Consider the following 55,775-nt stretch of genomic DNA (forward strand, 5'->3'; position numbering starts at 1 on the left):
TCGTTGCAGCTCTGAAGAGACGTTTGCCGCTGTATCGGAGACGATCACCCGACTACGAAGATCCTGGACCACACAACAAGGCGCTCCAGCCGACGCAGACAGGCTGCGCGGCTGAGCTTAACCGTTAGAGGGAAGCGATGGATAGCGCAATCCTTAAGATACAACGGGCAGAGAAGCATTACGCTGAGTTATCAGCGCTTCTTCGCAAAAATAGACCTTTTAGATATTTCGTGGAAACCAATTTCAAGACGGGCGAGAAAGCAACGTTTGCTAAAAGGGATGAAGAGGTTGCTAATCATGCCGCGATCATAATTGGTGATCTAATACACAACCTTCGCTCATCTCTGGACCACACCTACTGGGACTGTACAGAACAATTCGCCAAATCAGACGGCGAAAAGAGAAGTATTCAGTTCCCCATTACTTCAACTGAAAAAGCACTCAAAGAATCTGTGATACCAGGGCTGCCTTCGAGGGTTTCAGAGTCATTTGCATCAGCACTGGAAGAGCTTCAGCCATACCGAGACGGTGGTAATCGGAATCTTTGTTTGATCCACGACTTAGACGTAATGGATAAGCACAAGCTGCTGATACCTACCGGCAACTTCACCAAGATAACGAGCGCTATGCTTCAGAAGCAGGTGCCAGATTTTCCTTCGGGCATCGTCGATTGTGGTTTTGGCAATAACTACCGAGATGTAGGCTGGAGGGTGCAGCCCATGACTTGGACGCAGCGGAGGAAAGCAAAGATTCCAGCATCTAACGTGCGTGAAAAAGAACTAGACGTTCCTGTTGAGACGGTGCTTGCAGATGTTGACTCTCTCCGGCCTGCCCTCGAAGTTCTCCAAGAAATGGTGGAAGCTACCAAGAAAGCGCATTACGTTTTGCGGGATGGGGCTAAGCCAGGTGCGTAGTCTACCCTCTAACAATGCAATTAAATTCGTTCCGGCCTACGGCCTCCACCGGACGCCCTTGTCAGGGCGCCGTTTATTGCTGGCGTTAAATCAGTAGTGTTACCGAGGCTGGGCGATAAGCAGAGCGTCATCCGTGTCCTTATAAACCATTCGGTGTTCTTCGTTGATTCGCCGAGACCAGTAACCGGCGAGGCTGTGTTTGAGGGGGTCGGGTTTACCGACACCTTTAAATGGTCCTCGCTTGGTCTCCTTGATCAGCTTGTTGATTCGGTTAAGGATTTTTTTGTCGGTTTTCTGCCAGTACAGATAGTCTGCCCAGGCGTTCCCAGAGCAGACGAGTTTCATTCAAGAAGTTCCTTTTCTTGACTACCGCCCTGCTCCAGCTCGGCAACGGATTCCAGCAAACGACGGGCGTTCTTTGGTGCGCGCAGGGCCTACCCGATGTCACTCCATTGAATAATAAGTAAGCGCCAACGAATCGACGCCTATTCGCTGGCGCTTATAGAGCAAGCGCGTCAATCGGGATCAGGACATCAGGCCTCGCCGACAATACGTTCGGCTCCGCCATTGCCGTACATTTAAGCCGTGTCGATCAGCGTCAGGCTGGATTCAATGCCGGCGCGCATGGCCGTGACCTCACGGTCGTGGTCACTGGCGCGCTCCCCCATACGCCAGGTGCCCTGGCCCAGTGCGGGAACGCGTTCGCTGGCCGGTAGATCAATGGCCCTCATGGCGTTACTTTACCTCTCAGCGCTTTGGTTTTTCCTCTGCGTGTTTTGTTGTCAACGCGGCGTCGCTTGGCGGATTTTTTCGGCCTTGTAGGCCGGCGGGCTTTCTCTTGTTTTACTGCCCCCTGGATCAGCGTTTTGAGGCGGTGCAGTGCGTCTTCCTTATTCTGTTCAAGGGTACGGTAAGACTGCGCCTTGATGACGATTACCGCCTCGTTACTGATGCGCTGGTCAGATAATGCCATCAATCGCTCTTTGTAGAAGACCGGTAGGCTGGAATTCAGGATGTCGAACCGAAGGTGTACCGCTGAGGCGACTTTGTTGACGTTCTGGCCACCGGCACCCTGTGCGCGGATCTGGGCGATGTCGATCTCCCAGTCAGCAAGTTCCACACCATTGGCTATTGTCAGCATGATTATTCACTTCAGTCCGCGGAGATACCCACATCCATGGCGAGGCGCTCACCCTCGACTGACTCGATCGCCTGTGGCTCCAGAAGATCTACTCGGTCGGCAGCGATGGTGTTCTCTGCGCTGGTATTGACCAGGACCCTGCGCACGGCTGATGCGCGGGCATTGGCGAGTGCTCTGAGGTCTGCGTCTGTAATGGATTGCGCAGCGATCACTCGTTCCGCCAAATGGTTACGATAGGCCAGAGCGTCAAAACGGGTGTTATCGGATGAGTCACTGCGCTGCTCGGTGAAGCGCGCCTGGATGGCTTGCAGGTCGGCATCCGGGTAATGGGTGCTGAACATCGCCTCTACAATGCCTTGGTTGGCCTCGGCCGTGAGGCTGGGATCTCCGCCTTCTCGACCCGCTTCAGCCAGTTTCTGCCGCAGGGTTTTAACCGCTTTTTGGCGTTGCAGGACGGGGCCATCGAAAACCCGGCTGTAGGGCCCGGCGAGTTCCAGTGCCAGTGCTGGGCGCCGGTGGAGCGCTTCACGCAGCTTGGCGACACGCTCGCGCTGGGGCGGAAGAAGCTCGGATCGCCCTTGCGGGAACTCAACCTGACCAAGCGCCTCTGAATCAGCGCCTACGAGATTGGCCAGAAAACGGAATGGCGACTGGACGACAGACGTAATGGCTCGGCCCAGTGCCTGGCGCATGACCTGGGTGATGTCGAATTGCGGGCTGCCTACATCCCCGGTTACCGGGAGGTCGAGATCGATGACGCCGTCGCTGTCCTTGAGCAGGGCGATGGCGAGATCCAGCGGCAGGTCCATTGCGTCGCTGGAGGCCATTTTCTTGCCCAGTTTCAGATCATGGAGCACCAGGTTGTTGCGTCCGTCGAGTTGCTTGTCTGTGACGGTATAGTCCAGATCCACATCCATGGTCCCCCCCGCAATCCTGTGGCCGGCGAAGCGCACCGTATAGGGGGAGTATTCAGGAATCTGCAGGTTGCTGAATCCCAGCTTCAGGCTGGTTTCGCGCATGGGATGCCAAGCGTGAACCGTGGCGTCCACGCGCGCCAGGCCGTACTCGCCGACCTCGCCCTCCAGCGCGACTTCAGCCGGCTGCGCCGACGTACTGCTCAGGGTTGACACCTCACCTGCCAGGTTGTGAATACTGGTTGAAAAGGGCAATGGCAGAGAGCGGTCCGCGAACCGCAGGGCGCCGTTGGTTAGTTCAACGCTTTCGACAGTGATACCGAAAGGGGCTGCTTCCTGCTGCTGACGTGCGTTGCTCTTCCCATCCCCTTTATTGGCGGGAGTCGTCACCATGAGTTGGCTGACGTTGGTGGTTTTATCCTCGTTGATGACGATTCGGCCGGAAAGGCCGTCGATGATGATGGGAGCGGTCTCGAGCTTCCTCTCTGCGAGGCGCAGCTCGAGTTGTTGCGTCTGAAGGCTCTGCCAGCCGATGAGTGGTGTGTCTTTGGCAACGTTCCGAATGCTCAGAGCGTTAATGCCGGCAGAGCCCTTGAAGGTAAAGGGCTGCTGAGTATTGGCTTTGATCTGGCCGTTCAGGTTGAGCCTCCCGCTATCGAGCTGGACCTGCGCGACCTGTCGCAGGTAAGGGGCGACCTGCTTCAGTGCCAGTTCATCGATACGGGTGTTGCCTTCGAGCGTGGGCGTTGGTAGAAGCTGCAGCATCCCCTCGAAGTCGAGCACGCCGCCACCCGCGAGCCGTCCGTCCAGGCGCACCGGAAAGCGCGTGCCTTCCTCCAGCGACAGGTCTTTTGCGAAGAAGCCAGCGTCTTCCAGTGCGAGTGACACCTGGTTGGATTGATCAGCGGTTGCCGCCGGGGCCTGAAGGTTGTCGGTGAAGCGTAGAACAGCGCCCTCCACGCGCAGATCATCAACCTTCAAAGCCGGTAGGGGCGACGATTCGTCTTCGGCCGGGGCCTGGTCCGAGGGCTCAGGGGCGAGTCGGGAGAAGCGCGTCCTGCCCGAGGCGAAGCGTTCTTCCTGAATGACTGGGTTGTCGAGACTCAGTGTCTGGAGAGTCCAGGCTCGGTTGATCACACTCGCCCAGGCCAGATCGATGAACAATCGGTCCCAGCCAAGCAGCTGCCGGTTGTCGGTGTCGTTCAGCGCGAGCCCGTCGATCTGGAGCGTGAGGGTGTAGGGGTTGGCGTGTACCGACTCAATTCGGAGATCGCGCTCAAAGTCTTCCTCGATTGTGCTTATTGCCACGTACTGGATGATCCAGGGCAAGCCCAGAAAACCCAGGAGGGTGTACGCCAGCAGAAGCACCAGCAGCCAGCATCGGACCCGGCGTGGAGAGGCCCAGTGTGTGCGCAGGTAGCCGCCGAACTGACGAATTGAGCTGCTTTGCATAAGATCACGCTTACTGGCAGGAAGTCTACCGGACAGGTTAAACCTGCCTGTATCTGACGTCACGCCTGCCTTGGTCTGTGGTGTGGGATCCGGGCAACCTTCCTGCTTCTGCCGGGTGCTGATAAGCTGCCAGATAATGATGCTGAATGCCTTTCATATGGACATTGACTATTGCTGACCGCTCTCCGTGATCTGTGGCACAAACACCGTTTCCTGTGTATCGCATTCATTGCCGCGCTTGTTGTGACGGCGTTTTTTGCGTTGCGTTTGGTGGTTTTCAGCCTGTACTGGGCCGACCCGGCCCATCAGGATCAGCCGCTGGAGGAGTGGATGACGCCGCGTTATGTTGCGCTTTCCTACGATCTGCCGGTCGGGGTGGTCCGGGAGGTGCTTGAGATAGAGGCAGTTGACGCTGAGCCCCGCACGCTGGAGGACATTGTGGCGACCTCTGAGCTGACTGTTGCGGAAATCCAGCAGCGTATCAATGAGGCGGTTCGTTCCCATGAGGGCCGCGGCCAATGACGGAGACTGTTTTTACCCTGGTTGCTCAATACGGCAGCGGGGCTCTGTTTATCGTCACTTTTCTGAGTTGTCTGGCGATGCCGGTGCCGGCGTCTCTGATGATGCTAACCGGGGGCGCATTTGCCGCATCCGGGGATATGTCGCTGGTTACGGCCAGCCTCTCGGCCTATGGTGGCGCCCTGGCGGGCGATCAGGCTGGGTATCTCGTCGGCCAGTCCTGCGCCGGTTGGCTGGAGCGCTGGGCGCACGCACGTCGCAGTCGCGCCATGCTGCTGGCCAGGGCACGAGCTTCTGTTGACCGGTGGGGTGGGGTGGGCGTTTTTCTCAGTCGATGGCTGGTGAGCCCGCTCGGGCCCTATGTCAATTTCGCGGGCGGCGCGGGGCGCATGCCCTGGGCACGCTTCAGTATCTGGAGCGCGGCCGGGGAGATGGTATGGGTGGCGCTCTATGTGGGTCTGGGGTATTTATTCGCCGGCAGCCTCACCGCCGTCGCGGAGTTCGCCGCTGATCTGAGTGGGCTCGTTGCTGGTGCTGTTGTTGCTGTAGGACTTGGGTTCTGGCTGCGGATGATGCAGAAGCGCCATCGTCGCAGCCACCTCGAGAGCTAATGCCGATCACGGTTACAGCACCAGTGTGGAGGCGAGAAACAGCATCAGCCCCATGCCGATGATGTCGGTGAAGGTGGTCAGGAAGATGCTGCTGGCGGTGGCGGGGTCGGCCCCAAAGCGCTTGAGCAGCAATGGCACCGCGACGCCGAAGATGCCGCTGCCCATACAGGCGCCGATCATGGCGATGAAAATAACCAGACCGAGCATGGCCGGGTTGGCGGACCCGGTGGATACGGCATAGGCAAACATAGCGACACCCGCAATAACCCCCACAGCAGCGCCATTGAGTGCGCCCAGAAGGATTTCCTTGCGCAGTAACCGGCTGACTGGGTAATCCTGAATCTGCCCCAGCGTGATCCCACGCAGGGTGATCGCCAATGCCTGACAACCGGTGTTGCCGCTCTGCCCTGCCAACACCGGCAGGAAGGCCGCCAGGGCGACGATCTGAGTGATGGTGCTCTCAAACATGCCCACCACAAAGGCGGCGGCAAAGGCGGTGATCAGGTTCACCTGAAGCCATGGGTGGCGCATGCGGAAGGCAGCGAACACCGGTGTGTTGATCTGTTCTTCCTTGGCAACACCGTACTGTGAGCCAGCCTGGGCGCTCAGTTGCGAGGCGATGCGCTCGTACAGCTTCCAGCCACGCACCTCACCCACGACGCGCATCTGATCATCTACCACCGGGTACATGGGATAATGGCGGGCCAGGACATCGTCGACCGCCTCTTCGATCGGAGTGTCCTGGCGAAAGGCGAAGGGCTCCTGCGCCATGATGCTGGCAAGGGGCTCGGAGGGCCTGGCGAGTATCAGGTCGCGCATGCCTACGATCCCGACCAGGCGATGATTTTCGGTGACGAAGATATAACTGATCTCGGAAACGTCGGCGCTCTTCACCATAAAGGTCAGCGCCTCGGCAACGGTGTGGCTGGCCGGCAGAATTGCGGTGGGGGGTGTCATCAGCTCACCGACACTCTCCTCCATGCCGGACAGCACTGCTCGGGTCGCCGCTTCATCAGGCGCGGCTGCTTCGCCCAGATGGGAGGCCATGGTCAGGGCCTGGTCCGTGGGCAACTGCGAGAGGATGAGCTGAATATCGTCCGTTGGCAGCCGCACAAGCTCTTCCGCGGCGTCCATGGCGGGCATGTCGCGGATATGCTCCACGCGCTCGTTCAGTTGCGTACTCTGCGACATGTCTGGCTCCAGCACCACTGAGTTAGTGCCAGACTATAGCAGGGGGCATGCTGGAGCGACACGCCTGCGATTATTGCGCTGACTGAGCGCCATCATCTTCCGCCATGAGTTCTCTGGCCACATCATGGATCTGTTCACGCAGCCACTGGTGCGCTGGGTCCTGGCGGTAGCGTACATGCCAACCCAGGTGCACGGGGAAAGTCCCAAGGTCGGCGGGAGGGGCTACAACACGCAAACGCGGATCGCGGACAAAACGCCGGCAGATCAGCGCAGGCAGCGTGGTGCAGTAGTCGGTGGTGGCAATCAGTTCAGGGATGGAAAGGAAGTGGGTTACCGAGACGGCAACATCCCGTTCCAGGCCGTGGCGGCTGAACGCATCGAACAACCCTTTTTTCAGGCGGCCAGGGGGCAGCATATTCACGTGCTTGAGATTCTCGAACGCCGCGCGCGTGAGTTGATCCCCCTGGAAGGGGTGGCCCGCCCGCAGGACGCAGGTCAGGCCATCCTCCATTAAGGGCTGAACCACCAGGTTGTCTGGCGGGTCCACGATCCGCCCCAGCACCAGGGCCGTATCGCCAGCGGCCACACCGGTTTCGGTGAGGTCCGCGCCATAGGGAATGATGCGGATCTGTATACCAGGCGCCCTGTGTTGCAGGCGTTCAACGAGTCTCGGCACGAATACGTATTCCACGTAGTCATTGGCGGCGATGACAAACCGCATGGTTGTGGTTGCGGGGTCGAACGTCTGTTGCTCCAGCACTAGGTGGTCGATTTCACCCAGCGCATCGCGGATGGCAGGGCCAATGGCCTGGGCTTTTTCGGTGGGCCGCATGCCGTAGCGTTCCCTGATGAACAGCGGGTCCTGAAACAGTTCCCGGCAGCGCGCCAGTGTGTTGCTGAGTGCTGGCTGGGTGATCCCGAGGCGTTTGGCGGCGCGGGTAACACTGCGCTCCTCCAGCAGCGCGATGAAGGTTCTGAGCAGGTTCAGGTCGTAGCGCATGGATATACCAAATCAAAATATCTCGAATAATAGAGATAAATTAGCTGAATTTTAGTTGATTCGCCATGATGGTCACCAACTCAAGCAAACCGGCAAAACCAATCACGAGGAGGTAGCACCATGTCCGATATCAAGGGCAAAACCGTTATTATCACGGGGGCAAGCAGTGGCCTGGGCGAAGCAACCGCGCGCATGCTGGCGGACAAAGGGGCCAAGCTGATGCTGGCGGCCCGGCGTGAGGACCGGCTCAAAACCCTGACTGACTCCATTAACGCGGCGGGTGGCGAAGCGAGCTACCAGGTTGCGGATGTGACCGACCGCAACGCCATGCAGGCGCTTGCGGACCAGACCCGGGAAACCTATGGCCGTATCGATGTGCTGGTGGCCAATGCAGGGCTGATGCAGCTCGCGCCGCTGGACAAGCTCAAGGTTGATGAGTGGGACGCCATGATCGACATCAACATCAAGGGCGTTCTCTACGGCCTGGCAGCCGTCCTGCCGACCATGCGTGAGCAGCAGTCCGGCCATATCATCAATCTGTCCTCGGTGGCGGGCCACAAGGTCTATCCGGGGTCCGTGGTCTATTGCGCCACCAAGTACGCGGTTAAGGCCCTTTCAGAAGGGATCCGTCAGGAGTCGAACGGTGAGCTTCGCGCGACCAATATCTCACCCGGCGCCGTTGAAACCGAGCTGACCGACCACATTACGGATCCGGATGCCCAGCAAGCAGCCAGCGAGGTCTACGCTGTCGCGATCAGTTCCGACGCCATTGCCCGCGCCGTTACCTATGCCGTTGAGCAGCCTGGTGATGTGGATGTGAATGAACTCATCATCCGGCCGACACAGCAGGAGCTGTAACAGGTCAGGCTTGCGTGAGCGCCGTCGGCCCGCTCGCCAGGGCTTTCTTCCGGCCAGGCGTTCACCTATCTCTGTGAGTGCGTGCTAAAGGCGGACGGCGTAGTATCAAGTGCTATGCTAGGGGCGATCTCACCCGCGAGGAGTTTGAGCAGATGAAACAGGACCTTGAGCGTTGATGGCGGAGAAAGGTTACGCCAGTATTCTGTGCCTGACACAGAGATGTTCATTGTTCAGTGAGGTACCATGAATTCCGTCATCGATCTTCTGAAATCCCACCGCTCCATTCGCAAGTTCACAAACGACAAGATGCCCCATGAGCGGTTGCTCGAGCTGGTGCAAGCCGGCCAGAGTGCTGCCACCTCCAGTCACATCCAGGCTTACAGCGTCATTCATGTGACCAATACGGCCAACCGCGAGACCATGGCTGAACTGGCCGGCGGTCAGGACTACATCGCGAGCTGTTCGGACTTTCTGGTGTTCTGTGCCGATATGAAACGACCCACGGACGCGGCGGAGCGCACCGGCGCCAATGTGGTGCGCGGCATGACCGAGCAGCTTCTTGTGGCAAGCGTGGACACCGCTCTGGTGGCCCAGAACGTAGCGGTTGCGGCTGAATCTGAAGGGCTGGGCATCTGTTACATCGGTGGCATCCGCAATAATCCCGAGGCCGTTAGCGACCTTCTCCGGTTGCCGGAGCACGTGTATCCCGTCTTCGGGATGTGTCTTGGCTATCCCGCGCAGGACCCGGAGGTGAAGCCACGTCTGCCGGTGGAGACGATCCTCAAGGAGGATTACTACAGCGATGACGCGGAGCAGGTCGATGCCTTTGATGAGACCATGCGGGATTACTACCGCGCCCGTACCGGTGGCAACAAGGACAGCAACTGGTCCCAGAACCTGACGCCTCTGTTTGATACCAAGCTCCGCCCCCACATGCGGGACTTCCTGGTGAAGCGAGGTTTTGAGATGAAGTGATCGGCCCTCAAAGCGGCTGGGAAAGGGCCTCCCTGTAGACAACGCTCTGATTCCGGCCGCTTCTCTTGCCGTGATAAAGCGCCTCATCGGCGCGGTCCACGCACATTTCAAACGACTCTCCGTGCTGCCAGAGCGCGATACCGGTCGTGATCGTCACCTGCAACGTCCGGTCCTGCACCTCAAAGGATTGTTGGCTGATCGCATCGCGGATGCGCTCGGCAACATTGAACGCCAGCATCAGGTCGGCGTTGTAAAGCAGTAACAGGAATTCCTCGCCGCCCCATCGGGCCAGGATATCCTGTTCACGGGTCTGCATCTGCATGGTACTGGCGATGGTTCTCAGGACGGTATCGCCGAAGCCGTGGCCGTGTTGGTCGTTGATGGCCTTGAAGTGATCCACGTCGATAATAACGGCGGCCGCCTCGGAGTGTTGCTCTGTAGGGAGGGCTTCAAACTGTTCGGCGAATCGGAGCAGGCCGTGCCTGTTGGGAAGGCCGGTGAGGTTGTCGGTTTCTGCAAGGCTCTGCAGCCGGCGTTCAGCACGCTGGATGCTGTGTGAATGGGCGTCCAGAATCATCGCCATCAGAACCAGCGACAGAATCATGTTGACGTAGTGCAGCGCCAGAACCACGGGGGCGTCCAGTGGACGTAGCGGGTCGATTTCATGAGTCCAGACGCTGATGCCGAGATAGAGCACGATGAGTACGCCCATGATCGTGATCTTGGCCCTGACCTGAGTGCGGGCATCAAGAAAGATCAAGGGGGCTAAAGCGAGCACGTAATAGTGAAAACCGCTCTCCCAGCCCAGGACCGGAGAGGCGATGCCGGCATGGAGGATGATTTCCACGCCGGCCAGGCTCATAACGGTCTGAAGCCGATCCCAATGGGTGATCAAGCGGGCACAGAATGCGTAAAGGCCGACGCTGGCAACGTTAACCAGCGCCAGGATCCAGACCCCAAGGCCAACGAACAGCAGGAGAAACGTGAGGTGTATAAAAAACGCTGCGATGACCAGAGTTCTGGCAACACTGCGCATCCGGACTTGCCTGCCCGGTTCGCCCCCATTAAGGGCTTCCGCGTTAGCTCCGGCGTTCGCCCTGGGGGGTGAGTTTGTGGCATCTCTGACCATCGGGCGCCGCTCCGTTGCTGCTGCAGGGTGAGCTTCGCGGTGCTTGCTAATGGTTATTATAGTGAATAGGTCGTTATATGTCGCAAAGACATCTAAGGGGGGAAGGTTTAATGGCTGGCGGGCACCGCCACCGCGCGACATGAGGCGCGATTGCCGTGGGTTTCAAGAGTATCGAACGTTACCAGTTCCAGCCCTGCCGCCTGGATCTGCGCTCTGAAGTCCTCAGCGTAGGTAACCTGGCCGAAATCAATGCTGGTAAGCCGCCGAAGCAAGGGCTTGAATGCTTCCATAAGCTGGGAACGGCGATGCTGGATGGTCTGGGTGAAAACGATACGGCCGCCCGGATTCAGGAGCGTGCAGCAGTGACGCAGGGCCTGCTCGGGGTCTGGCAGGAGCATGAAGCTGGCGGAGAAATAGATAACGTCATAGGGGCCGCCCCGGTGATCGTAAACCGACTCCTGATACACCATCACGCACTCTTTCAGGCTGGACTGGCTCAGCCGCGGCCGGGCACGCGCGACGTAACCGCCATCGATGTCGATGCCGGTTATTTGGAGCTGTTTGGAGGTGACGTGTTCAGCATTGGCCAGCAGGGCTCCCGCCGTACCGATGCCGACATCAAGAACAGTGGCGCGTGCGGGGATCAGGCTCAGCACCTCGGCGTACCAGCGTGACGTCAGCTTTAGAATCAGCGTGTCGTAGATCAGGCTTCGAATCATGAATGCTAAATCTACCACAGCAATAGAGCGGGCACACATCGGATGCTGGATGCAACCGACGAGGATTCATTTTGAGTGATCCCAAGTGTATTCTGTTCTCAGCACTCTGGATCGTCCTGAATCCAGTCAACAATATGCTCTTCGTAGTCGTCTGGATCCACAATAGGTTCGGGAAGGACACGGCCCTGAACTGAGATCCCGGCGTAGTGAACAGTGGCGCGGGAGCCGGAAAGCAGGTGATGCCACCAGGCCAGCCCCCGGCCTTCCGCGATCCGCCGGTAGGCGCAGCTTTTGGGGAGCCAGTCACTGTTGCGGGCAATTTCGGGGGTTACCTGGAGGCAGTCCGGCACCTGCTGCAGCCGGCCAGGGTAATCCGAGCACAGGCAGCTGCTGCAATCGAGCAGGCGGCAGGCGATCTGGGTGGCGTAGACATCACCGGTATCCGCATCCTCCAGCTTGTGGGTACAGCAGCGGCCACAGCCATCACAGAGCGACTCCCATTCGGTTTCGCTCATGGCTTCCAGTGATTTGCGTTCCCAGAACGGTGCTGTCTCATCAGTTTCTGTCATTACGGGCCTCCCGGTGTTTCCCGCGAGCGTAAGGCGCCATGAGCCCGCCTTCAAATGCTTGTTCGCCTATAGTTGCTGGCCTATCCTTCATAATCCTGAGCTGCGGACAACCCAAACAAGGAGCCCCCATGCTGGAATCTGTCCTGCAACGCATCGACAATGGCCTTGAGGCCTCTATTGAGCGCTGGTCTGAATTGCTACGCATTCCCAGCGTCAGTACGGACCCCGCCTATGAGGTCTCCATGCGTGAGGCGGCCCAGTGGCTGCGAGACGAGCTGGCGCCGCTGGGATTCCGCATTGATATCCGTGAGACCGAGGGGTATCCGGTGGTGATCGGACATCACGATGGGCCCGGTGGTGACGCCACCCACGTTCTCTACTATGGCCATTACGACGTTCAGCCTCCGGAGCCGCTGGCGGAGTGGCGCAATGAGCCCTTCGAGCCGACCCTGGAGGCCAGCCCCTATGGACGCCGGATGGTGGCCCGTGGCGCGGTGGATGACAAAGGCCAGCTGATGATGTGGGTCGAGGCCCTCAAGGCATGGCATGCGGCGCATGGTGGCCTTCCCATCAAGGTAACGGTGTTGCTTGAAGGCGAAGAGGAGGTCGGCAGCAAAAACCTGCGGCCGGTGCTGGAGCGCTACCAGCAGGAACTGAAGGCGGATGTGTGCGTGGTGAGTGACACGGGCATGTGGGACGTGGATACACCGGCCGTCACCTACACGCTCCGGGGCCTTCTGTATACGGAGCTGACCTGCCGTGGCCCAGGACATGATCTGCACTCCGGCTTCTACGGTGGTGCCATCGAAAACCCCATCAATGGTCTGACCCAAGTGCTGGGTGCGCTTCAGGACTCTGGGGGGCGGGTTCAGGTGCCAGGGTTCTACAACGATGTGGTGGAACCTTCCGAGCAAGAGCTGGCGGACTGGAGTGCCCTGAACATGGACGATACCGATTTTCTCGCCTCCGCCGGCGTGACCACCGCGGGTGGCGGCGAGGCGGACCGCAGCCTTCTGGAACGCGTCTGGTCGCGACCAAGCTGTGACATCAACGGCATCATCGGTGGCTTTACTGGTACCGGCGCCAAGACGGTCATCCCCCGGGAGGCCAGCGCCAAGGTCAGCTTCCGTCTGGTTCCGGATCAGGATCCTGAGCGTATCCTTGAGGGCCTGCGCCGTTTCATTGAGGCGCATACGCCTGCGGGTTGTTCAATGGAGCTGACGGTACACTCCGGCGCGCCAGCCATTCGCATTCCTACTGAATCACGGTATCTGAAAGCAGCCCTGAGTGCGCTGGATGAGGTCTATGAACGCGAGCCCGCGCTTCTGGGCAGCGGCGGCTCCATCCCTATCGCGGCCTGGGCGCGCGATATTCTGGGCATCGACACACTGCTCATGGGGTTCAGCCTGGAGGATGACGGCATGCACAGCCCTAATGAGAAATTCGAGGTGACTTGCTTCCATCGCGGCATGCGGGCCCATGCGGCACTACTGGAGCAGCTGCGCTGAGCCTTTTTCGTATACGGGCAGCATGGGTGTGGCTCACTGTCTATACTTCAGCTTGTAGGACACAGGCTCAGGAGTGGTGATGGGCACAAATGCGCTGAACAGCTGGATGATATGCCGTCGAGCTTTTGTTGAGACCACTCTGGTGCTTGTGCTCGTTTTGGCGACTGTGTCTTTCTCAGCCGCAGGTACCATCACCGTGCTGCCCGGAAACGGTAGCCAGAACCCGACGAAGGCCGTCCAGCACTGGTCGGAGCGCTCTGAAGGCGACGTCGACATGCCCGCCATCCTTGATGGAGGCGTCACCCCGGACTGGTCGCCGGTGGCAGGGCGTATGGTTAACTTCGGTTACACTGACGGTACGCATTGGTACCGCATGCGCGTGGAGAACCCGCTCAGCAGTCCGGTTGAGCGGTTTCTGGAAGTGGGCTATCCCCTCCTGGATCACATTGAGTTCTATCAGGTCCGGGAGGGAGAAATCGTTGAGAGCCACCTGACTGGCGACAACTACCCTTTCAAATCCCGGCCCATGGCTCACAGGAGTTTTGTGTTGCCGGTGGATCTGGAGCCGGACTCGGTAAGCCATATCTATCTTCGGGTCATGACCTCAGGGTCCCATCAGATTCCGCTGACACTTTGGCAACCGGAGAGGTTCTACGAGGCGAATGAAAAGGATATGGTCGGCCGCAGCATGTTCTATGGCATGCTTCTGATCATTGTGGTTTTCAACATCTTCCTGTATGCGGTCCTGAGGGAGCGCAGCTACCTCTACTATGTGTTCACCAACACCACCCTATTGGTTCTTATGGCCAGCCTGCATGGTGTTGCCTTCCAGTTTCTCTATCCTGATTACCCGGAGCTCAATGAGCGGGTAATACTGGTGGCCTCCGCCGTGATTGCGCTCTTCTTCAGTCTGTTCGGGCGTACCTTTCTCAACATTACCCGTCAGATGCGCTTTCGGCGTTGGGTGTTTCATGCTCTAACAGCTGTAACGGCCCTGAACACTGTGGCGGCTTTTTTCATCAGCTATGAGCTGTCCACGCGTTTTTCTGTTGTGCTGGCTGGCGTGGTAAGCGCTGTCATGCTTGTGATCGGCCTGGTGATGATGATCCAGGGGCACAGGGCAGCGCGTTACTTCATGAGCGCCTGGGTCATGCTTCTGGTGGGAGCCATGGCGTGGGTACTGCTGGTGGCCGGCATGGCGCCAGCGAATTTCGTGACCCGATACGGCGTGGAGCTGGGCGTGATTGCCCAGGCCCTGGTTCTGACGTTTGCGCTGGGGCAGCGCTTCAGTCAGGAGCAGCGGGCACGCCTCACAGCCATGGAAGAGCGTGAATCCATGGAGCAGAGCCTTTTGGAGCAGGCTCGCCATCATGGGCTGACCGGGATGCCCGGGCGTAACCTGCTGGAAGCCGTATTGGCCGAGTGCATTGAGCGGGTTGATGCGCGTTGTGACTGTGATCTGGCCCTGGTACTGATTCATTTCCGAGGCTTTGATGACATCAACAAAACCCTGGGACATGAGAATGCCGACGAGCTTCTCCATAAGCTTGCCTGGCGGATGAACAGCGTCGTACTTGATCTCCCTGACTCGGTCATTATGGAACAGACGCGTAGCGGTCCCTGTACCGTGGCTCATGTGGAAGGCATCACGTTTGCCTGTGCCTTCCATCCCCGGGAGAGGGATGCCATGCCCGGGCAGATGGAGACCCTCATGGAAGCACTGCGCCAGCCAGTTGAGTTCCGGGGGCTGAGTCTAGATATGCGGATGGTTGGTGGCTGCTCCTTTTACCCGGATGACAGTACCGATATAGTCACCCTGCTGCGCCACGCCTTCATTGCTTTTGACCAAGCGGAAAGCGGGGTCAGCCATGTGGCAACCTACACTGAATCCATGAATCCCTACAGTGAACGCCGCCTGACACTGATGACGGAGTTGCGGCGGGCGATCAGCGAGGATGATCTGACGCTTTATTTTCAGCCCCAGGTGCGGCTGAGTTCCGGTGAGGTCTGTGGCTTTGAAGTGCTGCTGCGCTGGAATCATCCGGATTATGGTTTCATTCCGCCGGACGAGTTCATTCCCATGGCGGAGCAGACCGGTCTGATCCGCCCGCTGACCCACTGGGTACTGGATCGGGCGCTGCTGTTTGGTGCCAGTATGGGTGCAGCTGGTTACCCCGTGCGCATGGCGGTAAATATCTCGGCGCTGAACCTGGAGGAACCGGCGTTTGCGGATCAGGTTCTCGAGCTGCTGGGCAAACACGGCGTGCCGGCTGGACGCCTCATTCTGGAGGTGACTGAAACCGCGACCATGATCAACCCCGTGACTGCATTGAAGGCGCTGCGTGGCCTCTACGATGCCGGGACGCGCCTGGCCATCGACGATTTTGGCACCGGTTACTCGTCGCTGTCCTATATCCGTAAGCTGCCTGTACATGAAATCAAAATTGACCGCTCCTTTGTGCGGGAGATGGATGCCAATCGGGAAGATGCGACCATCGTGCGCACCACCATCAACATGTGTCATGATCTGGGTTTTGAGGTGGTGGCCGAAGGCGTTGAGAGCGATGGTACTTCCCAGCTCCTGAGAAATATGCACTGTGACATTATGCAGGGCTATCACCTCAGCAGGCCCATGCCGGAAGAGCAGGTGCCCGGATGGATCGAGACGTGGTACCGACCCAGTGGCTCGGAGGGATGAAGTAGTATGTCGTTGACTGAAACAGTGCCTGTTGCCTGCCCGTGCTGTGGCGAGGTTTTCGACGTTCTGGTCGACTGTTCGCTGGGTGACCAGACCTATGTGGAAGATTGCTTCGTCTGCTGCCAGCCGCTGGTAATGACTGTGTCGGTGGATCCTGAAAGCGGCCAGCCCACAGTGGATGCCACGCCCGAAAACGCCTGAACTGAGGAGAGTCCATGCTCGCACCCGCCACCGCCTTCTATGCCGTTGTCTTTGTGGTCCTGAAGCTGATCCTCGTATCGCGGGTCGTGGCGTTGCGTCAGAAGCTGGGTGTGGGCGTCGGCGATGGCGGGCATCAGGAGCTGAATGTGGCCTCGCGCATCCATGGCAACTACATTGAAGCTATGCCGCTGATGCTGGTGTTGATGTTCATAGCGGAGATGAACGGGGTGGCCTATACCGCGCTGCATGCCGTGGGTGGTCTGTTCCTGGTGAGCCGGATCGGCCACGCTTGGGGTATGCATGAAGCCCAGGGGCGCTGGCACACGGCCCGCGTGGCGGGCGTTGTGGGCACCTGGCTGGCACTTGTTGGCGTCTGTGGTCTGCTGGTTTACAACGCAATGACGATCCGTTACTGATTTGACCCCGCGTAACCGATCTCGGGTTACACCTACAGTTCTCTGTCCATTTCGAGTACAATTCGGCACCGATCCGGGCGAATTCCATACCTGCTTTCTGGTATGAATAGCCCGTCGAATAACCCTACCTAGGGAGGATGCCATGTCGCCTGTCGATAGTTTCAAGACTGCCCAGACCCTCGAGTCTGGCGGTAAACAGTACCGGTACTACAGCCTGCCGGAAGCCGAAAAGCACCTCGGTGATCTACAGCAGCTGCCGGTCTCTCTCAAGGTTCTTCTCGAGAACATGCTGCGTCACGAGGATAACCAGACCGTGACCAAGGATGATGTCGAAGCCATTGTCGGCTGGCTGAAGAACCGTTCTTCCAGCCGCGAGATCCAGTACCGCCCGGCGCGTGTGCTGATGCAGGACTTCACCGGCGTGCCCGGCGTTGTGGACCTTGCCGCCATGCGTGACGCGGTCAAGAAGGCCGGAGACAACCCCGAGAAGATCAACCCGCTGTCGCCGGTGGACCTGGTCATCGACCACTCCGTCATGGTCGACCAGTACGCCACCTCCGACGCGTTCAAGGCCAATGTCGATATCGAGATGACGCGTAACCGCGAGCGCTACGAGTTCCTGCGCTGGGGCCAGGAAGCGTTCGATAACTTCCGGGTGGTACCGCCGGGTACTGGCATCTGTCACCAGGTCAATCTTGAGTACCTGGGCAAGGTTGCATGGACCAAGGAGCAGGACGGCGAAACCCAGGTGTACCCGGATACCCTGGTGGGCACCGACTCCCACACCACCATGATCAATGCTCTGGGCATCCTGGGCTGGGGTGTCGGCGGCATCGAGGCGGAAGCCGTGATGCTGGGCCAGCCCATCTCCATGCTGATCCCGGAAGTGGTGGGCTTCCGTCTCACGGGCGCCATGATGGAAGGTGTTACGGCCACGGACCTGGTGCTGACCGTTACGCAGATGCTGCGTGAAAAGGGCGTGGTGGGCAAGTTCGTCGAATTCTACGGCCCTGGCCTGGACAACCTGCCGCTGGCCGACCGTGCGACCATTTCCAACATGGCGCCGGAATACGGTGCGACCTGTGGCTTCTTCCCAGTCGACAACGAGACCCTGAATTACCTCAAGCTTTCCGGCCGCAGCGACGAACAGATCAAGCTGGTCGAGGACTACAGCAAGGCTCAGGGCATGTGGCGCGATTCCAGCAAGCCCGAGCCCAAGTTCTCCGACTCGCTCGAGCTCGACCTGGGTGATGTGAAAGCCTCCCTGGCCGGTCCCAAGCGGCCCCAGGACCGGGTCGACATGCCGGCCATGAAGAGCACCTTCGAGAAGCTGCTGGATGATGCCGGCGTCCAGCACAAGGACAAGCGCGTTCCGGTCAAGGGCCAGGACTACGACCTCGGCCACGGCGACGTGGTGATCGCCGCGATCACCTCCTGCACCAACACCTCCAACCCGAGCGTGCTGATGGCGGCTGGTCTGGTGGCCAAGAAGGCGCGCGAGAAGGGCCTGGATCGCAAGCCCTGGGTTAAATCCTCGCTGGCACCCGGCTCCAAGGTTGTCACTGACTATCTGGATACCGCTGGCCTCAGCCAAGAGCTGGACGCGCTGGGCTTCAACCTCGTGGGCTACGGGTGCACCACCTGCATTGGCAACTCGGGCCCACTGCCGGACGAAATCGGGGACGCCATCAACGAAGGTGCCCTGCAGGTTTCTTCTGTGCTGTCGGGTAACCGGAACTTCGAGGGCAGGGTTCACCCGGATGTGAAAGCCAACTGGCTGGCGTCACCGCCGCTGGTTGTGGCGTATGCCCTGGCCGGTACCACCCGCGTGGATCTGGTGGATGAGCCGTTGGGCAACGACCAGAGTGGCAAACCGGTCTATCTCAAGGATATCTGGCCCTCCAATGCCGAGATCGCCCAGGAAGTGTCCAAGGTGGACAACGAGATGTTCCGCAAGGAATATGCCGACGTCTTCAAGGGCGACGAAGTCTGGCAGGGCATTCCGTTCAGCAAGGACACGACGTACCAGTGGGATGATGAGTCCACTTATGTGAAGAACCCGCCCTTCTTCGAAGGCATCGAGAAGCCGCTGCAGCCGCCGAAGGACATCGAGGGTGCGAGCATCCTGGCGCTGTTCGGTGACTCCATCACCACGGACCACATCAGTCCGGCCGGCTCCATCAAGCCGGATTCCCCGGCAGGCAAGTACCTGCAGGAAAAAGGCGTGCATCCCAAGAACTTCAACAGCTACGGCTCGCGCCGTGGTAACCATGAAGTGATGATGCGCGGCACCTTCGCCAACGTCCGGATCAAAAACGAGATGCTGGACGGCGTCGAGGGCGGCTTCACCAAGTTTGTACCCACCGGCGAGCAGATGGCCATTTACGACGCGGCCATGGAGTACCAGAAGCAGGGTACGCCGCTGGTCGTGATCGCTGGCAAGGAATACGGTACTGGTTCCTCCCGTGACTGGGCGGCCAAGGGTACCCGCCTGCTGGGTGTCGAGGCTGTTGTTGCCGAGAGCTACGAGCGCATCCACCGTTCCAACCTGGTTGGCATGGGTGTCCTGCCGCTGCAGTTCAAGGAAGGCGAGAATCGTGAGACGCTGGGCCTGACCGGTGACGAGAAGATCAGCATCAAGGGTCTGGATGAGAATCTGGAGCCGCGCCAGGTGCTGAAGCTCGTAGCCGAGCGCCCGGATGGTAGCAGCACTGAAACAGAGGTGGTCTGCCGTGTGGATACCGCCAATGAGATGAACTACTACCTTAATGGCGGCATCCTGCACTACGTGCTGCGCAACATGATCGCCAAGTGATTGATGGCGGTTGATGGGTTAGCCTCTTCGGTGGGCTGACTCGCGGAAACGGGTGGCTTTCGGGCCACCCGTTTTTGTTTGTCTCCAGACTGATAATCTTCTTTCAACGCCTCTATAACGCCACAAGGAAATAGACCGATGTCCTTGGAAACCGATGGTATCCCCGAAAACGACGACGAACTTCGCGCCAAACTCCACCAGGAAACCGCCCAGATCGGGTGGGTGGAACTGCAGCGGTTCTACGCTCGCGGCAATGTCGTGCGCGTGGCGCCGGGGCAGGATCTGATCGAGGTTGGGGTTTCACTGGTGCGGGATGACAAGACCCGGTTCCAGCAGTGGATCCAGGACGGGTCCGTGGGTGAGGTTAAGCCTGATGAGGCTCAGGGTTGGCATGATTCGGATGCGACGGTCTGGGCCCTGGTTGTCGCCCCCTGGGTTCTCGTTCAGCCGGGCTGACTGAAAAACACCGCCTCACTGTTCCGGTAAGCCTGCGCCAGGAAGGCTTCCACTTCCAGCCCCTTGTGCTGGGCAATGAACTCCCCCACGAACGGCAGATAGTAGGGCATGTTCTCCTTGCCCCGGTACGGCACCGGCGCCAGGAAGGGGGAATCCGTTTCCAGCAGGATCCGTTCCGCCGGCGTCATATCAATGATTTCACGCACGTTCTCCGCCTTATTGAAGGTGCAGATGCCGTTGAAACCAATGTACCAGCCCTGTTCCAGCGCGTAGCGAGCCAGCTCCGGCCCCGAGCTGAAGCTGTGCACCACGCCGCGTTGTTTCAGCGATCCCTCGAACTCCTTAAGGATCTCGATGGTGTCCTCGTCCGCCTCGCGGGTGTGAATCACCACCGGCTTGTCCAGCTCCGAGGCCATCTGCAGCTGCTTGCGGAAGACCGACTTCTGGGTTTCGCGGTCGCTGAAATCGTAGTGGTAGTCCAATCCGATTTCGCCAATGGCTAGCAGCCGTTTAGGGCTCGCCGCCATGGCGTCGCGGATAAAGGGATCAAGCCCGTCGTGCCAGTTGTCTGCCTCGTGCGGGTGAATGCCCTGGGTGCCGTAGACGCGTGGATGGGCGCCAGCTAGGTGCTGTACTGTTTCCAGGTTGCCTGGTGAGACAGTAATCGTGATCAGGCGTTCGATGTTGACCTGTTCAGCTGCCATGACCACGTCCTCCACCGGTTCACCCTGGAGGTAATCCAGGTGGCAGTGGGTCTCGATGATCGGATGTTCAAAGACCGGGACGGGACGGCGTTTGTGTTTGCTCATGGGCGCGCAACTCCACCACGGGTGCCTGTTACAATGGGCCCATATGATAGCGGAACCGGCGAGGTCCTGACATGGGGCATCTGCTCCTCAATCTGCGTAATGTGCCCGAGGACGAATACATCGAAGTCAAAGCGCTTCTCGATGAGCACGCCATACCGTATTACGAGACGGAGCCCAGCCGCTGGATGGTTTCATTCGGTGGCATCTGGCTTGCGGACGTATCACGGATTGAGGAGGCGGAGCAGCTGCTTGCCGACTACCAGGCCGAGCGCGCCGAGAAGGCCCGAGTGGCCCAAGATGAGGCGCTTGCGCGCGGGCAGATCGAGACGCCCGGTCAGCGATACCGCCATAACCCCCTGGCCTTCATCGGTGCGTTGATCGGGATTGGCGCGATCCTCTACCTGGCTCTGGCGCCCTTTTTGACGCTTTAGTCGCAGGCGCCAGCTTATCCGAAAGTATAAGGGCATCCGTGCTGGTTATATATTAACTTTCCCTGTGATCATTTAATAATGAGACAGGTACAGGGTGGCTGGCATGGGGACGCTTCAGAAACAGGTAGTACTGCGGTTCGGCATCGGTATTGGCGCGAGTGTGCTGGTGGCTTTCGCATGTGGCTTGCTGCCCGTGCCCGAGCTGTTCCGTTTCCTTCTGGCGGGGGTGCTCGGCGCGCTAGCCGCAACTCTTCCACTGATGGCCCTGCTGCAGCGTTTGCAGGGGGAGGTGAACGCGGATGCCCAGGTGGAGCATCCTCTGTTGCAGGCTGTCATGCCCTCCATTTTCCGCAAGGCACGGACTGGCGAGGCACTGGAGCGAACTCTGGTGGAGGGGGCTGACGCTAACGCGGTTTCGGCCGCCCAGGTCTCTCATGCCGCGGACCGCCTGCGCAGTCGCCTCGACCGTCAGGTGGAGAATACGGACCATATTACGGACTACAGTGGTCGGATCATGGAAACCATCCGCCAGTCTGCAGAACAGGCCTCGGAGGCCGCGGCTGCGGCAAGTCAGGCTAGTGAGGTCAGTTATCAGGGGCAGGCAGCCCTCAGGGAAGCGATCGAGCAGGTCCGGCGGGTACACGAACAATCCGCGGAAACGGTGTCGCTAATCCAGGCCCTGAACGACAAGTCTGAAACAATCCAGAGCGTGACCTCCGTGATCGAGGGGATTGCCGAGCAGACCAATCTGCTCGCACTCAACGCGGCTATTGAGGCCGCCCGCGCTGGTGAACAGGGCCGTGGCTTCGCGGTGGTGGCGGATGAGGTGCGTCAGCTGGCCGGCCGCACTTCTGAGGCGACCCAGGAGGCCTCCAGTACTCTGGAAGCCATCCAGCAGGACACCGGCCATATCGTTACCCGGGTTAAAGAGCTGGCGAGCAGTGTTGAGAACGGCCTTGCTTCGGTGGAGGCCGTTGGCGGCCAGCTGGATGAACTCAACGCGGGATCAAGGAAGGTGGAGGAGCAGGTGCGGGGGATTGCCGAAGGCGATCAGCATAACGAGCAGAGCCTGGGGCAGATGTTCGGCTCCATTGAGAGGCTGCGGGATGAGATGCGCGACAGCGATGAGGCCGTGGCCGGGTTGGCGCAACAGGCCACAACTCTGATGGAGCTGGCTGAGCAGACCAACGCTGAGTTCGCGCTTTACAGCACCGAAAGCTACCATCGCCGTTTCTATGAGGCTGCCAAAGATGGCACCGCAGCTATCGGGCGCTGCTTTGAAGAGGCGCTGGCGCGTGGTGAGATCACTCAGGGGGGGCTGTTCAGTGGGGAGCGTACTCCCATCCCGGGGACCGAGCCGCAGAAGTACCACAGTCCGTTCGACACCTTTACCGACAGGCATCTGCCTGATATCCAAGAGCCTGTGGTGGCATCAATCGAGCCCATCGTCTTTGCCATTACGGCCGCGCCCGATGGTTATGTGCCGACTCACAATAACGTCTTTGCCTATGAGCCAACGGGTGATCCCGATGTGGATCTGGTGAAGAGTCGCAGTAAACGTCTTTTCAATGACCGCACTGGCGCCCGGTGTGGGAGCCATACCCGCGATATGCTTTTGCAGACTTATCGGCGGGATACAGGAGAGGTCATGCACGATCTCTCCGTGCCTGTCTACGTGAACGGAGCGCACTGGGGTGGTTTCCGGCTGGGTTATCAGCCCAATGAAAACTGATCTCTGAGTGGCTCAGAGCCAGCGCGATACTCGCTCGCGGTACTGCTGATGATCTGAGCCGTGGACTGTTTCCAGACTTGATTCCTGAGCAGGGCCTGGCGCCTGAGAACCACAATACCCGCCACCAGGCAGATCAGGAGGAAGTAAATGCCGACAAAACATCGTGTGAACGGTTCAACGTTCATGGCGCTTGTGTCTCCTGTCCGAGATACCTTTTGATGCTAGTCCGAAAAACACCTCGATGGTCAGGCAAAGGTTTATAATGGTCTCCAATCCCACCTGTTGCCCGCTAAGGATAACCGTGGCAGCTTCTAGCCCTGCATGCATCCCGGGGAGGTTTCTTGATGCTCTGTTTTGCCTACGGTTCGAACATGTCCATCCGTCGCCTCCAGGCACGGGTTCCGGAATCGCGCTTGCTCACCGTCGGTTGGCTGCAGAGCCACCGTCTGCTGTTCCATAAGCGTAGCCGCGAGGATCACTCGGCTAAGTGTGATGCCTTTCATACGGGTGATCCGAATGATTGGGTGCTGGGCGTGGTCTACGACATCCCGGGGCGGGAGAAACCGGTTCTGGATCGCATCGAGGGACTGGGTAATGGCTACGACGAAGCCCTGATACGGCTGCAGGCAACCAATGGGGAGCCGTTGGAGGCGCGCATGTATGCTGCCACAGATGTGGCGAGCGGGCTGGTGCCTTTCAGCTGGTACCGGGCCCATGTGCTTATTGGTGCCCGTGAGAATGCTTTCCCGGATGACTATGTGGAGCGCATCCTGCAGACCCCGGTTCAGTCTGATCCAGACTCGGCGCGCCACCATCACGAATTGGCCATCTATCCGCAGCACGTTCTCTGCCATGGGGCGGAGATCTAGGCCAGCTGTCTCTTCCCCGCACTGACTCAGGGGCGTTGGGCTAACAACTGTACCTGGGCCTGGGTCACACTGCGCAAGATTTAGCCGCCTCAGTGTCTCGTTGGTGATTTAAGTCAATTTGTGTCTTTGCTGGTTTGGTTAGTCTTTCTGTAGATCGTAAAGTTTTGTCAACAAGGAGGGGCAATGCCAGATTCAGAGACGACACGCGTAGCACTGGTTACGGGCGGGTACGGTGGACTCGGCACCGCTATCTGCAAGTCGTTCGCGCGCGATGGTTATCAGGTGGTGTCGACCTACCGGTCACCAGAGCGCAAAGAGCATGCCCTGGAGTGGCAACGAACCATGGCGTCGGATGGACTCTCCATTGAGTTGGTCTGTATGGATGTTTCTGACCCCGAAAGCTGCCAGCAAGGAGCCAAAGAGCTGCTTGAGCGTTACGGGCGTCTGGATGTGCTGGTTAACAACGCCGGCATCACTCGCGACTCGGTCATGAAGAAAATGACCGTGAAGCAGTGGCACGACGTTATCCACACCAACCTGGACGGTGTTTTCAACGTTACGCATCCGTTTCTCAACCAGATGCTTGAGCAGGGGTTCGGACGGATTGTGAATATATCCTCGGTCAACGGGCAGAAAGGTCAGTTTGGGCAGGTTAATTATTCCGCCGCCAAGGCCGGGATCCATGGTTTTACCAAGGCTCTGGCTCAGGAAGTTGCCCGCAAGGGCGTCACCGTGAACACGGTTTCACCCGGCTATGCAGCAACGGATATGGTCATGTCGGTGCCTGAAGAAGCGCGGGAAAAGATTCTGAGCCAGGTCCCGATCGGGCGGTTGGCGCAGCCTGAGGAAGTTGCTCGGGTCGTCCGTTTCCTGGCGGACGATGAATCGGCTTTCATAACGGGAGCGGACTATTCGGTCAATGGCGGTATGCACATGCACTGAACCCTTACGTCAGTGGTGTAAGGATGTGAATCAAAAGGAGCGTAATGATGTTTGATAACCTCAAGAAAACAGCTGAACCTCTTACCCAGTTCAATAAGCTGACAATGAGCACGGTAGCGAAGGTGGGCGAGATGCAGATGGAAGCCCTCCGGGATTTCATGAGCATGGCCGGCCAACAGACGAAGGCTGCGACCCAGATCCGTGACTATGAGGACTTCCAGAAGTACCTCAGCGACCAGGCTGAGATGTTCAACAACATTGTTGAAAAGGCGAGTGAGAATATGAATGAACTCTCGCGTCTGGCGGATGAATTCCGGGAAGAAGCAACCGAGGTGTTCCAGGAGGGACAGGAAGAAGACGAAAGTCAGGGGCAGAAGGCATCTCAGGCGAGCAACGCCAGCACTTCCAAGTCGTCGTCCACGGGCGCGAAGAGCCAGGCAGGAAAGGCGAAAGCGTCTGAACAATCGAGCCAGTAACAGGAGTGCCATGAGCAGTGCGGTGCGGGAGGCGTCTTTCCGGCGCCGCACTCCCGAGGGTTGCCCATGATTGAAGTTTTCAAACGCGTTAAGAGCGAGTTTAGCGAGCACGTGCCAGCGCTCGGTAAACTGCTGATGGACACCACCAGCCGGTACCTGGATCCCCGGAACCTGCCCAGCACCGATACCTCGTTCCTGTTGGATGTCAGCTCCACCATGATGGATACCTTCCGCGAGGCGGCTGTCAATCCATCCAAGGCCTTTACAGACAACGTGGCATTGGCCCAGGGGTATGTGAAACTGTCACAGAATGTCGCGGCACGGCTGTTTGGCCGCCATCCTGAGCCGGTGATCAAACCGGACAAAAGCGACCACCGCTTCGACGATCAGGCGTGGGAGCGCAATCCGCTCTATTACGCCGTCCGCCAGACCTATCTGCTCAACGCCCATTATCTCCAGCAAATGGTGGATGATCTGGAAGGACTGAGCGAGCATAATCACCGCCAGCTCAGTTTTCTGACCCGACAGTTCATCAATGCCATGGCGCCGACGAACTTCTTCCTGACCAACCCGGAGGCTGTGCGACGTTGCCGTGAGACCTGGGGGTTGAGTCTGGTTCGGGGGCTGGAAAATTTCCTGGAGGACATGCGCCGCTCCCGGCAGATGCTCAACGTCTCCATGACGGATACCGGTGCGTTCCGGGTGGGCGAGAATGTAGCGGTTACCCCCGGCAAGGTGGTGTACCAGAATGATCTGTTCCAGCTGATCCAGTACCAGCCAACCACCGAGACAGTCCACCAGCGCCCTCTGCTGGTGGTGCCGCCGTTCATCAACAAGTATTACATCATGGACCTTACCGAGGAGGATTCCATGATGCGCTGGCTTGTTGCCCAGGGGCATACCGTGTTCATGATGTCCTGGGTTAATCCGGATGCCTCCTATGCGGGCACGACTTTCAGCGACTACGTGACCCAGGGGGTGCTGGAAGCGATGGATGCCGTGGAGGCCGCGACCGGTGAGCGTGAAATGAACGCGATCGGCTACTGCGTGGGAGGTACACTTCTGGCGACCACGTTGGCTCACCTCAAGAAGAAGGGCGAAGACGAGCGCATCCGCTCCGCTACCTTTCTGGCGACGCTTTTGGACTTCAAGGACCCAGGCGAGATCGGCATCTATATCAACGAGAGCATCGTCCAGGCCATGGAGTCGTACATTGACCGGCTGGGTTATTACGATGGGCGCCTGGTTGCGTTCAGTTTCTCAACACTGAAAGAAAACAACCTGATCTGGTCGTTCTTCGTCAATAACTACCTCAAGGGCCAGGATCCGCTGCCGTTCGATCTTCTCTACTGGAACTCGGACTCCACCAACCTCCCAGCGGCCATGTACAAGTTCTACCTGCGGGAGATGTACATGAATAATCGTCTGAAAGAGCCGAACGCCCTGGAGATCGCGGGAACCCCTATTGATCTGAGCAGCATTGATACGCCCTCCATGTTTGTTTCCGCGATCAAGGACCATATCGCTGTCTGGAAGAGCACCTACGCGGGCTATCGCCTGCCCCAGGGACGGAAGCATTTCGTGCTGGGAGAGTCGGGGCATGTAGCCGGGATCATCAATCCACCGCACGCCGATAAGTATGGCTATTACCTGAACGACACGGAAGCGCAGGAGCCAGAAGCCTGGTTTGAGGAAGCGCATCGTCATCCGGGTTCCTGGTGGCCCCACTGGCAGGCGTGGGTCAGTGAGTTTCAGGGCGATGAGGTCGCACAGCGAATTCCCGGGGACGGGGCTCTTGATGTTATCGAGGATGCACCAGGGAGCTATGTGAAGCGCCGTATAGTATAGAACCAAAAAAAGGACTGAATGTGACAACAACAAAAACACATCAGAATTTCGAAAGCCTTCAGCAGTGTGTCGACGCCGTTATTGCGAAGGTGGGCAAAGACATCCGCCTGGGGTTACCGCTCGGGTTGGGCAAACCGGTGAACCTGGTCAACGCGCTTTACCAGCGCGCCAGGGAGGACCCGGCCTTAAAGCTGCATATCTTCACCGCCCTTTCCCTTGAAAAGCCATTGAGTGGCGAGTCTCTGGAACGTCGGTTCATGGCGCCGTTCGTCGATCGTGTCTTTAAGGATGTCCCGGATCTTGATTATGTAATCGCTCTGCGACAGGGAACGTTGCCGGACAACGTCCAGGTCTCCGAGTTCTTTTTCAAGGCGGGCAGCTGGATCGGCCACAAAGAACAGCAACAGAATTACATCTGCACCAATTACACCCATGCGGTGCGCGACCTTATGGCTCAGGGAATCAACGTGGTGGGGCAGATGGTCGCACCGCATCCTGCCGGCGAGCAGCGTGTGAGCCTCAGCTGTAACCCGGATCTGTCCATTGACCTCATTCCTGTGATGCGCGAACGCGAGGCTGCTGGCCAGCCGGTTGCGATCATGGCCGAGGTCAACGACCGGTTGCCCTGGATGGGGCACCATGCGGACCGATCCATGGATGAGTTTGACTTTGTTCTGGCGGGCGATGACTGCAACCATCCGCTGTTTTCTGCGCCCAAGATGCCAGTTGTGCCTGAAGATCACATGATCGGCTTTTACGCCAGCTCATTGATCCGCGACGCGGGCACCCTGCAGGTGGGCATCGGTTCCCTGGGCGATGCCGTCGTCTACAGTACGCTCATGCGGCACCATGACAATGCGCGCTATGTCGAAGCCGCCGACAAGGTGGGGCTGGAACGCCATTTCCCCATCGTGAACGAGGTGGGCGGAACAGACCCGCTCCCCGATGGCCTCTATGGCTGCAGCGAGATGATGGTGGATGGATTCCTATACCTGCTTCAAGACGGGGTTCTGACGCGCGAGGTCTTCGAGGACGAGACACTGCAGCGTCTGATTGATGACGCACGTATCGGTAAACAGGTATCGATCCAGACCCTGGATACCCTGGTACAGGAAGGGCTTATCCGCTCTCCGTTGCGGGCCAGGGATCTGAGCTGGCTGCAGCGCTTTGGAATCCTCCGGGCGGAGTGCGGATTCAAGGGCGGCCAGCTGCTTGTGGATGACCAGGCCATTACCCCGGATCTCAACGATTCCGGAAGCCGTACGGCCATTGAGGCACACGCACTCGGCGAACGACTCAGTGGCGGGGTGGTGATGCATGGTGGCTTCTACATCGGGCCGGAAAGCTTCTATAAAGGTCTGCGTGAGCTGTCTGAGCAAGAGCGAGACAGTATTTCCATGACCAGTGTGTGTTTCATCAACCAGCTCTACGATCATGCCTACGGCGCCCAGTCCCTGAAACAGGCCCAACGGCGTCACGCCCGCTTCATCAATTCGGCCATGATGGTGACGCTCAACGGGGCCGCAGTCTCTGACGGCCTGGACAGTGGCCAGGTGCTCAGTGGCGTAGGCGGCCAGTATAATTTCGTTGCCATGGCCCATGAGCTGCCCGAGGGGCATTCGATCCTCACTTTGCGCTCGGTGCGCCACTCCGGGGGCAAGCCAGTTTCCAATATTGTTTTCAACTATGGACACTGTACGATTCCCCGCCACCTGCGGGATTTTGTCGTTACCGAGTACGGTATTGCCTATCTCAGGGGTAAACCGGACAGCGAAGTGTTCCAGGAGCTGATCAAGATCGCGGACTCCCGCTTTCAGCCTAACCTGGTCCGTGAGGCTAAAAAGGCTGGAAAAATACCCCAGGACTGGGAGGTGCCGGCGGCATTCAGTAACAATACGCCTGACCGTATTGAGGCCATCATCGGTGACTTTCAGGAGTCCCATGAGCTGTTTCCGCGATTCCCGTTCGGTTGTGATTTCACTGATGATGAGTTGAAGCTGGGTAAGGTCCTTAAGGGTCTCAGGGCCAAAGGCGGAACAACCAGGGGACGGATCCAGCTGTTGCTGCAGGCCCTTCGGGCGCCCGAGCCCGATGCGGAGCAGTTACGCCTGCTGCAGCGCATGGGCCTGTCGGAACCTGATAGCTTGCGTAGCCGTCTGGAGAGGCGACTGCTGATGGTGGGCCTTTCCGCTATCGCTTAATACCCTGCCTTAATACCATCCCTGAACGGGCAATGTGAGCAATCTGACCACCGATCATGGTGGTTAATGGTGGTCAGTAAGTCCTCTCCCCAGATTTTGCATTGTCTCCAGATTGCTGATTTTTAACGATGTATCAGGGTAATACCGTATTGTTTGGTTGTTGACCTGTTGATTCATGGGGAATATAAGGCTATCCTTTATTTTAATTGATCAGTCAATCAATAAACGCTTATGCCCAAAGTCGGAGTCCAGGAAGAACGCAGGCGCCAATTCATTGAAGCGACACTCGATGTGGTGGGTGAGCTTGGCCTGCAGAGTGCCACTATCGGTGCCATCAGCCGTACCGCGGGAATGTCCTCGGGGCTGATCAGCCATTATTTCGGTGGTAAACAGGCGTTGATTGAAGCAACGCTGCGTCAGCTGCTTGAAGAGCTGAAACTGGCATTGCTGGAACACACGCAATCCAGCTCCCTGACGTCGCAAAAGCGGCTAATGGCGATCGTGGAAGCCAACTACAGTGACTTTCAGCGTTCTGCGGCCACCACGCGCACCTGGCTCAGCTTCTGGGCACGAGCCATGCACGAACCAGGTCTGGCGCGGCTCCAGCACATCAACAACCGTCGTCTCTACAGCAACCTGTGTTACTCATTCAGGCAGCTACTGCCGCCGGAGGTGGCACGAGACGCAGCCAAGCAGACGGCGGGGCTGATTGACGGGTTCTGGCTGCGCAGTGCCCTTGGGCCCGATCAGGAACAGGGTTTTTTGGAAAGTGAAGCCCTGTGTAAAGCATTTATCAATAATACATTGAAACAGCACGGAGTCGAACCATGCCTCTGAACCGCTATCAGAATTTTGTGGCTGGCCAACCCATGGCCAACAGTACCGGTGAAACCTTCGAAGTGGTTAACCCTGGAACGGGTGAAGTGATCTACGAAGTGGAGGTAGCGGACGAAGGCGTGCGTCAGGCTGCGCTCGAAAGTGCTCGCGAGGGATTTGCAACCTGGTCCGCCATGACCGGCATGGAGCGGGCCCGTATCCTGAACCGGGCAGTCGCTCTTCTGCGTGGGCGTAATGACGAGCTTGCGAAGCTGGAAGTGCTCGACACTGGCAAGCCCTGGCAGGAGGCCAGTGAGGTGGATGTGAACACTGGCGCGGACTCCCTGGAATTCTACGCAGGCCTGGCTCCGGCTCTGGAAGGCAATCAGCAGGACCTGGGTGGCGACTTCTATTACACCCGGCGCGAGCCCCTGGGCGTGTGCGCTGGCATTGGCGCCTGGAACTACCCGCTGCAGATTGCCTGCTGGAAGTCCGCACCGGCGCTGGCCTGCGGTAACAGCATGATCTTCAAGCCTTCCGAGGAAACGCCGCTGACGGCGCTGAAACTGGCGGAGGTCTTGATGGAAGCAGGCATGCCGGCGGGCGTGTTCAACGTGGTTCAGGGCGCCGGCGAAGTTGGCGCCTGGCTGAGCCATGAACCGGGCATCGACAAGGTCTCCATTACCGGTGAGGTAGGCACGGGCAAGAAGGTGATGGCCGGCGCCGCTACCACCCTCAAGGAAGTCACCATGGAGTTGGGGGGCAAGTCGCCGCTGATCATCTTTGATGACGCTGAGCTCGATAACGCCGTTTCCGCAGCTATGCTCGCCAACTTCTATACCCAGGGTGAAATCTGCACCAACGGCACTCGGGTCTTTGTGCAGGAGGACCTGTATCCGGCTTTCATCGAGAAGGTGCTGGAGCGCAGCCGAAACAACATTGTGGCCGGCGATACTCTGAATCCGGAAACCAATCTTGGTGCCCTGATCTCCAGCGGCCACAGGGATCTGGTTATGGACTATATCCGCAAAGGCATCGAAGAAGGCGCGACTCTGGCCTGCGGTGGTGAGGAACTGGCTCCGGCCGGAGTAGAAGGCGGCTACTTTGTGGCACCCACCGTATTCACCGGCTGCACCGACGATATGACCATCGTGCGCGAGGAAATCTTCGGACCGGTTATGAGCGTGCTGGCCTTCCGCGATGAGGACGACGTCATCCGTCGCGCGAATAATACTCAGTATGGCTTGGCCGCCGGTGTCTTTACTCGCGACATCAAGCGAGCGCACCGCGTCATTCACCAGATCCAGGCTGGCATCTGCTGGATCAACGCCTACAACGAATCACCCTCCGAAATGCCAGTCGGGGGCTACAAGCAGTCCGGCATCGGCCGCGAGAACGGCTCAGCGACCATCAATCATTACACCCAACTGAAATCCGTCTATGTAGGCATGAGGGATATCGAAGCGCCGTTCTGATGGCCTTCGCCCCATGATTTTGGACCGCGAGGGGTGGGCTTCCAGCCCGCCCCGAGACGACAGATCCGGATAATCATCATGAGTAAACACCAATACGACACCATCATCGTCGGTGCCGGCTCAGCCGGTTGTGTGCTGGCTAACCGCCTTACCGAGGACCCTCATCACAGGGTTCTGCTGCTTGAGACCGGCGGCAGCGACCGGAGTATCTTTATCCAGATGCCCACTGCGCTGTCGATTCCGATGAACACCAAAAAGTTCGCTTGGCAGTTCCATACGGAACCCGAACCCTACCTGGACAACCGCCGTATGCACTGCCCGCGCGGCAAGGTTCTGGGCGGTTCCTCATCGATTAATGGCATGGTCTATGTGCGTGGCCATGCAAAAGACTTTGATGAATGGGAAGCCCACGGCGCCGAAGGCTGGAACTACCAGAACTGCCTACCGTACTTCAAAAAGGCCGAGACCTGGGTGTTCGGCGGCGATACCTACCGGGGCGAATCCGGCCCTCTGGGTACCAACAACGGCAATAACATGAAAAACCCGCTGTACCAGGCGTTCATCGATGCGGGTGAACAGGCGGGGTATCCCGTGACCGAGGACTACAATGGTCACCAGCAGGAAGGGTTCGGCCCCATGCATATGACCGTTAAAAACGGTCGCCGTTCTTCCACTTCCAACGCCTACCTTCGCCCTGTCATGAAACGCTCGAACCTGACCGTGATGACCGGTGCGCTGGTTCATAAAGTTCTGCTTAATGGTAAGCAGGCCGTGGGTGTGCGCTATGAACGCGGCGGCAAGGTGCATGATGTCAAGGCCAACAGTGAGGTCATACTGTCAGCCGGCTCCATCGGTTCGCCCCAGATTCTCCAGCTGTCGGGCATTGGCAACCGCCAGGTACTAGAAAAAGCCGGTATCGAGGTGAATCATGAGCTGCCGGCAGTGGGCGCCAACCTGCAGGATCACCTGGAATTCTACTTCCAGTTCCGCTGCAAACAGCCTGCGTCGCTTAACGGCAAACTGAATCCGTTGAGCAAGGCGCTGATAGGAACCCGCTGGATCCTCAACAAGGATGGTCTGGGCGCGACCAACCACTTCGAGTCCTGTGCCTTCCTTCGATCCAAAGCGGGCGTTGAATGGCCGGATCTGCAGTATCACTTTCTGCCGGCGGCGATGCGTTATGACGGTAAGGAGGCCTTCGATGGGCATGGGTTCCAAGTGCATGTCGGCCATAATAAGCCGAAAAGCCGGGGCCACGTGTACGTACGCTCGCCAGATCCCAGAGCGGCACCGGAAATCCTGTTCAACTACCTGCAGCATGAAGACGATCGCGAAGGGTTCCGCGACTGCGTGCGCCTGACCCGGGAAATCATCCATCAGCCGGCGATGGACGATTATCGTGGTGAAGAGATCCAACCGGGTGCGGATGCGACTTCTGACGAGGCCATTGATGCGTTCGTCCGCCAGGCCGTGGAAAGTGCCTACCATCCCTCCTGCACGTGCCCGATGGGCACTGATAAGCAGGCGGTGGTGGATCCGGATACCCGGGTTCACGGCATTGGTGGCCTGCGCGTAGTGGACTCTTCCGTATTTCCAACCATTCCCAACGGCAACCTCAATGGCCCCACCATCATGGTGGCCGAGCGGGCAGCGGATCTTATCCGCGGGCGTCAGCCTGAAGCACCGCTCAACGTGCCGGTGGGTATGGACGAGCACTGGCGGGTCCGCCAGCGGGCCGGAGAGCCCGCGCGCGAGGTCCGCTAACCCCTTTCTCCTCCCCAGCGCAACCAGTGCTGACCAGGGCAGTCTGTAACGGCTCCAGGCTGTCCGGGAGGGGAACTATTGCCATAAAAAAGACGCCGCAACCAGCAAAGGAGTTGGTTTATGTTAACCTGGTTAAGTATCGGACTGATATTCACCTTTACCATGATCGCAGTGGTCCTGCTGCGGTGGGGCAACCTGCAGGTGGTAGGTGTTACACCGGTCCGGACATTCACGTTCATGGCCATCCTGTTTACCTCCGGGCTCGATGTGGGCCTGATCATGTTCCCGCTCACTGAGTTCGGTGGTTATTCGCAGGACTACAGTGTGACCAATCCGCTCGCCATTGAGTTCGGATTCTGGGCTTTTCTGATATGGGGATTCTACTTCCTGACCTGCTTCTATTTCTGCGTGATTGAGCCGCGGGTGAAGTTTTTCGAGATTCCCTTGGTCAAGGTCATCAACAATGTGGTGATCATTGGCACCTGTGCCTTTACCGCTTATCTTCTGCTGAAGAACCTGCCGTGGTATCTGCCGGAAATGGGCGAGAACCAGACAGCGCAGATGGTCTTCTACGGCATTGTGTTTGTTTCCATCGGCATGGCGGTCTACTCCAGTACCAGCCTCAAGTACGTACGGGTATTGAGTGTGAGCACCAGCTGGATGTTCATCGGGCTGATCCTTCTTTTCTGGTATTTCGCGTTCATGACCGACAACGGAACCTTCGGGGATTTCACCAGTACGCTGAGCCTTCTGGGCGGGTACTTTGGCAATATTCACGAGTTCATGCTGCCGCTCAGTGATTATCACGCCTTCTATCTGTTCTGGTGGTTTGCCTGGTCTATTATGATTGGCCAGTTCACCTCGCGTTTTGTGGGCGGTCTCCGCACCTGGCAGCTGCTGCTGGCCATGCTGTTCCTGCCGTCAATCGCGATCGGCATCTGGTTTACTGTGCTGTACTACTACCATGTTGAAGAGATCGCCACTGCGGGGATCTTCAACGTGCTCATGGTCACAGTAGGCATCACCATGGTTATCAACTCCCTGGACTCGCTGATCCGGCTCTATACCGACAATCTGAACCTGACGGTCAAGCGTTTCGGCAAGTGGCCCTATTTTGCGGGGAACCTGGTAGCGATGATCGCTCTTACGCTGCTGTTTCAGCTGGAGTTCCTCAAGATCCAGTGGGTCGGGGCTCTGGTGATTGGTATCTATTTCGCGTGTCTGGTGTACATCATCACTCGTCATTGGGATACCGTGCGCAGCATCAACAGTTCTCCGGAAGAGAACAAGCTGGACTACAGCCTGGTCGATTCCGCGAATTGATGGTCTGAGGGCCCGTTGTGGCTGGAATGACTGGATCACGCCTGAATCTTTCTGGTAGAAAAGGGTGTTATCCGGCATTTCAAAAACAACACAACGGAGCCCATCATGGAAAAACCCTCCAGGGTCGCGGTCATCGGAGCCGGGCCCAGCGGCCTCACGGCAGCGAAAAACTGCCTTGAGGCCGACCTTGATGTCACTGTATTTGAACAGAGCGACCAGGTCGGCGGTAACTGGGTCTTCAACAGTCGCACCGGCCATTCCAGTGTCTACGAGAATACCCACATCATCAGCTCCAAGGCGTGGTCGGAATACGAAGACTTTCCCATGCCGAGCGACTACCCCGAATACCCCAGCCATCGCCAACTGCACGCCTATTTTGAGCACTATGCCCGGCATTTCGGCATCCTGGATGTCATCCGTTTCGAGCACTGGGTGGATCATGTCATCCGCAATGAGGATGGCACCTGGCATCTGAAAGTTACCCGGCCTGACGGCGCCGTTGTGGAGGAGGACTTCACGCATCTGATGGTGGCAAACGGTCACCACTGGAAGCCCAAGAATCCCGATTATGCGGGACACTTCAATGGCACCTGGCTGCACTCCCATGATTTCAAGGGCGTCAGCGATGAGTGGCGCGGCAAACGCGTGCTGGTGATCGGTGCCGGCAATTCAGCCTGTGATGTAGCGGTCGAAACAGCTCGGGTGGCGGATCATGTGGCGCTGAGTCTGCGCAGCGGCCAGTGGTTCATGCCCAAGTTCATGTTCGGCAGGCCCACCGATGTGCTGGGCTCGAACATGCCCACCTGGGTTCCGAACCGTATCCGTCAGCTGTTGTTTACGGGTCTTTTGAAACTGCTTCAAGGTGACTACTATCGCCATTATGGCCTGCCACGCCCGCGCCGGCTGGCGCTTAGCCACCATCCAACCATCAATTCCGACCTTCTGGATTTCGTCCGCCATCGGCGCATCCATCCCCGCCCGGCAGTCCGAGAACTCAATGGCGATACCGTGATCTTCCAGAACGACCGTGAAGAGGCCTTTGATGTGGTGGTCGCGTGTACTGGTTTCTGGATCAGTTTTCCGTTCTTTGATCCAGCTCTTATCGACTTCAGCGATGCCGAGCGGGTGCCTTTGTATCGGAAGATGATGCATGCGGACTTCACCAACCTCTACTTCATTGGCCTGTTCCAGCCTCTGGGCTGCATCTGGCCGTTAGCGGATTATCAGGCCAAGCTCGCTTGTCGGGAGATCCTGGGTTATTACGCGCGTCCTGCGAACATGCGTCAGGCGATCGAGGAAGAAATCGCGAACCCTCACCTGGATTTTGAGGCTGGCGGGCGTCATTCAACCGAGGTGGATTACCACAAGTTCCGGCGGGATCTGAAAAAAGAGCTCAGGATGGCGGGGATCGATATCGGGCGTCCTCCCGCAGGTAAGCCTGGACGCTACAAAGATTTCCAGAACGCATCGTGAATCGTGGTGGGTGCTGCGTTTGTGACTGGCTTCCACCCCTTGATTCAGATTCTGGCGAGAATGTTCCGCAGAGGCCAATGTGGCCGGAGAGGTCGCTACATAGCATTTCAGGATTTACGTCTGATCAATAAACCATAACAACAGGAGCTCTTGCATGATCAAAGTCGATGACAGGCCCACGACGCTGCACAGCCTTTTCTACTGGGCCCAGCGCTCCCCGGATATGATCTATATGCACCAGCCTTACCCGGACGGCTCGGTGCAGCACACGACCTGGAAGCAGGCAGCGGATCAGGTCCTGCGCATGGCTGCCTACCTGAAGTCGCTGGAATTGCCGGAGAAAAGCTGTATTGCCATTCTGGGCAAAAACAGTGACCACTGGATCATGGCGGATCTGGCGATCTGGGCCGCCGGTCATGTCTCGGTGCCGCTTTACCCGACGCTCAATGGTGATACAGCCGCCTATGTGCTGGAGCACAGCGAGGCCAAACTGATGATGCTCGGTAAGCTCGACGGCACCGCCGACGGCTGGAACGACATCAGGGAATACCTGCCCGCGGACCTGCCGATCATTTCAATGCCGATGTCACCGCGCCGAGACACGGAACAGTGGAAGGACATCGTCGCCCGCACTGAGCCGCTGGCCGAGCCCCATCTGCCATCACCGGATGAGCTTGCGACGCTGGTCTATACCTCCGGAAGCACCGGCAGGCCCAAAGGCGTGATGCACTCGTTCGGCACCATGATCTCGGTGGCGGAAGGGCTCAAACAGATTTTCCCCGTGGACCAGAATGACCGCATGCTTTCCTACCTGCCGCTGGCCCATGTGGCGGAGAGGGCAGCGGTCCAGACGTCGTCGCTGTACTTCGGTTTTCCATTGTACTTTGCCAATTCCCTGGATACCTTCCAGGAAGACCTGCAGCGGGCACGCCCGACGCTGTTCTTCTCCGTACCGCGGCTGTGGATGAAGTTCTACCTGACGATCTGTGACAAGCTGCCGCCAAAGAAACAGAAAGTCCTGTTCCGGTTTCCGCTGGTCAATCGCTTAGTCAAGCGCAAAATCCTCAAGCAGCTGGGCCTGGATCAGGTGCGTGCAGCCCTGACTGGTGCCGCTCCGCTGGCGCCGGAAATCATCCACTGGTATCGCAACATTGGCCTGGAGCTGCTGGAGGTCTACGGCATGTCAGAGAACTTCGGTTACTCCCATGCCAATCGCCCGGGTGACGCCAAGGTTGGCACTGTGGGTCTACCCAACCCGGGTGTGGAACACCGTGTGACGGATGAGGGTGAGCTGCAGGTGAAGAGCCCGGGGCAGATGCTCGGGTTCTACAAAAACGATGAGAAAACAAAGGAGGAGATCACCGAGGATGGATTCCTCAGGACCGGCGACATGGCGGAGGTCGACAAGAACGGGTACACGCGCATCACTGGTCGTGTGAAAGATCTTTTCAAGACCGCCAAGGGCAAGTACGTGGTACCGGTACCCATCGAGGGTCGCTTCACTCATCCCAAGGTCGAGGTGGTTTGTGTGGCCGGCGCCAACCAGCCCCAGCCATGTGCCCTGATCACTCTGTCTGAGGAAGCCCAGGCGGAACTCCAGAAGGGGGGCGATCATGCGTCCATCGAGAAGGAGCTGGAAGCCGAGCTTGATCGGGTTAACAGTCAGGTGGAGGACCACGAGACGCTGGCCTTCGGGGTGGTTGTGAAGGAGCCCTGGACCATGGAGAACGGCATGCTGACGCCAACCATGAAGATCAAGCGCAACGTGATCGAAGATCATTACGCCGATCGGCTGCCGAAATGGTATGAGCAGAAAAAGAAGGTGATCTGGGAGGAGTGATTGCCTTCTGATCACCGGTAAAGCACAAAACCCCGCCTCGGTGCTTCCGGCGCGGGGTTTTCTGGTTTCAGGCAGCGGGTGACGGGTCAATCGCCGTGGATGACCTCTTCCAGGCGGCGGATCTCGTCCAGGCTGTCCAGGCGTGCCTCATTGCTCATGGCATCCCGGTACAGCCGCTGGTTCTTCTGGCCCTGGGGACTGCCGTTCTCAGCGGCCAGGGTTGACCAGGCATAGGCTTTTGTCAGGTTGCGTTCCGTGCCCTGGCCCTCACCGTAGAGGTAACCCAGGTTGGCCTGGGCACCCACATGACCCTGCATGGCGGCTTTCCGGTACCAGCGGTAGGCGGTTTCGGGATCTTTCCCGGCGCCTTCACCGCGGAAATGGACGAATGCCAGCATCGCCTGGGCGCTGGCATGCCCACGCTCTGCTGCTACCTGGTACCAGTAGGCAGCCAATTCGCGGTCTTTCGGGGCCCCATTGCGCCCCTCAAACAGTTCGTCGGCGAGCTGCTTCTGGCGTTTCGGTGAGCTGCGTCCGATCCGGATCTCCCGCGCGAGCAGACCGGCATCCTTTTCAAGGTAGTCAATGGCCGGCTGGTAACCAGCATCCGCTGCGGCCTTAAGGTGCGTTTCGGCTGCTTCAAGTTCCCGCTCCTGCCGCAGTTTGCGCCCGAGTCGGTAGCGGGCCTGCGCGATTGCATGCTCGTTTGCCAGTGTCTCGAGCGCGGCACGGGCCTGTGCATCGGATTCAAATCCAACGCCGGTTTGCCGGTAGAGTTCGTAAAGCGCCATGCGCGCCCCGGGATTGCCGAGCTCACGATAAAGTTCAGCGGCGGCCTTGTGATCGCCGTCAGCCCGGAGCTGATTGGCATCTTTCAGAGTGGGGGCCGCGCAGGCGGCCAGTAGTAGTGCGGTCAGTAACAGTGAGGTTTTGCGCAAAACGGGAACCTGTCGCTTGAGTGTACCATGCGACCCACGCAACCATCAGACGTGGTTGCGCAGGCCGAGCTCATCCGGATAGGGAGTAAGATAGTCCTGCTGCTTCAGATAGGCAACGGGTTCCCGCCTCTGGGCCATGCGTAGAAGTGTCATAGGCACGACCAACGGCACCTGACCCTGCTGGTAAAGGTCAATCTGCTCGCGCAGCATTTTCCTGTCAGCATCGCTCATGGTGTTTCTTAGGAACCCCATAAGATGCTGCATGGCATTGGCATGGTCGCCACGGCTGATCTGGCGATTCATGGCCTGCATGAAAGAGCTGATGTAGCGTTCGGCCAGATCCGCCAGCGGCTCCGCTCGCAGGTTGGCCAGCATGGGGCCAAGTTCCCGGTAGGTCTTCTGGCAATGGGCCAGGAGCTGGAACTTGTGGCGTGTATGGAAGCTGAGCAGGCCACTCGCGGTCAAGCCTTGTTCCATCATGCGGCACCAGTCGTCGTAAACAAAAACGCGCTCAATGAAGTTTTCGCGCAGGTGGTTGTCGTTCAGACGGCCCTCCTCTTCCACTGGCAGTAGCGGGTAGGCGTCCATCAGCGCCTGGGCGAACAGACCGCGACCGTCGCGCCGGGTAATCTCCCCTTCCTGATTGTGGATTCGGATCCGTTCCATGCCGCAGCTGGGAGATTTTGCTTTCAGGATGAAGCCGCGCAGGCCGGAAAGGGCAGGCAGAACGGCTTGAATCCAGCCCTCCATGGCCTCGGTGTGATCCGCATCGCCGTTGGTTGTGATCAGTCGCAAACCGCTGTCATAACGGCGCAGGTGGATAGCGGGACGTGGTACCCCCAGACCGGCTTCCAGCTCTGGGCAAAGTGAACGGAACTCAAAAAACTTCGAGAGCACCTCGGTCAGATACCGTTTGTGTTTGTGTCCGCCGTCATGGCGTACTTCCTCGCCCAGAAGACAGGAACTGATACCAACCGGAATCTTCCGGCGCTGTGGTTCGTTCATGGGGTATCTCCCGAAAAATTCACTCCAGCAACTACGTTACGCCGTAGCTGGTATAGGCGATTACTCAATCTGGCCAGACTCGTTGGGCCAGCGTGGCAGGTGCCCTTTGGGCAGGCAAGGTCAGGCCTGCTGGCCTACCTCGGGTGTTGTGAGTGAAAGCTAGACGGTTGGTACTTCCTGTGGATTCGTCACCGGTGGGCAGGCTCTCTATAATGGGCGGTCTGATCGGGAGGGGGGTTATTGGAGCGAACTCGAGTCATTGCCGGCCTTATGGCGGACGCCTGCCATGAACTGCACAGCGCCTGGGCGCCCGCGTGCCGACTGCGCACGCGCATCGGTTCCGGTCGCGCCACCTGGCATCGCTATGACCCACGCCCTGATGAGCATTGCATCACCATTGGTCTACGCATGGTGGCGGATAAGGCTCAACCAGCTCTTTGTGGTGGCTGGCTCTCAGCTCGCGAGATTCAGGGACGGGGCTATTTTGATGGCGGGATTTCAGAGTTGAACCTGCTGACTCATGGCTGTTGCCACGAGTTTGCTCATTTGCTCCAGACCCGTTCCGGCGGAAGGCGGTACGGGGAGGTCCATAACGCGGCGTTCTACCAGTGGCTGGATCGCCTTCACGGCGCCGGCACTGCCCACTCGCTCCGAGCGCATCTGGCTGACGAGGCACAAGCTCGGGGGTGGGTGCTGGGAACCGATCGAGTCAGTGTCGCTGCCGAGACAGCCCTCAAGGATTTCTCCGTAGGCGCTCAGGTTCGCTTCGGGCCAGGGCTGCAGGGCCGTATCCGGCGTGTGAACCGACGCACCTGCACCGTGGATGGAACCGGCCCATGCCGAGGGCGGCGGTACCGGGTGCCACCTCAGATGATGACCGTTACAGGCTGAAGACAACCCTATGAACCAAACCCTTACCCTCGACCGCGTTGCTACAGACGAGCTGGATGCCATCAACCTGACGGTGGCGTCCGGCCATATTGTCTGTCTTTCAGGCTTCTCAGGTTCCGGCAAATCACGATTGCTGCGCGCCGTGGCGGATCTCGATCCCCATGACGGAGAGGTGAGGCTGGGTAATACGCCAGCACACAGCCTCATGGCGGACGCGTGGCGACGCCGGGTTATGCTGGTGCCCGCTGAAAGCCGCTGGTGGCACGATACTGTGGGTGAACACTGTGGAGCACTCCGTGAATCCGATCTTACGGCCTTGGGCTTTGAGGCCAGCGTTCACCAGTGGCCAGTCAGCCGCCTGTCCTCCGGTGAGAAACAACGTCTCGCCCTGTACCGTGCTCTGTCACTGGATCCGGGAGCGCTGCTGCTTGACGAGCCAACCGCCAATCTCGATGAAGCCACCCGGGAGCGGGTGGAGCAGTGGCTGGTGCGGCGCATCCATGACGAGGGCCTGCCCACGCTCTGGGTCGCCCATGATCCGAACCAGATCGCCCGCGTAGGCGACTCCCACTACCACATCAATGGCCGCCAGCTGGAAGAGGTTCCCCATGGAGCTGATTGAGCTTGAATACTGGCAGCTTGCGCTCGCCTCTACTCTGGTACTGATTCTCGCCGGGTGTTCCTGGTGGATCCGTCTGGGCTTTGGCCGCTCATTGGTGATCGCCGCCGTAAGAACAACCGTTCAGCTCTCACTCATCGGCCTTATCCTTGAAGCCCTGTTCAGCGTTGGTGCCCTTGGCTGGATTGCCCTCATGGGGGTGGTGATGGTGATACTGGCTGGCCGTGAGGTCATGATGCGTCAGCGGCGCCGCCTGAGAGGCGGCTGGGCTTTCGGCATCGGTACATCCGCCATGTTTGTCTCCGCCTTCACCATCGCCGTCATGACCCTGCTCATTGTCATCCGCCCGGACCCCTGGTATCAGCCGCAGTACGCCATACCGCTGCTGGGGATGATGCTCGGTAATACCATGAACGGCATTGCCCTCAGCCTTGACCGCCTTACCGACACCGTCTGGCGCCAGCGCGAGGACATTGAAGGCCGCCTGATGCTCGGTCAGCGCTGGCAGGAAGCGATCAGCGACATCCGCCGCGAAGCCATGCGCTCCGGCATGATTCCCACCATCAACATGATGGCCGCTGCCGGCCTGGTCAGCCTCCCCGGTATGATGACAGGCCAGATACTGGCCGGCAGCCCACCCGCCCTGGCGGTGAAGTACCAGATACTGCTGATGTTCACCATTGCCGCCGGAACCGGTTTTGGCACTATGCTGGCGGTGACGGCGGGGAGCTATCGACTGTTTGATCAGCGACAACGCCTCAGGACGGACCGCATCACCGACCCGACCCACTAGAAGGAGTGCATTGGGGTAGAGACGATGGGCAGGGGATGCTTGGAGGGAAGCTCGGTGGCCATGGATGGCCACCGCGCAGCCTACATGGAGCTACTGGTGGCGATTCCCGGAGAGCATCCCCTGGCCATCGGCTCGATCGGGGGATGAAGCACACAAAAAGCCGGCCTTTCGGGGCCGGCTTTCATCATTCCAGAATCACCGCAAAGCGATCACTGGTTTTTCTGGAACCGGAAGATCCCCCAGGTCAGGTAACCACTGTTACCCCCGTTGACCCAGTTTTTCAGCCCGGTCTTCATGCGATCAATATACTCCTGTGAAACCAGTTCGCGTTCAACCAGTTCATGCTCCCGCCGCTCGGTCTCCTCCAGGACGCGACCGTAATGACGCGGCAGCTGGGGCGTGTTGTCCTCAAAGCCGATCTCCTCCATGCCATTACGCTTGCAGGCGTCACGGTAGAAGCCCGGGGAACCCAGCGTATCCAGGTGTAGACGGTCCAGGATCGGCTGCAGAACGCCATCCGGGCAATCATCTGTCATCATGGGGTCTGTGAAGATGAACAGACCACCGGGTTTCAGAACCCGACCAACCTCTTCGATCACCTTCTCGCGGTTGCCGCTGTGCAGGAACGAATCCTGGGAGAAAACCACATCAAAGCTGCTGTCGTCGAATGGCAGTTCTTCGAAGTTACCATCCACGACTGTAATCCTGTCCGCGAGGCCCGCGTCCCTGTTGAAACCGCGGTTGCGTTCATTCTCCACCTCGGAAAGATTGAGACCGGTTATTTCCAGACCCAATGCCTGATGCAGATGACGCCCGGAACCGCCAAAACCGGACCCCAGGTCCAGAAGCTTCTGGCCGGAGTTCACGTAGGGCTCCATCAGCTCGCCCATGTGCTGCACGATCCGGCGGCTGGCGTCCAGAATCGGTTCTTTGTCGTCCTTGTAAAGGCCGACGTGCAGATCCTCGCCGCCCCATACATGAAAGTAGAAGTTGTCCGCATCGGAACTGTTGTAATACTCCCGGGCCGTGTTGACGGCTTCACTGTCGTACTTGTCGGTCATGAGATCAGACCTCCTCAGTCTATGGGTTCTTCCTCGGTAAACGGCTTACTGGGCAGCGGCTGATGCCGCATACCGCCCTCAGGCCGTGCGATGGCATACCCACCCATCGTCACAGCATGACGTTGTCAGCTTACACGCACGCTGATGAAGCGGTGCTTTCCTGTCGCATCTGAATCAGCTCTTCCGGCCAGGTAAAGTGTCCAGCAAGTGTCCGACGAACGTCAGACTGGATCATGCGGTCAGCTTTCCTGTACAACGGCCTCTTGGTGAGGCCAGACCAATCACCCCCGAAGACGGGGTGGGATTTCAAGCAGTGGGGACCTGCGGGTTTTGTTGACACCCTACCGGCTTGAGAGAAGATTTCAAGCCCCCCGAAGGGACCCCTAAGTGCTCTGGTTGTCGTGTTAGTGTCAGCTCAAGGCGCTTGATTCAGATGGGCGCTGACCCCATAGTCGGGACTGTAAAGGTTCAAAACGGCCCGGAGGCGATTCCAATGAGCCCGTCCTACATGAGTGATGACGCGCTCATCGTGGTGGATGTCCAGGATGATTTCTGTCCTGGTGGTGCCAGGGTTTTCGGTGAAACTGATGCGTGAGGCAACCCGTCCAGTGGATCCTGATAGCATCAAAAAAGTCCTGGAACGTCATAAACAGCAATTGATTAAGGTGTATTGGAGTAATCGGGGCAATGACTGAGGAAGCAGATCCGGATACCTGGCGCCAGCAACTTCTGGATTTCCGTGACGAGATCGAGGCACTGGAGCGTGATGAAGCCGATTGCGCCGGCACCGTGGAGCTGGATCAGCAGCGCATGGGACGTCTTTCGCGCATGGATGCGCTCCAAGGGCAGCAGATGGCGCAGGCCTCGGCACGGCGGCGCAAGGAAATGCTCACGCGCATTGAAGGTGCACTGCGCCGGGTTGAAACCGGCGATTTCGGTTACTGCTTCGTGTGCGGTGAACCCATTGGAGCGAATCGCCTCCGTGTCGATCCCACAGTGACACGCTGCATTGACTGCGTTGAGGCGTAACGGCCCCGATGCCCAATCCTGACCCAGGCACCACGCATCTGCTTTTTATCGGGTTGCTGCTGAGCTTGAGCATCCTGGCGGATGTGGTTGCTACCCGCACACGTTTGCCCCGCATTTCCCTGCTGGTGTTGATCGGCGTCGGTGTGGCCGCCTTCCAACAGGGTATCCTGGGGCAAGGGGAAGCCCGCCCGCTCGGAGAGCTGAGCGAACCTCTGATCAACATTGCACTGGTTATGGTGGCGTTCCTGCTGGGTGGTGAGCTGACGCTGGAGCGGCTGCGAACAACCGGGCCTGTCATTGTTGTACTTTCCGTGAGCGTAATTGTTGTGGGTGCCATTGCAGTGGCATCCGGGCTCATTGCCATGGGCTATCCGCTTGCAGTCGCGTTTTCGCTGGCGGCGATATCCGTTGCTACAGATCCTGCCGCGGTAAGCGAGGCCATCAGGGACAGTGGTCAGGAGGGCATCCAGGTTCAGGTAATCCAGGGCATTGTAGCCATTGATGATGCCTGGGGTATCCTTGTTTTCGGGCTCGCCATGGCAGGATTGGGCTTTGTGACATCCGGTGATGCAGGCGCCGCAACTCTGCTGACAGCCGGTTGGGAACTGGGTGGAGCCGTGCTTGCAGGTGTGCTGCTTGGTGCTCCGGCAGCTTGGCTCACGGGTAGGCTGCGCCCGGGTGAACCTACCCAGGCCGAGGCACTGGCCCTGGTTTTCCTGATCGCGGGGATCACCGAATACATGCACCTGTCATCACTGCTGACGGCAATGGTGGCAGGGTTCGTGATCGTCAATACATCTTCCCACCATACGCGTTCGTTCGCGGAGATCGAGCACATTGAATGGCCTTTCCTGGTCTTCTTCTTTGTGCTTTCCGGTGCGAGCGTTGACTTTGATTATCTCGGCTCAGCAGGGATGCTGCTTGCGGTCTACATCGGACTCCGGGTCCTGGGGCGTTACGCGGGTGGACGTGCGGGTCTGGCGCTGCTTGGCCGGCACGGGCAGAGGATGAGTCGTGATGTGGGGCTGGCGCTGACGCCGCAGGCCGGTGTTGCCATGGGTATGGCGCTTTTGGCCGCAGAACGTCATCCGCAATACGGCAGCCTGATCGTGGCTACCGTGGTGACTTCCACGATTGTGTTTGAGCTGGTCGGTCCACTGCTGGTTAAGCGTGTGGTGTCATCTCCCGGGTAGTACCATTGGCGCCGCCACTTCATTGCGTTTGGCCTGACCGCATAGGTGTTCAACCAGCGTCAGAGCGAATTCCAGCGCAGTCCCTGGCCCCTGGCTGGTAATGCAGTGGCCATCAACGACCACCCGTTGTGAAATCCGGGACTGATCGGAGAGCCGGTTCTGGAAGCCGGGGTGGGCTGTTGCGGCCCTGCCCTGCAGCAGGCCGTTGGGTTCCAGCGCCACCGCTGGGGCGGCGCACAAGGCCGCGTAAAGCCTGCCCGATTGTCTCTGGGCCTGCAGCATTGCGGCCAGTGACTGGCATTCACCGAGCTTCTGGGCTCCCGGCATGCCGCCTGGAAGTGCAATCAGATCGAAGGTGCGGCCGGTGCAATCGGTGATTAGGGCATCCGCCGTGATCCGGGTTTGGCGGGCTGCCGTCACAGCTGGGTCAGCGTGAACGCTGGCTACAGTCACATCTACGCTTGCCCGCCGGAGCACATCAATGATGGTGACGGACTCGATATCTTCGCTGCCGTCGGCAATGGGAACCAGCGCCGTTACGGTCATAGCATCTCCTTTTCGGAGGTATTACAGGCTTGCCTCAATGAATGTGGGACCAAAACCGAAATTCCACAACAGGCCAGTGGTGGCAAGTGTGCTGACCAGCAGCACAAGTGCGAGGGTCAGGATCCCGCCGCAGTAGACCATGGATTGTTCTTTGCTCATCCCCATTACCACGGGAACGCCCTTCCACATCAGCCAAGCGCCGTAACAGGCGGCTGCCAGCAGGATCATCGCATTGCCCCAGGGATCCGGGTAGAGCAGGGTCAGTCCGGCAATGTACATGGGCGTCAGGGAATAGGCCACGAGCGCCAGAGCGTTGTTGCCGTTATCCCGCTCCGCCGCGCCAAAGGTGGTGGCCATCCAGTTGATGCCATAACCCAGGGCAAAGCTGCCTGCAATAATGGCCAGGTAGGTCAGCACCGACAGCTGCATGGCGCTGTCCGGGGTCAGCATGATGACGCGGTCACCGATGTTCCAGCCGGTTTCGACAGTGCCGATGTAGGCACAGACCGGCCCTATGGCAGCTAAAAGCAGGATGTAGAGGCCGTAGACCGCCATTGGCGTGGGTTTTTCCTGTTTGATGGCGGCCCATTCCGTTTCAGGGCGGAAGAGCATGCCTATCGCGTGATTAAGGATCATGATGCAGTTCCCTGTTTTGTTTTTGGTGAAGCAGAGCCAGCACGGCCCAAAACAGCTGACAGTGTAATACACCAGAGTGACAGTGCGGGAAGCAGTCCGCTGCTGCATTGCGTTATATCAAGACAGCTGTTGAAAGCAGGGTCTGGTAGACTGCACGCCCACCTCAGAGGAGTTCCGGATAATGGTGGAGTTGGCACTGTACCAGATCCTGCTTGCCAATCTTGTCGTGCTTGCCGGCGCCTGTCTTCAGGGTGTGGTGGGTTATGGTGTTGGCACCCTATCCGCGCCGTTGCTGTTTCTCATCAGCCCGGTCCTGGTGCCGGGACCGCTGACACTCAATGCCACTCTGCTTACTATCATGATGCTCGTGCGCAACCGCACAGCTGTAAGAGTACGCGAGGTGCGGATCGCCATCGGGGGCGGTGTGGTTGGAACCTGTCTGGCGGCGGTCACGCTCATGGCGGTGTCACCGCGTGGGTTTGAGCTGATTTTCGGGGTTCTTATCCTGGTTGCCGTGGGGCTGAGCGTGGCGGGCTGGCGTCCGCGTCTGAGCGGGCGCAGCAGCGTTCTGGCAGGCATGGCGTCCACCTTTATGGGCACCATCACGGCAGTTGGGGGACCGCCTATTGCCATGATCTATCAGAACGAGCGCGGCCCACTGGTGCGTGCCAACATGTCTGCATTTTTTCTTTTCGCCAGTCTTCTGAGTCTGAGCGCGTTGGCATTTTCCGGCTATCTGGGTGCGCGTGAATGGCTTCTTTTCCTTGTTACCTTTCCCGGTGTTATTGCTGGCTTCCTGCTGTCAGCTCGTCTTGTGGGGCGTATTGATGGCGAGCGTCTGCGCGGGTTGATTCTGGGGGTAGCCGCGCTTGGCGGGGCGATCGCGTTGGTTCGGGGCCTGTTGATGTAGCGTTCAGGCCCGGTCCTTCTGCTTCAGCGGGGAGTGGTGTGGCCCGCAACCGCCTGCTGGTAGGCCTTTTCCGCCTCCTCGGCCAGCTCGTCCAGCCCCTGCAGATGGCGGCTGTTGTCCTGCTGCCAGGGGTGGAAGCTGTATTTGAAGTATTCCAGCCATAACGGGATCTGGCGGCGCAGCAGGCCGGGGCGGCCGAACAGGGTGTTGAGCACCGTAAGGTGGCCGCGCCAGCCCTCGCGCTGGCAGGCCTCGCTGGTGGCACTCATCTGCAAGTAGAAGCGGGTAACGTTGGCCCAGAAGAGAGTGGTGGCGCGCAGCATGCCCACCACCCGGTGCGCATAGGCCTGCGGACCGCGCCCCACGCATTTCTCCCAAACGTCGTAGCAGACGGATTTGTGCTCGACCTCTTCCATGGCATGCCACTCCCACATGCGCCGGTAATCCTCCTGCGAGCCCTCCAGGATTTCCGGGTGGTCCAGCAGGAAGCCGCCCATCAGTGCCGTGAAGTGTTCCAGCGCAATGGTCTCGCACAGCAGGTCCTGGCGGCTGCCGTGCTTCTTGAACCAGTCGAGCATCTGGCGCACATGCTGGTCGAGGCGCCCTGCGGGCAGCCCGGCGTCTTCCATGAGCTGGTTGTATTCGGCGTGCTCGCGGCTGTGGTAGGCCTCCTGGGCGATGAAGGCAGAGGCCGCCTTGCGCAGGTCCGGGTCTGGGATCTCATCCCGGTAGGCGCGCACCGCATCGATGAACAGCCGCTCCCCGGCCGGGAAGAACAGCGACAGGGTGTTCATGAACTGGCTCAGGTGTGGGCCCATGGCATGCCAGTCGTGGATGCGTTCTTTCGGTGGCAGGAAGTGCAGATCCCGGCGCTCGGGAATAACCATGTTGTCCTGCCCGGCATCCGATGTGTGCTGATCGTTGGTGGCGGTGGATGTGGCCATGGCACGTCCTCCCTGTTCGCTGGGTCTTACACTCACCGTAACCCGGCGTTGTAATGGGGCAAGACTGAGGTGACGCGGGTAAGCGTCAGACTGGCGAGCGGGTGGAAAAAGGCCCGGGTGAACCGGGCCAAGGGGTTGGAGAACTTTTGTCGTCCCGAAGATCAGTGATGGGTGTGGTGATTGTGACCTTCCCCGGTCATCGCCTTCTGATAGGCTTCTTCGGCTTCTTCGGCCAGTTCGTTCAGGTGCGCGATGTGGTGGCTGTTGTTCTGCTGCCAGGGATGGAAACTGTATTTGAAGTACACCAGCCACTCGGGAATCTGGCGGCGCAGTACACCCGGCTTGCCAAGCAGGGTGTTGAGCACGGTCAGGTGGCCGCGCCAGCCTTCCTTCTGGCAGGCGTCGCTGTTATTCACCATCTGTAAATAGAAGCCCACGACCAATGGCCAGAATATGGCGGTGGCGGCGCTCATGCCGAAGGCGCGCTTGAGGTAGGCGGTGGGCCCCCGCCCAATGCACTTTTCCCAGACATCAAAGCACACCGCCTTGTGCTCGACTTCCTCCATGGCGTGCCACTGCCACATCCGGAGATAGTCGTCCTGGGATCCCTGCATAACCTCGGGATGATCCAGCAGGAAGCCGCCCATGAGTGCGGTGAAGTGCTCCAGGGCAATGGTGGCGTTGAGCGGCATACTCTTGGGGGTGCGATCCTTGAGGAAGTCCAGCAGAGACCACACGAAAGCGTCCAGCTTATCCGCCGGAAGCCCTTCCTCCTGCATCAGTTTGTTGTACTCGATGTGTTCGCGGCTGTGCATGGCTTCCTGGCCGATGAAAGCGGTGGCGGCCTTCTTCAGGTCCGGATCCGGGATCTGGTCACGGTAGGAGCGCAGGGCGTCGATGAAAAGCCGCTCGCCGGCCGGGAAGAACAGGGAGAGGGCATTCATGAACTGCGTCATGTGCGCCCCCTGGGCATGCCAGTCGTGGATGCGCTCCTTTGGCGGCAGGAAATGCAGGTCCCGGCGCTCTGGCATTACCATACCGTCGTCGCCCGGGCCCTGGATGTTCTCGTCGGTTGCGTGTTCTTTGGCTGCGGTTGCGGCTGTCATGGCGGCCCTCCCCTTGATGATTGTCAGCCTCCATCAGTATTACATTGATGAAAGTCACAATGCTCAATGTAACAGTATTCGGGGGTGCAGCAAGTCTGAGATGACGCAATTGGACGTCATATCAGTCAATCACGTGGGTGGGCGATACAAGGTTATTCCGTGTGATTCTGGGATTCGGGGAGGTTGAGATGATCCAGAATGTAAGCCAGCCGATCGCCCAGATGCCGATCCGCGGCTTTCTGCATAGCCCGTGCTACTTCCGGCAGTACAGCCATCTCCACCAGCGGACGAAGGCGCCAAATCAGCTGGGCGAGCTCTTCGGACTCACCAGGGGGCGGCAGATTCTGGCCGTAGCGGCTGAAGATGTGGCGCTCCACCAGCTTGACCATCTCCTCGGCTGCCTGCTCAACGTTATGGCGGAGGTAGGCTACCACATCCAGCATATCTTCAAGCGGGATGCCGGTCTTGGCCAGTTCCGAGCCGGCGTGCAGAATGCGTGGACTTGGAATGCGGTAGCGCCGGCCCTCGGGAATGATGAGCTCCAGCTCTTGCGCGCGCTTGAGCGCACGGCCCATAAAAATGCTGCCAAAGCGCTGTACCAGTTCACGTTTCGTGAGGTATTCGGGCAGTTCGTCCGACCAGGGGCTGACCACGGCCTTCTCAAGCCCAAGGATGTGCTCGATGCCGTTGCCCTTTTCCCAGCTTTCCATCAGTTCGGCGATGTTGTTGAGCGTGTAGCCGCGTTCCAGTAATCGGCCGATGATGCGCAGCCGCGAAAGATGGGTCTCGCTGTAGATACCCTTACGTCCACGGCGTTCCGGGGGCGGTATGAGGCTGCGCTCCTGGTAGACCCGGATATTGCGCACCGTCATGCCGCTGGCGCGCGCCAGCTGGTCGATGGAAAACTCGCCGGATTCCTGATTACCGCTCTGCGCCATGGGCGGTCTCTGGCCGTTTCATGAATGAAAACGGCATTTTAGCGCGGAAGCCGGGGAAAGAATAGCGCCATCTCACCATTGTGTGATGGCGCTGTGGTTAGTCGAAGGGTTCAGCGGCCGCGCTTGCGGCGCCACAGATAGCGGACGGACAGCCAGGTGGCGCTCAGACAGAGCAGGGTGCCACCGCTCAACAGCGCCAGGACCAGAGCATACCAGGCGACGCTGCCAGGGTTGAGTACCGGGAAATCCAGGCTGTGCAGGCCATTGTAGAGCCAGCGGTTGAGCCGGGTGAGCGGCGTTGAGTGCTGGAGCACCCCGCCGGTGGCTGGATCAATGTAGAGACGGGCGCCGTCATCATAGGTTGCGCGGTAGACCGGCAGGGTGGGTTGTTCCCCGCCAATACGGGCTGCCCGGCCTGCGTAGTAGTAGGCGTCGTACGCGTTCTGCTTCCGGAAGGCGGTTAATTCACTGTCCCCGGCCTTGGCGGCCTCCCTGACCCGGTTTGCCGGCAGGTTGCCGTCCTCTCCCACGGGAGCGGCGGCCTGCGAGGCGGGGTACAACTGTTCGGCCCCGCTGGCGTCCATGGTGCGGTAGTAGCGTTGACCATTGAACCGGTGCAGTTGCAGCTCGCGGGGTGTAGCGCCTGCAAGTCCGCCAACCTGTGCTGGGGCACTGGCCTGCTCATGGGTTGCCGGGCTGCTGTGGCCCAGGCGCTGCCCCAGTGCCGGGTCCCGGTCCGCCGAGGTCCAATAGAAGGGGGTCATCGACAGCAGCCCGCTGAACACCCAGGTTGCCGCCAGTGTGCCAAAGGCCAGACCCAGGTAATGGTGCCACCGGAACAGGCCCTGGAGGGGACTGACGCCGCCCCGGCGCTTATTCCAGCGCATCAGCATGAGCCCCAGTATGAGGCCACTGAGGGTGGCCAGGGTCCCGATGCCGGAAACCCAGAGCACGACCTGGCGCCAGACGCCGCTGAGCTGGCGCAGCTGGGTCGGGTAGATCCAGTGGATAACCGGGCCGGCGTAGCCCCAGACCCGCTCATGGAAGGTGGTGCTGTGGATGACTTCGCCGGTAGGGCGTGAGAGGTACAGATGGGTTCCGGCGTCATCCGCCAGTGCCACGCGCCAGAGTGGCGCCGGGGCGCGGACGTGGCTGTTCACCGTCCACTGATCCGGCCCATCCAGCCGCGTGACCGAGGCCACGGCGGCGCCACTGAGTTCACGCGCCCGCTTACGGGCTTGTTGCCGGTTCAGTGGTGGCGCGGGTTGGCCGGTGTCGGCGAAGGCGCTGCGCCATTGCCCTTGGGCGTTCATGGCATGGATCCGGGGGCGCTCGCCGGGCTGGTTGATCCGCAGGGCCGCGGGTTCTTCCAGATTCAGCGCGGCCAACGCCCTGGTGGGCGTTGCCGCGAGCTGGCCAGGGTCCATTGGGGCGAGCCACGCCATGCGATCACTGGCCGGGGTCCGTGGGTAGCCCTCGAACATCATGACGATGCCCGAGGCGAACCACAGCAGCAGGATCAGGCTCATCGCGAGCCCGAGGTAGCGGTGAACCGGGATGAGCCAGCGCAGGGTCCGTTTTTTGAGCCAGCCTGCCATCAGAAGCTCCGGCTGTACTCAAGCTGAACGTTGCGGGGCGGGCCCAGAGTGTCCTGACGGTACGGCTCGCCATCCGGGGGCGTCACCTGAGCGACGCCGTTGGCGTACTGCTGATCCCTCAGGTTCTCCAGGCGCAGGGTGACCCGGTTGGCGCCATCGACCCCGAACTCACGCCAGGCACTGGCGCTCAACAGGGTGTAGTCGCCGTAGGACTGCCTGCCAATGTCCGCCGTGCTTGTGGCCGCGTCGCCGGTGTGGCGGGCGTTGAGCTCCCAGCCCTGATTGTCGCCCTGCCAGCTGAGCGTGGCGTTGGCGTGCCATTCGGGGATATCAGCGATCTGCTCATCGCTGCCACCTTCCCGCGCATCGGCCCAGGTGGCGTCCAGATCCAGCTGCCAGCCGCGGTCATCGCCCAGGCTGAGCGCGGCCTCAGCGCCGTGGACCCGGACCGTCTGGTTGCTGTTGGCGTACTGGCCATCGGCAACCTTGATGAGGTTGTCGATCTCGCGGTAGAAGCCACCCAGTTGCCATGTCACAGGGTTACCGATGTGACCGGTCAGCGACACATTGCTGTTGATGCTCTCCTCCGGTTCCAGATTTTCATTCCCGGCCGGGAAGTCCTCGTCAATCACGAACATCTCAAAGGCCGAGGGCAGCCGGAAGTTGGTGCCCACGCTGGCTTTCAGGTGGAGGTCTTTGGGGAGCGGCTGCTTCAGGCTGATGTTCCAGATGCTGTGGTCATCGGCGAAGTTGGAGTGGTTGTAGCGGGCGCCCAGGGCCAGGTGGGTACTGGGCGAGAAACTCAGGTGGGGCCGATACTGAACAAAGCCCGCCGTAACGGCTTCGGTCTTGCCGTCAATGCGCAGCGAATAGTCCTCGCCTTGATAGCGCTGGTAATCCACGCCGCCCAGAAGCTGGGAGCCGCCATCCGTGGTGTGGCGACCGGTCAGATTGACGCCATAGTCATCGAACCCCCATTCGGCCCGGTCGTTAATGAGGTTGACGGTGCCGTCCCTGTCCATGCCCAGGCGGGTGTAATCGGTCCACCAGTCGTGCCAGTAGGCTTTGATGAAGTAGCCGTTGCGTTCGTTGACCTGATGATCCCATTTCAGGGAAACAATGTTCTCATCGCGGTCGTTAACGGCCTTGAAGTTGCTGTTGCCCCGGGCAAAATCGGCTTCCACATCGTTGCGGACCACGAGGGCTTTTAACGACTTACCCTCGCCCGCATCCAGAAGGTAGCGGCCGCCGTAGGAGCTGCGGGTGAAGCCACGCTTCTGACGCCGGGCGCTTTCAAGCAGCTCACTGTCCCGGTAGGGGCGGTAGCCGTCCGAATGGTCGTGTTCGCCAAATACCAGCCACCGCCCGTACTCGTTGCGATTGCTGACATGGCCGGCAAGGCGGCGGTCGCCTAGTGATCCGAGCGCGCCGGTGATGTTGCCCCCGGAGTCCTTTTCGGGCTTACGCAGGACAATGTTCACGACCCCGGCCACTGCCTGGGTGCCGTAGAACAGGCCCTGGCCACCTTTCAGGATCTCGATGCGCTCGACCATATGGGTGCTGATGGAGTCCAGTGGCGAGGTGCTGCCGAAGAGCCGGTTGTTGATGCGCACCCCATCCACCAGCCAGAGCACGTCCTGGCCGCGCGAGCCCTGGAGGTGGACGTCCACGTAGTCGCCCCGGCCGGTCTTGGGGTCCAGATAGAGCCCTGGCACGTTACCGCGAAGAGCCTGGCCAATGTCGCTGACACCGGTCCTGTCGAGTTCTTCACTGTCGATCACTTCCAGTTCAGCGCCGTAGTCGGATAACTCCGAGGGGAGGGTTTCCTCCAGGGCCGATCCCGGGACCACCAGCTCGTCCAGCGTCATGTGGTGATCAGCCGCGATCGCAGTCATTGAGGGCAGAAGCAGGGATAAAAGAGCGAGTACTACGCCTGATTGTTTCATTTAAGGTCTCCATACACTGAGTCCATTAGTGATGGAGCCCTCACGCGGGCAGGCCGACAGGCGGAGCAGCGGTTGTAATACCGCCCCGTTGGTGGCCCGAACACCTTAGTCGCGAAGGCTCGGCTTCCGGCCCATCTGTGCCATGGGTCGGGCTTCGGCAGGTCTTCGGACTCAGGGGCGGGCGCCAATGATTGGCGCTGGCCTTGGATCACGGCTTCCCATCCGGTTTGGACAGTGCCCGGGGGTAACCCCCTGTGATCCTTGTTCCCCAATACCGCTGCGCGTCAGTCCCGGACTCTCACCGGGTTCCCTTGCGCTCGTGATGGAGCGCTGACCGAAGCGCTGGGGAGGCTAGGGCATCGTGTGACGGAAGTCAAAAACCGCGGATGAGTTGGTGGCGGTTTGACCAGGGTGCCCCAATCCTCTAGCATTCACACCTCTCTCGTCTCTGGGTGGCCGGCATTTGTTCAAATGGCGGCTGAAACGGGAACCCGGTGTGATTCCGGGACTGCCCCCGCAACGGTGAATGCTGCGCGCGGATCATCCCCGCCACTGTGATGATGTCATCATGGGAAGGCGATCCGCCCGAACCAGACTGGTTCCAGCATGAGTCCGGAGACCGGCCCAGGGGAACAGTATCGCGCAGTGCGGGCGGCACAGCGGTTGAGCGCTCAGGGTTTGAGCATCATGCGTTCCGAAACCCCGGAAAACAACGGTCCCCTTCGTCAGGGGCTCTCCACGGGAGCTTGTGCTACGGCTGCTTCGGTAGCGGCGGCTCGTGCGCTCCTGATTGGCAGCGAAGACCGGTGCGTGCGTATCCGCCTGCCCCGGGGCCAGGAACCGGCTATGACCATCGAGGATTTGACCGTAGCTGGCACCAGCGCCAAGGCAGGCGTTATCAAGGATGCCGGGGATGATCCGGACGCCACCCATGGAGCCCGGCTTTGGGTCTGTGTGGAATTGATGGGCGAAACCGGGGTGCAATTCCGGGCTGGCGAGGGCGTTGGAACCGTGACCCGCTCCGGACTGCCCGTGCCTAGAGGTGAGCCGGCCATTAACCCGGTGCCACGGCAATTAATTACCGAGCACCTGCAAGACCTCGCCGCTGAAACGGGGTTCGCGGGGGGCTTCAGCGTGACCGTGGGCATCGACGACGGCGAGGCCATCGCCCGGAATACCATGAACGGGAAGCTTGGCATCCAGGGTGGGCTCTCCGTTCTTGGCACCACCGGCGTGGTAAGACCCTTCTCCTGTTCCGCCTTCATCGCCTCCATTCACCAGTCTGTGGATGTGGCCCGGGCTAACGGCCTGACTCATATCGCCGGCTGTACCGGTGGTACCAGTGAATCCTTTGCCCGCTCACACTTCGGTCTGGAGGATGGTGCCATTGTGGAGATGGGGGACATGTTCGGGGCTCTGCTCAAGTACCTGAAAAAGCATCCACTGCGCCAGGTAACGCTGGCGAGCGGCTTCGGCAAACTGAGCAAGTTCGCCGCCGGTGAGCCGGACACTCATAGCCGTCGCTGTGCGATTGATT

At 59.2% G+C, this 55,775-nt stretch carries 53 protein-coding genes and 2 riboswitches (1 of these 55 running past the window's edge); of the genes, 32 read left to right on the plus strand and 21 right to left on the minus strand.

The genetic code is table 11. The annotated features are described in order from the left end of the window. Positions 1-137 precede the first annotated feature (137 nt). Positions 138-914 (plus strand): hypothetical protein, encoded by a 777-nt coding sequence (locus AAF659_RS05750; RefSeq protein ID WP_349750760.1) that lies wholly within the window; start codon positions 138-140, stop codon positions 912-914. A gap of 99 nt (positions 915-1,013) precedes the next feature. On the opposite strand, the gene AAF659_RS05755 is transcribed toward AAF659_RS05750, so the two are convergent. The 4 genes from AAF659_RS05755 to AAF659_RS05770 form a co-directional block, all read right to left on the minus strand. Beyond that, positions 1,014-1,259, minus strand: coding sequence for a Txe/YoeB family addiction module toxin (locus AAF659_RS05755; protein ID WP_349750761.1), 246 nt, complete (start codon positions 1,257-1,259; stop codon positions 1,014-1,016). Between the two features lie 233 nt (positions 1,260-1,492). Continuing rightward, the gene (locus AAF659_RS05760) at positions 1,493-1,645 is read right to left on the minus strand and encodes a hypothetical protein (protein WP_349750762.1); all 153 of its coding nucleotides are present in this window, start codon (positions 1,643-1,645) and stop codon (positions 1,493-1,495) included. After that, positions 1,642-2,055, minus strand: coding sequence for an alternative ribosome rescue aminoacyl-tRNA hydrolase ArfB (gene arfB, locus AAF659_RS05765; protein WP_349750763.1), 414 nt, complete (start codon positions 2,053-2,055; stop codon positions 1,642-1,644). Before arfB ends, AAF659_RS05760 begins: the two co-directional genes overlap by 4 nt. 11 nt (positions 2,056-2,066) lie before the next feature. Beyond that, on the minus strand, positions 2,067-4,421 hold the full coding sequence (locus AAF659_RS05770) for a DUF748 domain-containing protein (RefSeq protein ID WP_349750764.1): 2,355 nt from the start codon (positions 4,419-4,421) through the stop codon (positions 2,067-2,069). Positions 4,422-4,592: 171 nt separating this feature from the next. Between AAF659_RS05770 and AAF659_RS05775 the strand changes: the two genes are divergently transcribed. Together AAF659_RS05775 and AAF659_RS05780 are read left to right on the plus strand one after the other, a co-directional pair. Further along, positions 4,593-4,943: a hypothetical protein gene (locus tag AAF659_RS05775; RefSeq protein ID WP_349750765.1), complete on the plus strand. Its 351-nt coding sequence runs from the start codon at positions 4,593-4,595 to the stop codon at positions 4,941-4,943. After that, positions 4,940-5,551, plus strand: a complete 612-nt coding sequence (locus AAF659_RS05780; protein WP_349750766.1) for a DedA family protein — start codon at positions 4,940-4,942, stop codon at positions 5,549-5,551. Before AAF659_RS05775 ends, AAF659_RS05780 begins: the two co-directional genes overlap by 4 nt. Positions 5,552-5,563: 12 nt before the next feature. Here AAF659_RS05780 and AAF659_RS05785 read toward each other — a convergent pair whose 3' ends face one another. Both AAF659_RS05785 and AAF659_RS05790 read right to left on the minus strand, forming a co-directional pair. Next, a complete protein-coding gene (locus tag AAF659_RS05785; protein ID WP_349750767.1) occupies positions 5,564-6,742 on the minus strand; it encodes a magnesium transporter in 1,179 nt (392 codons plus the stop codon). A gap of 70 nt (positions 6,743-6,812) precedes the next feature. Beyond that, the gene (locus AAF659_RS05790; protein ID WP_349750768.1) at positions 6,813-7,742 is read right to left on the minus strand and encodes a LysR family transcriptional regulator; all 930 of its coding nucleotides are present in this window, start codon (positions 7,740-7,742) and stop codon (positions 6,813-6,815) included. A gap of 120 nt (positions 7,743-7,862) precedes the next feature. On the opposite strand from AAF659_RS05790, the gene AAF659_RS05795 reads away from it, so the two are divergent. From AAF659_RS05795 to nfsA, 3 genes are all read left to right on the plus strand, one after another. Then, on the plus strand, positions 7,863-8,600 hold the full coding sequence (locus AAF659_RS05795) for an SDR family oxidoreductase (protein ID WP_349750769.1): 738 nt from the start codon (positions 7,863-7,865) through the stop codon (positions 8,598-8,600). Positions 8,601-8,677: 77 nt separating this feature from the next. After that, on the plus strand, positions 8,678-8,776 hold the full coding sequence (locus AAF659_RS15110) for an SHOCT domain-containing protein (RefSeq protein ID WP_502949198.1): 99 nt from the start codon (positions 8,678-8,680) through the stop codon (positions 8,774-8,776). A gap of 67 nt (positions 8,777-8,843) precedes the next feature. Next, positions 8,844-9,575 carry an oxygen-insensitive NADPH nitroreductase gene (gene nfsA / locus AAF659_RS05800; protein WP_349750770.1) on the plus strand — a complete coding sequence of 244 codons (732 nt, stop codon included), beginning with the start codon at positions 8,844-8,846 and terminating at the stop codon, positions 9,573-9,575. A 7-nt stretch (positions 9,576-9,582) separates the two neighbouring features. Here the strand turns inward: nfsA and AAF659_RS05805 are convergent, their stop codons facing one another. The 3 genes from AAF659_RS05805 to AAF659_RS05815 all read right to left on the minus strand — a co-directional run bounded on the left by AAF659_RS05805 (position 9,583) and on the right by AAF659_RS05815 (position 11,992). Beyond that, positions 9,583-10,704, minus strand: a complete 1,122-nt coding sequence (locus AAF659_RS05805) for a GGDEF domain-containing protein (protein WP_349750771.1) — start codon at positions 10,702-10,704, stop codon at positions 9,583-9,585. Positions 10,705-10,811: 107 nt separating this feature from the next. After that, positions 10,812-11,423 (minus strand): class I SAM-dependent methyltransferase, encoded by a 612-nt coding sequence (locus AAF659_RS05810; RefSeq protein WP_349750772.1) that lies wholly within the window; start codon positions 11,421-11,423, stop codon positions 10,812-10,814. 98 nt (positions 11,424-11,521) lie between these two features. Continuing rightward, entirely contained in the window at positions 11,522-11,992 is a 471-nt protein-coding gene (locus tag AAF659_RS05815; protein ID WP_349750773.1) for a YcgN family cysteine cluster protein, read from the minus strand. 128 nt (positions 11,993-12,120) lie between these two features. On the opposite strand from AAF659_RS05815, the gene AAF659_RS05820 reads away from it, so the two are divergent. From AAF659_RS05820 to AAF659_RS05845, 6 genes are all read left to right on the plus strand, one after another. Beyond that, positions 12,121-13,500, plus strand: a complete 1,380-nt coding sequence (locus AAF659_RS05820) for a M20/M25/M40 family metallo-hydrolase (RefSeq protein ID WP_349750774.1) — start codon at positions 12,121-12,123, stop codon at positions 13,498-13,500. A 79-nt stretch (positions 13,501-13,579) separates the two neighbouring features. Then, positions 13,580-16,198 (plus strand): EAL domain-containing protein, encoded by a 2,619-nt coding sequence (locus AAF659_RS05825; RefSeq protein ID WP_349750775.1) that lies wholly within the window; start codon positions 13,580-13,582, stop codon positions 16,196-16,198. 6 nt (positions 16,199-16,204) lie between these two features. Beyond that, positions 16,205-16,399, plus strand: coding sequence for a CPXCG motif-containing cysteine-rich protein (locus AAF659_RS05830; RefSeq protein WP_349750776.1), 195 nt, complete (start codon positions 16,205-16,207; stop codon positions 16,397-16,399). A gap of 14 nt (positions 16,400-16,413) precedes the next feature. Further along, positions 16,414-16,815, plus strand: a complete 402-nt coding sequence (locus AAF659_RS05835) for an MAPEG family protein (protein ID WP_349750777.1) — start codon at positions 16,414-16,416, stop codon at positions 16,813-16,815. Positions 16,816-16,957: 142 nt separating this feature from the next. After that, complete coding sequence (gene acnA, locus AAF659_RS05840) at positions 16,958-19,630, plus strand: aconitate hydratase AcnA (RefSeq protein ID WP_349750778.1); 2,673 nt, start codon at positions 16,958-16,960, stop codon at positions 19,628-19,630. Between the two features lie 138 nt (positions 19,631-19,768). Continuing rightward, positions 19,769-20,086: a DUF2288 domain-containing protein gene (locus tag AAF659_RS05845; RefSeq protein ID WP_349750779.1), complete on the plus strand. Its 318-nt coding sequence runs from the start codon at positions 19,769-19,771 to the stop codon at positions 20,084-20,086. Here the strand turns inward: AAF659_RS05845 and AAF659_RS05850 are convergent. Further along, on the minus strand, positions 20,074-20,895 hold the full coding sequence (locus AAF659_RS05850; RefSeq protein ID WP_349750780.1) for a TatD family hydrolase: 822 nt from the start codon (positions 20,893-20,895) through the stop codon (positions 20,074-20,076). The two genes, AAF659_RS05845 and AAF659_RS05850, sit on opposite strands and share 13 nt — an antisense overlap. 71 nt (positions 20,896-20,966) lie before the next feature. Here AAF659_RS05850 and AAF659_RS05855 point away from each other — a divergent pair, with 71 nt between their 5' ends. Next, positions 20,967-21,326 carry a DUF6164 family protein gene (locus AAF659_RS05855; protein WP_349750781.1) on the plus strand — a complete coding sequence of 120 codons (360 nt, stop codon included), beginning with the start codon at positions 20,967-20,969 and terminating at the stop codon, positions 21,324-21,326. Between the two features lie 103 nt (positions 21,327-21,429). Continuing rightward, positions 21,430-23,058: a methyl-accepting chemotaxis protein gene (locus AAF659_RS05860; RefSeq protein ID WP_349750782.1), complete on the plus strand. Its 1,629-nt coding sequence runs from the start codon at positions 21,430-21,432 to the stop codon at positions 23,056-23,058. On the opposite strand, the gene AAF659_RS05865 is transcribed toward AAF659_RS05860, so the two are convergent. After that, positions 23,040-23,243 (minus strand): hypothetical protein, encoded by a 204-nt coding sequence (locus AAF659_RS05865; protein ID WP_349750783.1) that lies wholly within the window; start codon positions 23,241-23,243, stop codon positions 23,040-23,042. The genes AAF659_RS05860 and AAF659_RS05865 overlap by 19 nt on opposite strands. Positions 23,244-23,402: 159 nt before the next feature. On the opposite strand from AAF659_RS05865, the gene AAF659_RS05870 reads away from it, so the two are divergent. From AAF659_RS05870 to AAF659_RS05920, 11 genes are all read left to right on the plus strand, one after another. Next, positions 23,403-23,927: a gamma-glutamylcyclotransferase family protein gene (locus AAF659_RS05870; protein ID WP_349750784.1), complete on the plus strand. Its 525-nt coding sequence runs from the start codon at positions 23,403-23,405 to the stop codon at positions 23,925-23,927. A gap of 183 nt (positions 23,928-24,110) precedes the next feature. Continuing rightward, entirely contained in the window at positions 24,111-24,869 is a 759-nt protein-coding gene (gene phbB, locus AAF659_RS05875) for an acetoacetyl-CoA reductase (protein ID WP_349750785.1), read from the plus strand. A 44-nt stretch (positions 24,870-24,913) separates the two neighbouring features. Then, positions 24,914-25,345, plus strand: a complete 432-nt coding sequence (locus AAF659_RS05880) for a phasin family protein (RefSeq protein WP_349750786.1) — start codon at positions 24,914-24,916, stop codon at positions 25,343-25,345. Positions 25,346-25,411: 66 nt separating this feature from the next. Beyond that, entirely contained in the window at positions 25,412-27,193 is a 1,782-nt protein-coding gene (gene phaC, locus AAF659_RS05885) for a class I poly(R)-hydroxyalkanoic acid synthase (protein WP_349750787.1), read from the plus strand. Positions 27,194-27,213: 20 nt separating this feature from the next. Beyond that, positions 27,214-29,394, plus strand: a complete 2,181-nt coding sequence (locus AAF659_RS05890) for an acetyl-CoA hydrolase/transferase C-terminal domain-containing protein (protein WP_349750788.1) — start codon at positions 27,214-27,216, stop codon at positions 29,392-29,394. Positions 29,395-29,625: 231 nt separating this feature from the next. Continuing rightward, complete coding sequence (betI, locus tag AAF659_RS05895) at positions 29,626-30,231, plus strand: transcriptional regulator BetI (protein ID WP_349750789.1); 606 nt, start codon at positions 29,626-29,628, stop codon at positions 30,229-30,231. Next, a complete protein-coding gene (betB, locus tag AAF659_RS05900; RefSeq protein ID WP_349750790.1) occupies positions 30,222-31,685 on the plus strand; it encodes a betaine-aldehyde dehydrogenase in 1,464 nt (487 codons plus the stop codon). The genes betI and betB overlap by 10 nt, the downstream gene beginning before the upstream one ends. Positions 31,686-31,763: 78 nt before the next feature. Then, positions 31,764-33,449 carry a choline dehydrogenase gene (gene betA, locus AAF659_RS05905; RefSeq protein WP_349750791.1) on the plus strand — a complete coding sequence of 562 codons (1,686 nt, stop codon included), beginning with the start codon at positions 31,764-31,766 and terminating at the stop codon, positions 33,447-33,449. Positions 33,450-33,569: 120 nt separating this feature from the next. Next, positions 33,570-34,772 (plus strand): BCCT family transporter, encoded by a 1,203-nt coding sequence (locus AAF659_RS05910; protein WP_349750792.1) that lies wholly within the window; start codon positions 33,570-33,572, stop codon positions 34,770-34,772. 105 nt (positions 34,773-34,877) lie between these two features. Then, positions 34,878-36,245: a flavin-containing monooxygenase gene (locus AAF659_RS05915; RefSeq protein WP_349750793.1), complete on the plus strand. Its 1,368-nt coding sequence runs from the start codon at positions 34,878-34,880 to the stop codon at positions 36,243-36,245. A 154-nt stretch (positions 36,246-36,399) separates the two neighbouring features. Further along, positions 36,400-38,085 carry an AMP-binding protein gene (locus tag AAF659_RS05920; protein WP_349750794.1) on the plus strand — a complete coding sequence of 562 codons (1,686 nt, stop codon included), beginning with the start codon at positions 36,400-36,402 and terminating at the stop codon, positions 38,083-38,085. An 86-nt stretch (positions 38,086-38,171) separates the two neighbouring features. Here AAF659_RS05920 and AAF659_RS05925 read toward each other — a convergent pair whose 3' ends face one another. Both AAF659_RS05925 and AAF659_RS05930 read right to left on the minus strand, forming a co-directional pair. Further along, positions 38,172-39,023, minus strand: a complete 852-nt coding sequence (locus AAF659_RS05925) for a tetratricopeptide repeat protein (RefSeq protein ID WP_349750795.1) — start codon at positions 39,021-39,023, stop codon at positions 38,172-38,174. Positions 39,024-39,068: 45 nt separating this feature from the next. Further along, complete coding sequence (locus AAF659_RS05930) at positions 39,069-40,028, minus strand: YbgA family protein (protein WP_349750796.1); 960 nt, start codon at positions 40,026-40,028, stop codon at positions 39,069-39,071. 240 nt (positions 40,029-40,268) lie between these two features. Here AAF659_RS05930 and AAF659_RS05935 point away from each other — a divergent pair, with 240 nt between their 5' ends. The 3 genes from AAF659_RS05935 to AAF659_RS05945 are packed head-to-tail and all read left to right on the plus strand — an operon-like array spanning position 40,269 to position 42,331. Next, positions 40,269-40,919, plus strand: coding sequence for a hypothetical protein (locus AAF659_RS05935; protein WP_349750797.1), 651 nt, complete (start codon positions 40,269-40,271; stop codon positions 40,917-40,919). 10 nt (positions 40,920-40,929) lie between these two features. Beyond that, complete coding sequence (locus AAF659_RS05940) at positions 40,930-41,541, plus strand: ABC transporter ATP-binding protein (RefSeq protein ID WP_349750798.1); 612 nt, start codon at positions 40,930-40,932, stop codon at positions 41,539-41,541. Beyond that, the gene (locus AAF659_RS05945) at positions 41,528-42,331 is read left to right on the plus strand and encodes an ABC transporter permease (RefSeq protein ID WP_349750799.1); all 804 of its coding nucleotides are present in this window, start codon (positions 41,528-41,530) and stop codon (positions 42,329-42,331) included. The genes AAF659_RS05940 and AAF659_RS05945 overlap by 14 nt, the downstream gene beginning before the upstream one ends. A gap of 209 nt (positions 42,332-42,540) precedes the next feature. On the opposite strand, the gene AAF659_RS05950 is transcribed toward AAF659_RS05945, so the two are convergent. Next, on the minus strand, positions 42,541-43,392 hold the full coding sequence (locus tag AAF659_RS05950; RefSeq protein WP_349750800.1) for a methyltransferase domain-containing protein: 852 nt from the start codon (positions 43,390-43,392) through the stop codon (positions 42,541-42,543). A 687-nt stretch (positions 43,393-44,079) separates the two neighbouring features. On the opposite strand from AAF659_RS05950, the gene AAF659_RS05955 reads away from it, so the two are divergent. Then, on the plus strand, positions 44,080-44,421 hold the full coding sequence (locus AAF659_RS05955; protein WP_349750801.1) for a TraR/DksA family transcriptional regulator: 342 nt from the start codon (positions 44,080-44,082) through the stop codon (positions 44,419-44,421). Between the two features lie 8 nt (positions 44,422-44,429). Then, positions 44,430-45,614, plus strand: coding sequence for a cation:proton antiporter (locus AAF659_RS05960; RefSeq protein WP_349750802.1), 1,185 nt, complete (start codon positions 44,430-44,432; stop codon positions 45,612-45,614). On the opposite strand, the gene AAF659_RS05965 is transcribed toward AAF659_RS05960, so the two are convergent. Together AAF659_RS05965 and AAF659_RS05970 are read right to left on the minus strand one after the other, a co-directional pair. After that, positions 45,600-46,160: a DJ-1 family glyoxalase III gene (locus AAF659_RS05965; RefSeq protein ID WP_349750803.1), complete on the minus strand. Its 561-nt coding sequence runs from the start codon at positions 46,158-46,160 to the stop codon at positions 45,600-45,602. The two genes, AAF659_RS05960 and AAF659_RS05965, sit on opposite strands and share 15 nt — an antisense overlap. A gap of 21 nt (positions 46,161-46,181) precedes the next feature. After that, positions 46,182-46,796, minus strand: a complete 615-nt coding sequence (locus tag AAF659_RS05970) for a Yip1 family protein (RefSeq protein WP_349750804.1) — start codon at positions 46,794-46,796, stop codon at positions 46,182-46,184. Between the two features lie 181 nt (positions 46,797-46,977). Between AAF659_RS05970 and AAF659_RS05975 the strand changes: the two genes are divergently transcribed. Further along, positions 46,978-47,706: a sulfite exporter TauE/SafE family protein gene (locus AAF659_RS05975; RefSeq protein WP_349750805.1), complete on the plus strand. Its 729-nt coding sequence runs from the start codon at positions 46,978-46,980 to the stop codon at positions 47,704-47,706. Between the two features lie 23 nt (positions 47,707-47,729). Here the strand turns inward: AAF659_RS05975 and AAF659_RS05980 are convergent, their stop codons facing one another. The 5 genes from AAF659_RS05980 to AAF659_RS06000 all read right to left on the minus strand — a co-directional run bounded on the left by AAF659_RS05980 (position 47,730) and on the right by AAF659_RS06000 (position 54,238). Further along, the gene (locus AAF659_RS05980) at positions 47,730-48,650 is read right to left on the minus strand and encodes a metal-dependent hydrolase (protein ID WP_349750806.1); all 921 of its coding nucleotides are present in this window, start codon (positions 48,648-48,650) and stop codon (positions 47,730-47,732) included. Positions 48,651-48,811: 161 nt separating this feature from the next. After that, on the minus strand, positions 48,812-49,756 hold the full coding sequence (locus tag AAF659_RS05985) for a metal-dependent hydrolase (protein WP_349750807.1): 945 nt from the start codon (positions 49,754-49,756) through the stop codon (positions 48,812-48,814). Positions 49,757-49,908: 152 nt separating this feature from the next. Then, positions 49,909-50,694, minus strand: a complete 786-nt coding sequence (locus AAF659_RS05990; protein ID WP_349750808.1) for a MerR family transcriptional regulator — start codon at positions 50,692-50,694, stop codon at positions 49,909-49,911. Between the two features lie 110 nt (positions 50,695-50,804). After that, positions 50,805-52,292 carry a PepSY domain-containing protein gene (locus AAF659_RS05995; RefSeq protein WP_349750809.1) on the minus strand — a complete coding sequence of 496 codons (1,488 nt, stop codon included), beginning with the start codon at positions 52,290-52,292 and terminating at the stop codon, positions 50,805-50,807. Continuing rightward, entirely contained in the window at positions 52,292-54,238 is a 1,947-nt protein-coding gene (locus tag AAF659_RS06000) for a TonB-dependent receptor plug domain-containing protein (RefSeq protein ID WP_349750810.1), read from the minus strand. Before AAF659_RS06000 ends, AAF659_RS05995 begins: the two co-directional genes overlap by 1 nt. 139 nt (positions 54,239-54,377) lie before the next feature. Beyond that, a riboswitch (cobalamin riboswitch) is annotated at positions 54,378-54,592 on the minus strand. A 79-nt stretch (positions 54,593-54,671) separates the two neighbouring features. Then, positions 54,672-54,880, plus strand: a riboswitch (cobalamin riboswitch). Here AAF659_RS06000 and AAF659_RS06005 point away from each other — a divergent pair. Next, a protein-coding gene (locus AAF659_RS06005) for a cobalt-precorrin-5B (C(1))-methyltransferase (RefSeq protein ID WP_349750811.1) crosses the window boundary here: on the plus strand, positions 54,845-55,775 show its 5' portion. It continues 248 nt past the right edge of the window; the window shows 931 of its 1,179 coding nt (coding positions 1-931); the start codon lies at positions 54,845-54,847; its stop codon lies off the right edge, out of view. Its footprint overlaps the riboswitch before it by 36 nt.

The sequence above is a fragment of the Salicola sp. Rm-C-2C1-2 genome, from assembly GCF_040196175.1.
Lineage (GTDB): Bacteria > Pseudomonadota > Gammaproteobacteria > Pseudomonadales > Oleiphilaceae > Halospina.

What these genes read in the sequence shown, in the direction of transcription:
- AAF659_RS05750 (WP_349750760.1), top strand. Translation starts at nt 138, where the DNA reads ATGGATAGCGCAATCCTTAAGATACAACGGGCAGAGAAGCATTACGCT.
- AAF659_RS05755 (WP_349750761.1), bottom strand. Translation starts at nt 1,259, where the DNA reads ATGAAACTCGTCTGCTCTGGGAACGCCTGGGCAGACTATCTGTACTGG.
- AAF659_RS05760 (WP_349750762.1), bottom strand. Translation starts at nt 1,645, where the DNA reads ATGAGGGCCATTGATCTACCGGCCAGCGAACGCGTTCCCGCACTGGGC.
- arfB (WP_349750763.1), bottom strand. Translation starts at nt 2,055, where the DNA reads ATGCTGACAATAGCCAATGGTGTGGAACTTGCTGACTGGGAGATCGAC.
- AAF659_RS05770 (WP_349750764.1), bottom strand. Translation starts at nt 4,421, where the DNA reads ATGCAAAGCAGCTCAATTCGTCAGTTCGGCGGCTACCTGCGCACACAC.
- AAF659_RS05780 (WP_349750766.1), top strand. Translation starts at nt 4,940, where the DNA reads ATGACGGAGACTGTTTTTACCCTGGTTGCTCAATACGGCAGCGGGGCT.
- AAF659_RS05785 (WP_349750767.1), bottom strand. Translation starts at nt 6,742, where the DNA reads ATGTCGCAGAGTACGCAACTGAACGAGCGCGTGGAGCATATCCGCGAC.
- AAF659_RS05790 (WP_349750768.1), bottom strand. Translation starts at nt 7,742, where the DNA reads ATGCGCTACGACCTGAACCTGCTCAGAACCTTCATCGCGCTGCTGGAG.
- AAF659_RS05795 (WP_349750769.1), top strand. Translation starts at nt 7,863, where the DNA reads ATGTCCGATATCAAGGGCAAAACCGTTATTATCACGGGGGCAAGCAGT.
- nfsA (WP_349750770.1), top strand. Translation starts at nt 8,844, where the DNA reads ATGAATTCCGTCATCGATCTTCTGAAATCCCACCGCTCCATTCGCAAG.
- AAF659_RS05805 (WP_349750771.1), bottom strand. Translation starts at nt 10,704, where the DNA reads ATGGTCAGAGATGCCACAAACTCACCCCCCAGGGCGAACGCCGGAGCT.
- AAF659_RS05810 (WP_349750772.1), bottom strand. Translation starts at nt 11,423, where the DNA reads ATGATTCGAAGCCTGATCTACGACACGCTGATTCTAAAGCTGACGTCA.
- AAF659_RS05815 (WP_349750773.1), bottom strand. Translation starts at nt 11,992, where the DNA reads ATGACAGAAACTGATGAGACAGCACCGTTCTGGGAACGCAAATCACTG.
- AAF659_RS05820 (WP_349750774.1), top strand. Translation starts at nt 12,121, where the DNA reads ATGCTGGAATCTGTCCTGCAACGCATCGACAATGGCCTTGAGGCCTCT.
- AAF659_RS05825 (WP_349750775.1), top strand. Translation starts at nt 13,580, where the DNA reads ATGGGCACAAATGCGCTGAACAGCTGGATGATATGCCGTCGAGCTTTT.
- AAF659_RS05830 (WP_349750776.1), top strand. Translation starts at nt 16,205, where the DNA reads ATGTCGTTGACTGAAACAGTGCCTGTTGCCTGCCCGTGCTGTGGCGAG.
- AAF659_RS05835 (WP_349750777.1), top strand. Translation starts at nt 16,414, where the DNA reads ATGCTCGCACCCGCCACCGCCTTCTATGCCGTTGTCTTTGTGGTCCTG.
- acnA (WP_349750778.1), top strand. Translation starts at nt 16,958, where the DNA reads ATGTCGCCTGTCGATAGTTTCAAGACTGCCCAGACCCTCGAGTCTGGC.
- AAF659_RS05845 (WP_349750779.1), top strand. Translation starts at nt 19,769, where the DNA reads ATGTCCTTGGAAACCGATGGTATCCCCGAAAACGACGACGAACTTCGC.
- AAF659_RS05850 (WP_349750780.1), bottom strand. Translation starts at nt 20,895, where the DNA reads ATGAGCAAACACAAACGCCGTCCCGTCCCGGTCTTTGAACATCCGATC.
- AAF659_RS05855 (WP_349750781.1), top strand. Translation starts at nt 20,967, where the DNA reads ATGGGGCATCTGCTCCTCAATCTGCGTAATGTGCCCGAGGACGAATAC.
- AAF659_RS05860 (WP_349750782.1), top strand. Translation starts at nt 21,430, where the DNA reads ATGGGGACGCTTCAGAAACAGGTAGTACTGCGGTTCGGCATCGGTATT.
- AAF659_RS05865 (WP_349750783.1), bottom strand. Translation starts at nt 23,243, where the DNA reads ATGAACGTTGAACCGTTCACACGATGTTTTGTCGGCATTTACTTCCTC.
- AAF659_RS05870 (WP_349750784.1), top strand. Translation starts at nt 23,403, where the DNA reads ATGCTCTGTTTTGCCTACGGTTCGAACATGTCCATCCGTCGCCTCCAG.
- phbB (WP_349750785.1), top strand. Translation starts at nt 24,111, where the DNA reads ATGCCAGATTCAGAGACGACACGCGTAGCACTGGTTACGGGCGGGTAC.
- AAF659_RS05880 (WP_349750786.1), top strand. Translation starts at nt 24,914, where the DNA reads ATGATGTTTGATAACCTCAAGAAAACAGCTGAACCTCTTACCCAGTTC.
- phaC (WP_349750787.1), top strand. Translation starts at nt 25,412, where the DNA reads ATGATTGAAGTTTTCAAACGCGTTAAGAGCGAGTTTAGCGAGCACGTG.
- betI (WP_349750789.1), top strand. Translation starts at nt 29,626, where the DNA reads ATGCCCAAAGTCGGAGTCCAGGAAGAACGCAGGCGCCAATTCATTGAA.
- betB (WP_349750790.1), top strand. Translation starts at nt 30,222, where the DNA reads ATGCCTCTGAACCGCTATCAGAATTTTGTGGCTGGCCAACCCATGGCC.
- betA (WP_349750791.1), top strand. Translation starts at nt 31,764, where the DNA reads ATGAGTAAACACCAATACGACACCATCATCGTCGGTGCCGGCTCAGCC.
- AAF659_RS05910 (WP_349750792.1), top strand. Translation starts at nt 33,570, where the DNA reads ATGTTAACCTGGTTAAGTATCGGACTGATATTCACCTTTACCATGATC.
- AAF659_RS05915 (WP_349750793.1), top strand. Translation starts at nt 34,878, where the DNA reads ATGGAAAAACCCTCCAGGGTCGCGGTCATCGGAGCCGGGCCCAGCGGC.
- AAF659_RS05920 (WP_349750794.1), top strand. Translation starts at nt 36,400, where the DNA reads ATGATCAAAGTCGATGACAGGCCCACGACGCTGCACAGCCTTTTCTAC.
- AAF659_RS05930 (WP_349750796.1), bottom strand. Translation starts at nt 40,028, where the DNA reads ATGAACGAACCACAGCGCCGGAAGATTCCGGTTGGTATCAGTTCCTGT.
- AAF659_RS05940 (WP_349750798.1), top strand. Translation starts at nt 40,930, where the DNA reads ATGAACCAAACCCTTACCCTCGACCGCGTTGCTACAGACGAGCTGGAT.
- AAF659_RS05945 (WP_349750799.1), top strand. Translation starts at nt 41,528, where the DNA reads ATGGAGCTGATTGAGCTTGAATACTGGCAGCTTGCGCTCGCCTCTACT.
- AAF659_RS05950 (WP_349750800.1), bottom strand. Translation starts at nt 43,392, where the DNA reads ATGACCGACAAGTACGACAGTGAAGCCGTCAACACGGCCCGGGAGTAT.
- AAF659_RS05955 (WP_349750801.1), top strand. Translation starts at nt 44,080, where the DNA reads ATGACTGAGGAAGCAGATCCGGATACCTGGCGCCAGCAACTTCTGGAT.
- AAF659_RS05960 (WP_349750802.1), top strand. Translation starts at nt 44,430, where the DNA reads ATGCCCAATCCTGACCCAGGCACCACGCATCTGCTTTTTATCGGGTTG.
- AAF659_RS05965 (WP_349750803.1), bottom strand. Translation starts at nt 46,160, where the DNA reads ATGACCGTAACGGCGCTGGTTCCCATTGCCGACGGCAGCGAAGATATC.
- AAF659_RS05970 (WP_349750804.1), bottom strand. Translation starts at nt 46,796, where the DNA reads ATGATCCTTAATCACGCGATAGGCATGCTCTTCCGCCCTGAAACGGAA.
- AAF659_RS05975 (WP_349750805.1), top strand. Translation starts at nt 46,978, where the DNA reads ATGGTGGAGTTGGCACTGTACCAGATCCTGCTTGCCAATCTTGTCGTG.
- AAF659_RS05980 (WP_349750806.1), bottom strand. Translation starts at nt 48,650, where the DNA reads ATGGCCACATCCACCGCCACCAACGATCAGCACACATCGGATGCCGGG.
- AAF659_RS05985 (WP_349750807.1), bottom strand. Translation starts at nt 49,756, where the DNA reads ATGACAGCCGCAACCGCAGCCAAAGAACACGCAACCGACGAGAACATC.
- AAF659_RS05990 (WP_349750808.1), bottom strand. Translation starts at nt 50,694, where the DNA reads ATGGCGCAGAGCGGTAATCAGGAATCCGGCGAGTTTTCCATCGACCAG.
- AAF659_RS05995 (WP_349750809.1), bottom strand. Translation starts at nt 52,292, where the DNA reads ATGGCAGGCTGGCTCAAAAAACGGACCCTGCGCTGGCTCATCCCGGTT.
- AAF659_RS06000 (WP_349750810.1), bottom strand. Translation starts at nt 54,238, where the DNA reads ATGAAACAATCAGGCGTAGTACTCGCTCTTTTATCCCTGCTTCTGCCC.